The sequence below is a fragment of the Candidatus Cloacimonadota bacterium genome, assembly GCA_021734245.1.
Classification (GTDB): domain Bacteria; phylum Cloacimonadota; class Cloacimonadia; order Cloacimonadales; family TCS61; genus B137-G9.
Window position 1 is genome coordinate 1 of record JAIPJH010000015.1, and the last position, 40,868, is coordinate 40,868.

Consider the following 40,868-nt stretch of genomic DNA (forward strand, 5'->3'; position numbering starts at 1 on the left):
TATATCCATTTGTTTATGGTCGCTATTTTTTCGAAACATTACCAATACCTTTTTTCACTTATTTATGGATTCAATATGAAAAAATTCATATTTATTGAAAAGGTTTTTTTTTGATACTTTTTAGAGGGAGCTCAATATTTATTAAAAAATTCTTTCTTTTCATTCAATATTTCTTTCATGTTTTCTAACTTTTCCCCCTGTCAAGGGGGATCAAGGGGGTTAAATCCATCATCACTTCACCAAATCTCGTCTTGTGATCTCAACATGCTCAAATCTGTCAGATTTATCAGCAACAGCAAAACCATTTTCAAAGATTTCTTCTAAAACGTCAAAAATCTCCTCTTTCAAATCAATTCGTCTATTTAGTTTTCTCATGTCTTTTTGTTCAACGAAAAAGAGGAAAGAGCTGATTTTGTCTTGTAATTCAGGTTGATCGATCAGGTAATAAATTTCTTCATAGAATTGCAGTTGGAGTGCTTTCTTCTGTTGAACACTGCCGGTTTTGAAATCAAAAATATATTTCGAGTTATCGGTATGAATTCGAAGATCGGGACGTCCTTTCAGGCAAACATCCAAATCCTTGATTCGAATGAAATCACGTTCCAGGCTACTTTTATTTTCCGGCAAAACTGTAATTACTTTTTCAGAAAGATGAAGATCATTGTGCAATCGGTAGAAAAAGTTCTCGATACCAGCGGCTAAAATTGGTAGAAAAATTTTGTGAAAATAACGCTCGGAAAAGTTATGTGGAGAAAGATATGTGAAATTTTGGTTATGTTCTAGATAATGCTTTATTGCCTGATCCACATACAATTTTGTATTATAAACAAAATTGTGTTTGAATTTGCTGGAATGATAAACTTCCACCAGTCGTTCAAAAACCAAATTGATAATTTCGTGCGCGATATTTCCGATCAATTTACTGCTGAAATCGTTAGAAATTTCCACTTCCCGCTTCTTTAAATTCGCAACAAACTCCAGATAAAATTCGAAAGGATTATTCTTCAATTTCTCCCATTTATAAAAACTCAAACTTAATTTCGTCTGCGGAAATTCAGTTTCATAAAACGGAAAAGAAAAAAAATCATCAGAGATAGAAGATTTGTCAGGAAGATTAGTATCAGTAGTATTGAGTAAATTATCAAACAATATTTTTAGCAGGAAGCCTCTTTGTCTTTCAGGATGTTCCTCTACTGAATCATTTAGTTTCAATTCTTCCAGGAAAGAACTGATCTCGATATTTTCTTCTAAATTATAACGAGTGAAGATCTTTACATTCCGACTGCTGCATAAGAGTCGATAGAAATAATATTTATCACGCAAAGTAATATCTTCGTAGGTTTTTAAACCCAGTTCTTTCCGCTGATTTTCGCTTAAAAGAAATTGTGTATGTTTGCGGTCGGGAAGAACTCCTTCCACCACATTTAATATGAACATATTTTCAAATTGCAGATTACGTGTATCTTGCAGTGAAGTCAGGTTGTAGCGAGTTGGCTCTTTTGATTTATTAAGCTTATTTTTTTTTGGTTTCAAATAATCCAGCAGCAATTTTATGAGGTTTGCTGCTTGGTTGGAAGGGAAAACACTTTTCCAATTTTGCACCAATCCAATCGATTCGATGGATACGAAATCTGCCAAGGAAGAGTAAAAAACTTCTGCCAGATCAGATTTCGTCTGAAAATCTTCCAGCAGATATTTAAGGTTGATATTCTCTGAAATAAAACTGATCAAATTTTCGATGGAATTTATTATATCAATTTTCTGTAGAAATTCGAAAATCTGTGAAAAAGTTTCCTTAAATTCTGGTTTTCTACCGGTAACAAAATCCAGGTCGATAAATTTGAAATCGTTATCGATCAGCTGGAAAAGCCAGGTTCTGATTTCTTCTCTTTTAGTTTTATCGGCAAGAAAATAGCCAAAAATATCATCGGCAGAAACAAGGTTAAAAATATAATTCATCGAAAGCAGGAAAGGATTTCCTTTCTGAATTTTGGAATTTAATAGTTGCAAAATATGCTGCCAGAAGCGGTAAAAACGAGTTTGTGAAAAATCTATCTCGTATGATTTTGAAAAAAAATCTGAGGACAGTAAATGAGCATAAGGTTGACGATTGAATTGAAAATCGATGATCTCAGCTTTTTCTACTTTGCTCAGTTCCACAGCCAAATCCGCGATCATATTTGTTTCATCTTCAGAAGTGAACACATCAATCTTTTCTTTTATGAAGGGTTTAATATTTTCAGCGTTAAAATCAGGGTTGATTTCCAGTTTTTCCTCATCAAAACAACTCTGTGGAATTTGAGTTAAAATTGTAGTTTTATCTTCAAATATTTTCAATAATCTTTTTTCAAAATTGGTAAAATAGAATTGGTTTACAACAATAATTTTCTCAAAATCTTGGGAAATGATCTCGTTTTGTTCACGCATAAAAAGTTGATCTGAAAATCCAATTTCAAAAAGATATTTTGCATAATCAAGTTTCATTTTCTGAAGGTGTCCAAAGGTGTTTAATTGCCAGTTTCCGGCTGTTTGCTTGCGGTTCAGAACTTCGATAATTTCAGAATCATCCACCTGCTCTTCGCTGATCTCTTCCCAGAAAGAAAAGAAATTCTGAGCAAGATCGATAAATTGATGATAGGATTTGATCTTGAAGAATTCTTTTTGATCGTTTTGCATTGCTTGATAAAGAGCTAAAGTTCTTTTTTCCTCTTTCAAAATAGGTTTGTCAGTTAAAAATAGCAATTCTTTCCATTCATCCATTGTCAGAAATTGCTGCGAAGTGAAATCCCAGTTTGGTTGATAAAGTTTGAGTGCTTCTTTTTTGCTTTTTCGTGTAGGAAAGAGTAATAGACAATTTTCCGAATCTATTTCCTGGATCGCAGCTTGCAGGATGTTCTGATTGAGAGGAATGTATTTGATCATTTATAACTCATTGTGATTTGAGATTTAAGATCAACGATCTAAGATTTATGATTGATGCTATACTTCTTAATTCTAAAATCTCCAATCGGAAATCTGAAATCATCTTTTACTCATAATTGATCTACGATTTAAGATCAACGATCTAAGATTTATGATTGATGTTATATTTCTCAGTTCTAAAATCTCCAATCGGAAATCGTAAATCATCTTTTCCTCATAATTGATCTGCGATTTAAGATCATAATAGACTTTTAATCCAAGTCAGCAAAACAATGATCAATAAAGTCGGCAGCATATTCAGTACTCTGATCTGTTTCAGTTCCAGAATTCTGATTCCTAAACCAATGAGTAGAATTCCACCAACAGATGTGAGATTATTAATGTAAAATTCACTGAAATAATTTCCTAAAAGTGCAGTTAGTAAAGTAAGCCCACCTTGATAAATGAGTAGCGGAATCACAGAAAATAAAACACCGATTCCCAGAGCTGAGGATAATGCCATTGCTGCAAATCCATCCATCATCGCTTTGGTCAGCAGCAGGTTTGGTTTACCACCCAAACCTTCTTCGATAGCTCCCAGAATCGTCATCGAGCCCATGCAGAAAAGCAGAAATGCTGTAATTAATCCTTCCGAGAATTTGTCGTTTTTAGATTTCAGTTTAGCTTTTAATTTCTCACTCAGATTATCCATCCAGACTTCCAGATTCAAGGCTTCTCCCAGCAAAGATCCGCTGATAATGCTGAGAACGATGATGAGATAGGATTCTGATTTTAGTGCCATCATCACACCCAGAAAAATGGTGAAAAGTCCGATTCCCTGAAAAGCAACTTCGGTGAATCGTTTGGAAAAACGGGCATGCAAAATCACACCAATAATACTGCCAACGATAATTGTGGATACGTTTACTAAAGTTCCTGTCATACTATTTAACCTTAATCCTGTCACACTGAGCTACGTCGAAGTGTCAGGATAATTTGAACCTTGCGAAGGTCAAAAAGCAAGAAGTACGAAAACGTCTGGTAGAAAGAACACCAGCATCTTGCAGATGCACTCTTCGCAAGGTTATTTAAGTTTATTTCATTAAAATCATCTTTCTGGTTTCAGCATAATCACCACTCTGTAGGCGATAAAAATATATTCCGCTGGAAACCGGCTTGCCGGAATTATCATTTCCATTCCAGACGACACTCTGTTCACTCGTTCCTGAACTACCGTTTGGGAATGTAAATATTTTAACTTTCTGCCCTTTAAGGCTGTAAATCTCAATTGTCGCAAAGTCGGAGCTTTGCGTTACGCTGAAGCTTATTGTTGTGCTTGGATTGAAGGGATTGGGATAATTTCCGATAAGTTTAGTTGAAGGGATTAATTCTTTGTCAGTTCCTACAAAACTAATACTAAATTGAATAGGGTCAGATTCAAATAAATATTGATAAACTGCAGTTATCCCGATCAAATAATTTTGCCCGTTGATCAAATCATAAATGTCATAAGAGAAATCTGTTGTTTCTTCAATCAATTCACCATCTAAATAAATTCTGTAAAAATCGAATGGATATGTACTGCCAGGTTCTGGTGGCTGCCATGTTAAATGAATGTGATCAGGAAAAATTTCATACGATGCATTAGATGGAGGATTTTGAATATACGTGCCCATATAATAATCTTCAACTATATATGACTCTCCTTCTTCATAAACAGCAGAAACACCTGCTACATATAATTGTCCAGGAACCAAGCCGGCATATTCATATTGATAAACATCAGGATCAACTATTGCTACCAGTACACCATCAAGATAAACGTTATAACCAATTAATGTTGCATTACAAGCTTGGGGAGGTTCCCAGAAAACTATCCATAGAAAAGGGTTCAAAACTACATAAGGAGGTTCTAAATATTCTAACGTCATATTCTGAGTGACAGTAGATCCGCTTGTAATTTGGATATCAGTTTCATAAAATCCGAAATAATCCATTTCCGCTGTCAGTATGTAATTTCCCGGCAGCAGTTCCAACTGATAAAAACCGCTGGCATCCGGATTTGTCGTCGTTGTTCCGGTAGAAATCATTACATCTTCTACGTTTCCAGTTCCGCCGCTCAAAGTAACAATTCCTTCCACAAAACCGGGATCAACAGCCACTCCTTCCACGATCAGGCCGTAAATATCGTAATATTGATTGGCATTTCGGGAATCTTCCCAGGCTACCAGAAAGTCGGTGCCATCGGAAGCTACGCAGGATTCATCCTGGTGATTATCGACTGTGCAGATGGCAAATTCTGGTTCAGGAATTGTTCCATCAAACTCTACTTTTCTTCCCCACACATCATACCACAATGTTGGATCGCTGGGATCTAATCCAGCAGATAAGTTCATCACTTCCTGTTCTGGAGCAATTTCTTTTGTATCGTCATCATAAACCAGGAAATCCTGCTTCCAGGTTACCAGATATTGTCCAGCAGAGGCTGCAATTGCCGGCCAGCTTCTACCTTCGGAATTCTGAGTGATTGAAATTGGAATATTATCTCCGATCAAGCTGCCGTCGGTTCCCACCAATTGACCGTAAATACTGTCATCATTGGTGCTGTCACGTTCATCCGACCAGACAAGCAGATAATTATTTCCGTTATATGCAAATTGTACAAGAAGTTGTTTGGTTGCATTTGTGCATACAGCAATATCATCACCGATCAATGTACCATCTGTTCCCACAAACTGCATAAAAATGTCACGATTACCATTTCGGTCATCATCCCAGGCAACTACATAATTCGTACCATTAAAAAGAACATCAGGATAGATCTGAGATACTGTTGTTGCCAATCCTGCTGGGCGAATATCGAAATTTGAACCGATCATACTTCCGTTTGGTGCTACAAATTGTCCGCGAATATTTGCTCCCTGATTCGGCATGCCTTCCTGCCACACTACCAGATAATTCGTGCCGTCGAAAGCTACTTTCAAAAAAGAGCAGCTTTCTGTATTTCCGCTGGAAACAGCAAATTGTCCCCCAGAAGGATTACCATCCTGATCAACAAAAATTCCATAAGCATCGCGAGTGTAATTATAAGGACTGCGTTGACGTGACCAGGCAAAAAGATAATTTGAACTTCCCCAGGCAAGGTGATGCATGAATGACATTGCGTTGTAAGGCGGAAGAATCTGATGCTCGATCGGATCTACTGTACCGTCTGGTGAAACAAATCTTGCCCAGAATTCATATTCATAACTACTGGAACGTTTATCCAGATAAACAGTAAAATATTGTCCGTTAGCAAAAGATGCTTCGGGATAAGTCTGGCTCCAGGGATTGGTAGCAATACCGAATTCCTGGCCAAGAATAAGATTGGAAACTAATAAAATAAAGAATATAAAAAATAATTTTCTCATGATATTTTCTCCTTATATTCATCATTTGAGTCAGGTTGTGAGAATTTCAAATTTTTTATTAAAATAATCAGACAAAAAATAATATCTAAAATTGCCACAAAGACCGGGACGACAATTGCGACAATTACGCTCTCCAAAATCATTGCATCAGAAACTCCATTGATTATTGCCAGAATTCCTGCGATAATGAAAAGCAGGATGGTGCAGGCAAAAAATATTATGAAAAAGATGATGATTGTGCTGAGTAAAACTGTTAAATTGTATAATATCAGGTTCTTCCTAAGAAGCGGTCGGTATAATTTTTCCAGGAAATTCATAATTAATCCTCATATTTTTTTTTACATTGCAGGAATTCCATTACATTCTTATCATGTCAAACAAAAACCGAGGTTGTAGGGAGATTCACGAATCTCCCGAATAAAGGATATACAAAATGAAATTTAACCATAAGCTCATTCCAGGTTTTTTTTAGAAAACGATATAAACGATTCATGGTAGAGATCCGATTGAAAATATATTTTGATATTTTGTTTAAATATTTGAACCTATTTCCAAAACAATGATGATCTGCTAACAATCCGGTGTTTTACTTTCCTGAATTCCCAATCTCAAACACAGCCAGCTGCTCATTAGGCTTAAAACCCAGAATTCCAATTTTTTCGATTCTTGCTTTGATCGGTAGCTGTAAATTATCTATAACTTTTAACGCTTTGGGAATTTGTTTTTCTTCTGCAGCCAAAACCAGCGTGCAGTGTGGAATCCAGTTTTGGGGCAGATAATATGACCATTCATTTTTAATTTCATCTTGGAAATGAACATGAAAATCCTGATGTAATGCTTTTAATCGATCATCCAGACCGGGCTGCAGAAATACTACTTTTTTTTCTCCATGAAACATGCCAACTTGAGTAAGTTTTAAATTAAAAGGTGAAATGCTGGCTGCATATTTTTTTAATCTTTTGATGTAATCGTAAAGGTCGAGTTGATCGTAGATTGCCAGCGAAATGTGCGGTAATGTATCTTCATCTACAGGTAAACCTGCAAGCAGAAATTTGGTGCGCAGATCGATCAGGGTAGCTGTGCTTTGCTGGTCAAAATACAACTCAATGGCAAATGGCATAAAGTTCCTGAATATCCATCTTATAGATTCTGGATCTTTCAGCGGAAAGATCGAATCCGTCTTCAATTCTGGTCCAACCGTATTTCTCGTAGTAACCATCATGATCTGTAGTAAGATAAATGGTTTTGTATCCAAGTTTTTTTGCTACATTCTTTCCATGATCCATTAGCGTAGATCCAAGTTGATTTCCACGATAATCTTTGTCTATAAATAAACAACCTAACCAGGGCCAGAGATCTTGTCGGCTAATCAGATCATTTGTCAAAAGCGCATAACAGCCGATTATCTTTTCTTCATCCAACATCAGATAGAAGCGGGGAAGAGGTTTGCCGGGAAGTGAGGAATTTTGAATTGCATCTTCATAAAATGGAAAATTAGATTCATTTCCCCAGATGCCGTGAATATATTTTACAGCTTCTGATATCCCTTTTTCATATTCTTTCACATTGATTATTTTATACATAATTCTTCCTGAAAAATATTAACCTAAAAGCAATTTCAGCATTTTCATCATTGTTCTGCGTTTTCCAAATTTCTTCTGTAAAATTTTCATGTAAAGTGATGCTGTATTTTTGGGAGGAACGGTTTCTTCAGCCTTTTGTTTTAATTTTATTGCTTTGGGAGGGCATGTGGTAACGCACAATCCACAACCAATGCATCTTCCCAGATCAATTTCGGCTTTCACATTTTCGATCTTGATCGCTTCCATCTGACAGCGACCTACACATATTGAACAACCTATACAGTTTTCTTTTGTTATTTCTGCGTAGTAATTCGTGGCAAATAGTTCTGCTGGATTTGGAAATTGTTTTGCAGCGGTTAGAACTCCACAGCAGCAGCCACAACAGATACAGATGCAGAAAGGCTCTCTTGTATTTCCAGGTTGAAGAACCATACCTTCTCGTTCAGCTCTATCTAAAATTGCCAGGCATTCCTTTTTGGAGATTTCTCGAACCTGTTTTCTGGCAGCATAGCTTTTACTGCCAAATATCAAACATATCTCGATATTATCTGTGCGTTTACAGTGATTTCCCAGCAGTTCTTCACCTTGTTTGCAGATGCAGTTTGCTACCTGGATGGGTTTATCAACATTTTGCACGAAACTTCGCATATCATCATAAGTTGCTATTTTATATTCTGGAGCTAAAGCTTTCCAATGTGGAGAAGTTCTTAGTTGAGGAATTGCAGTTCGATGAAATTCTTCTGCAAAAGCTTCATCAAAATATTCATTCATGTCTTTCATGAATTCTGGAGTAAGTTTATCCACATGATATTCAAACATTCCAATAGCCAGCATAGCATTGGAATAACGCCAGGAACCTTCTTTACCTGACCGCTCCAGACATCCTTTCATGAACATTTCATGCAGATGATCTGTTATCTCTTTTTCGGTTAACTCAATCTGGAATATATCCTGAAAGCGTCGAAATACTTTTACCGGTCTTTTGGGTGCAAGATTCAAACAACATGCAATCCTGGCTTCAATTGGTGTGAACAGGAATTTCAAGATTCTGATTTCTACACCGGAATCTGTTGCCGGCATGCCAATCGGAAAATTATCAAGATGTTGCTGGAGCCGACGGTAGATCTGTTCGTCAGATATTTTATTCATAATTTGTGCTCATAAATTTACCAATTAAATATGAAAATATTTCTTCAACTCAGAATCTTTTTTATTTATTCTTAGCTGGAAATATATGAAAAATCCACTTACAGGTAAAATACAGGCAAAAGCGACCAGAGACCAGCTGACCATCAAATTTTCCTGATGAAATTTATTTAAGATCACTTCCAAACAAAGCAGGAAAATACCAACTGCTAATGTGCCGACAGATAGTGATAAGAAAGTGGATAATTTAAAGGAACGTATCCAGAGAATTACCAGAAGAAAAAGAATGCCGACTACCACAATGATAGGCAGGGCTAAACTGAAAAACCAGGAATATACGGGAATAAATCGATCCAGGAACCAGAGGAAAATAAGAAAATTGATTGTTTCCAGGACTACAAGTAGATATGGTTTTTTAATGAGATGATGAATAAGAAAAACAAATAACCAACAGAAAATGATCGAGCTCAGAGGAATGCGAGACCAGGTTAGATCTGCACCATAAGCAAAATCTACAGCGGCAACTACAATCGCCCCTGCAGCAGAAAAAAAAGAAAACAATTCCATTAAGAATGGACTATGGATTTTTTGCTTCTTTGTAATAGGTGTAACAGCATGCTTTTCTTCATGCACTATTACCTTTTCTCCCAGAGTGGCCTGGCAAAGCGGACATTTCTTCTTAGTACTTTCTATCTCTACACCACAATTTTTACAAATTGGCATATATCAAATCTCCCTTATAGAAACGGAAATCCCATCTTCCACAAGTTTTGTAAAGAAAAGTCTTTCTAATTCTGTACTTTCAACCACACTGCTAAAATTTATTGTCAGCTCATTTTGATAGGACAGAACAACGCAGCTCTTCTTTATACCATGATTTGGAACAAGAATGCAATCAAAAGATTTTAAAAATTCTTTTGCTTTATCAGGAATAATAATTTTGCCTAAATTGGAAATTACACCTGAATAGCAATTCTCTCCTAATCTACTGTAAAGCGCTGTTAGATAAATGTCCTTAATAAATAATGGGATTATGCGTATAATGGGATTGAGTTCACCCCCAACATTGCGCGAAGTCTGTCTGCCAAGTTCTTTGCTGTCTATTTGCATTTGCATACTGTGATGAACTTTTTTCAGAATTTCTTTAAAAGTAAATTCTCCTAATTTCAAATCCAATTCAGGAGAAACATAAAGTGAGAAATTCCGCATTGTCTGGGAGGGATAGAATTTTCTCATGTTAACAGGTACTTCCAATCTTATAATCGAATTCTTCAATTTAAGCGTTTTTGCTTTCTGTTTATAGATATGCATCAAACTAAACATGTAGACGGCTGTTAAATATTCAGTTAAAGATACTTGATTTTGACGTGATATAATAATGACATTATCTAATTGGAGTTTACCTGTGATCAATTTAAAACTTTTATCAGAAAATGGTTTATCCGGAATATGGAAAGCTTTAGGCAGGGCATCTGGCTGAGGAAGGTTTCCTGGAAAAAACTTCCTGTGACTATCTTCAAATTCATTGGCTGAAGGTGCATCATCAGGATGAGGAATACCCTCTATTCTATCTATTTTTACACCTTCAATCCGCAAGTATTCAAAAACCAGAGCCAGCAAGAATCTAATACCGCCATTGCCGTCGGTAATGATATGGGAGAAATCCAGAGCAATCGTGTTTTCCCGAATGCAGATCTTGATGAGATGCGCGGTTTTTTGATTAAGATCGAAAGTTGCAGTAGGGATAGGTTCCATTAATTCTATTGGTGGAACATCTTGATGTCTTTGCAGATAATACCAGAAAAATCCTCGGCGCAAATAAACTTGAAAATACGGACAACGCTCCAGAAGTCTTTCCCAGGCATATTGCAGAGTTTTCAATTTAATAGGAGAATTTAGAGTAACTGCTAATCTAAATTGAGCTGGAGACTTCTTGTTGGAAGTAGCTGGATAGATCTTGGCAGCATTATCTAATTTTAACCAATCTTTTTTTTGATCCATATTTCCTCTCAATCTTTAGAATATTAATTTCAAATAGTAGTGTTGGATGTCAAAAGAAAAGGTAGAAAAAGTTATACGACCTCCATGTATAGGCAGGAAGTAACCTCGAAAATATGTCTTGGATGAATTATCAACAAATACAAATTAAAATATCTATTACTTAAAACCTTGTACCTAAAACCCTATACCTCTTTCAATAAATGCTTATAATTATTTTTATAGGAATTCACTGCTTTGGATACCGGATAAATTTCCATATCATCACTGATATATGGTTTTAAAAGATTCAATAGTTCTTTCTGCTCGTTCTGCTGCAGCCACTTTTCTTCATCTTGCCTGGGAAGGATAACCGGCATGCGATCGTGGATTTCTCGCATTATTTCATTTGCTTGCGTTGTGATGATGGAGCAGGTTCTCAGCGAAGAGCCATCGGGATGATGCCACTCTTCCCAGATGCCGGCAAAAGTAAAAAGTTCACGATCTTTCAAGTGGATAAAATACGGTTGTTTTTCCGGTTTTTTCCATTCGTAAAAGCCATTGGCAGGAATCAGGCAGCGCCGATAGCGGAAAGCAGCTTTGAAGCTGGGTTTTTGATTGATCGTTTCAGCTCTTGTGTTTATCATTCGGTAACCTATCTTGGGATCTTTGGCCCAGAAAGGAACTAATCCCCATTTTACAGGTTCCAGAATTTTTTTGCTGTGAACAGTCATTACAATTGGAATGATCTGACCCGGAGCAACATTGAAATTTGATTCCAATTCTCCTATTTTATTCAAAATATCTGCATATTCTTTTATTGCGCTAAAACTGCTGTATAACGCAAATCTTCCACACATAAAAAAACTCCTTGTAACTCGTTCTTTGTAACTCGTTCACTCCTGAACGAGAAAAGCCCACGGTCAAGAGTGACTCTAACACATGCAACTCGTTCACTTCTTTTCTGTAATAGTGTTCATTATCACCATTGCGAAGGTACACACCTCCCGGCTAAAGCCGTACTCCTCTCCAGAGGAGAATTAACCATTCGCAAGGTAGCAAGTCAATCTCCAACCACCAATTCCGTTTCTGCAAAGAACGGCAGAACCTGCTGTTTATTTTGCTGATCATGCAGCCACACCAGGTTACTCACACTTAAACCCAAGAGTCTAATACTGCATTTGGGACCCAAAGTTTCCAGTAGAAGTTTACGTCCCACTTGCAACATCAGTTTGTCGTCATCAAACGGCAACTCAAAAGTCTTGCTTCTACTCACAACGTCAAAGTTGGCATACTTGATCTTCACCGTCAAAGTTTTTGCTTTAAATTTCTTTTCCTGCATTTTTCCACTGATCTTTTGTGAGATTGTTTTCAGTATGTTCAGCATCTCTTCCACATCTGTAATATCTTTGGCAAAAGTGCGTTCACATCCTAATGATTTACGAATTCTGCTGGTCGTCACTTTCCGGTTATCGATTCCACGAACGATGTAATAATAGAAATTTGCGACTTTTCCAAAATGTTTTACAAGTTCCTTAAGAGTTCGTTCTTTAAGATCTTTTCCATTGCGAATTCCCAGGTAATTCATCCGTTTTTCGGTTGCTTTGCCGATGCCGTGAAATTTACCGATGGGAAGTTCTTCCAGAACTCTCATCGCTTGCTTTGGAGTGATCACTGTCAAGCCGTCCGGTTTGTCCATATCGGAAGCGATCTTGGCCAGAAATTTATTGTAGGAAACTCCCGCAGATGCTGTGAGTTTGATTTTCTCAAAAATCTGTTTCCTGATCTCTCGGGCGATTTCGGTAGCACTTTCTGTATTCATTTTGTTTTCTGTTACATCCAGATAAGCTTCATCGATGGAAACCGGCTCTACCAGATCGGTATATTCATAGAAAATTTCTCTCACGATTTCAGCGGCTTCTCGAATTCGATTAAAATCAGGACGAACAAAAATGCCGTGCGGACATAATTTATGAGCCTGAAAACTGGGCATGGCGGAATGAATTCCGTATTTCCGCGCTTCGTAATTGCAGGTGGAAACCACACCGCGGCTATTTGCCGGTCCTCCACAGATAACCGGTTTGCCTTTTACTTCGGGATGATCGCGAATATAAACTGCAGCAAAGAAAGCATCCATATCCACGTGGATTATTTTGCGTATTTCAGTTTGTTTTTTCATTTTGTCAGCTCACGGATTCACACGGATTATCGCAGATTTGATTTTTCTTTTTTTCTACATTAAAGTTCTTCTTTGTAAGGGGAAAAGACGACGAATGTCGGCAAAGGGGTTTAGTTAGAATTAGTTCTTGATTTTGCAAACCCCCTTTTGTTCCACCTTCTGAAGGGGGACTTGATTCGTTATTCTGGCGAAATTCTCCTTTTAAGACGCCGTACTTAGCTTGAAGAAGTTGGGGTACAGCTTTTGCCGGGGGGTGTGTAAAACGGCGAGATGAAAAGCTATAAATAATTCCACGAGATTCTTCGATTGTAAAGCTATAGATGCCGCAGAAAGATGATTTTCTGCGAAAATTTATAGATTCCTCAGAAAGACGGGTTAAATTTTTCATCTCAAATTGCCTTTACCACGGGAATGTGTTTCCAACTTGTCGTGTAGCTGGGAGTAAGTGCCTGTCGTTTCATCTGCCAGGGTTTCTTGATACCTGATGCAGCGAAAGTAAGTCGATGATTTCCCATTTTTTCGTTGATCTCATCCATGCAATCCATGATTATCTTACGTTTATCATCCAGATAGCACGGCTCGAAGAAATCAAGTGGAACCTTGGTTTGATGCATAATATCAGATATCATTACGCCCGATTTTTTATAATTGTAGCCGGGACGGTAAATACGTTTCATCAGCACAGAAGCAGCATGCAGAAAATCGGGGGAATAGGCAGAGGGAAGAGGTAGACGGCCGGTAGCATAATTAGCGTATTGAGGTTCGTTTTTAAAGCGGTTGGTGGTGATGAAAACGGTGATCTGCGAGGCAACCTGGTTTTCTTCCCGCAATTTTTCCACAGCACGCAGGCAATATTCGGCGGTGGCTTCCTGCATATCGCGCAGTTCCGTAACCGATGAGCCGAATGATTTGGAAGAGACGATCTCTTTTTTGGGTGGAATATCTTCTTCCAAATCTATGCACGAAATGCCGCGCAGTTCTTTTACCATGCGCAATCCTACAATGGTCATTTTCTTTTGTATCCATTTATCCGGTGCTTTAGTAAGTTGGAAGGCATTTTCAATGCCGTTGCGGCGCAGCATTTTGGCATATTGCCTGCCCACTCCCCAGATATTTTCTACTTCCAGCCAGCGCAAAATCTTATCTTTATCGGGATGATCGGTGATATTGAAAACGCCTTCGATGAACGCATGTTTCTTGGCAAAACGATTGGCAACTTTGGCCAGCGTTTTGGTTGGCCCAATGCCCACGGAAACCGGCAATCCGGTATGCTGCCGGATCGTGTGTTTGATCTGCCAGCCATAATCTGTCAGATCCAAATGCTCAAAGCCTTTTAAAGAAAGAAATGCTTCATCAATGGAATACACTTCCACATCCGGCGAAAAATTGTGCAGCGTTTTCATCACACGGTTCGACATATCTCCATACAGCGTGTAATTGGAAGAGAACAGATGAATTCCATGTTTGCGGATAAATCTTTTATCGATCTTGAATGCTGCATCGCCACGTTTTATTCCCACTTTTTTCAGTTTGGAAGAAAGTGCCACGATGATACCGTCGTTATTGGAAAGAATGCCTACCGGTTTATCGGCCAGGTGCGGATTGAACACTTTCTCGCAGGAAGCGTAGAAGCTGTTACAATCAACCAGAGCAAAAATATCACGTGCCATTTTTTTAAATTCTCAATGAATATTTATCAATCGTCATTCTGACGTTTCCTGCACGTTGTTCTTTGGAAGAATCTTTGTTAGTACAAGAAGTGAAGCTAAAAGCAATCCCCCGAGATTCTTCGATGGTAAAGCTATAGATGCCGCCGAAAGATGATTTTCTACGAAAATTTATAGATTCCTCAGAAAGAAGTATTTCTTTTTCATCATTTTGACGAATTCTATATGCTGCTCCGAAGCTTTCATAGCGAGGTTGAATTGAACCATCAGGCAGAAAAAATAAATCTAATAAGATCATTTCACACCGTTTTATGCAGCGAATAAACGACTACACCCCAAATAACGAATTCCATGTCTTTGGTTATTTCCACTTTTGGATAGTCAGAATTTTCCGGCATCAGATACCACTTATTTTTTTCCTGCCAGAGCCGTTTCACAGTCAGTTCTCCATCCACGATGGCGATCACGATCTTCTTGTGAGCTGGTTCCAGTGAACGATCCACGATAAGAATATCGCCGGAAAAAATTCCGGCACCGGTCATGGAAAAACCATCTACCCGCACGAAATATGTAGCGCTGGGGTGAGCCACCAGAAATTCGTTCAGATCCAGAGTGTCTTCGATGTAATCCTGGGCTGGAGATGGAAAACCCGCCGGAATACGGTTACCCAGCAGCGGACGCAACAATGTTGTATTTTGCTGGAATCTGCTTAAGAATATAATTCTGTCCGTTTGGAAGTTCATTAATACCTCTACATTGGACTTGTCTCAAAGTATAACTTGAGACGAGAACAATGGCTCTGCTTTTTCTTTTCTGCAATTCTCGGCTCACGCTGAATCTGTGAGCCAGGTCTTGCAATTATCTCACTTATTACAATTCAATAAATTAACCGGTAAGATAATGTGTCAATAATAAAATTAACTAAAGAGTTAAAAATATGTTTTGGACTAAATTACTTTGACAAAAACCTTCCTTTACAAAATATCACTTTATAGATGTAAAAGGTGTTGGTTCATTTGTCTTGATTGAACCTTGAGTTGAATCAGATCGTCCTCGATCGTTTTAATCGAAAGAATTCCTCGCTGCTCTGCATCGGGGTTTTCCAAATTTTCTCCCCTGTTTGAGGGGAGATTCGGCAGTTGCCGGAGAGGGGTAAATAATGAAAATTCGATTTTCAGCTTGCTGAAATAAATTTAGCGAAATACACCTTGGCTCTGCCACGGTGATAGTCAAATTTAAGAATTTTCTTTGTTAAATAACTTTCGGGACGAAAGAACAAAATGGTGTGGACTCCTCGAGACGAGAAGTCCAACAAACAAATTGAAATTTATAAAAGGGAAATAATATGAAGCGAATTATAAAACGTGGTTTTGCCAGCGATAACAATGCCGGCGCACATCCAGCAGTTTTGCAGGCAATGATCGATGCCAACGAAGGACATGAAATCGGTTATGGAGATGATTATTTTACAGCGCAAGCAATCGAAGTGATCAAACAGCATTTTGGTGAAGATATTGCAGTTTTTCCTGTTTTCAACGGAACAGGAGCAAATGTTCTGAGCCTAAAAAATCTGACGGAATCTTTCAATTCGGTGATCTGTGCGGAAACTTCTCATATCAATGTAGATGAATGCGGAGCTCCGGAAAAGTTCACCGGCTGTAAACTGCTTCCTGTAGAAACAGAAAACGGCAAACTTATCATCGAAAAGATCAAGAAACACATGCATGGTTTTGGATTCGAACATCATTCTCAACCGGGAGTGATATCGATAACTCAAGTTTCTGAATTAGGAACAGTTTACACACCATCCGAAATCAAAATCTTGGCAGATTATGCCCATCAAAATAATATGTATCTGCACATGGATGGCGCACGTCTTTCCAATGCTGCTGCAAGTTTGGGGCTTGGTTTTAAAGAATTTACTGCAGATGCCGGAGTTGATGTACTTTCTTTTGGTCTTACCAAGAATGGAGCGATCAATGCAGAAGCTGTGATCTTCTTCGATACGGATTTGGTTAAAAATTTTAAATATTACCGCAAACAAGCCATGCAGCTTGGTTCCAAAATGCGTTTTATGGCAGTTCAATTTGAAGCCTTGCTTTATGGGAATATCTGGAAGGAGAACGCAGAACATGCCAATAGAATGGCTCAGCTTTTAGCAGATAAAATTTCCGAAATTTCTCAAATTAAAATCACGCAGAAAGTTGAATCAAATGGAGTTTTTGCGATAGTTCCGCCAGAAATAATTCCAAAATTACAAAAGGAATTTTTCTTTTACATGTGGGATGAACATGATTCCGAAGTGCGCTGGATGACCTCTTTCGATACAACAGAAAAAGATGTGGAACAGTTTGTGGAGTTGGTTAAGAAATTAGTTTAGAAAAAAAACCTTCCAGATTTCGAAAACCTGGAAGGTTAAATCTACTCTGAAAAGCTCTCTATCAGAAATTCTTGCATTTGAGACTTTCAGAATTTTTCAAGATCAATATAATTGACCTTGAAAGTGCTTAACTGGAAGCCTGTTTGGAAGAAGCCTTTTCAAGGTTTATTATTTCAACAATAAAACTTTTTTACTTCTTACTTCTTTCCCAACTTTCAATTTCACAAAATAAACTCCGCTGGAAACAGGTCGATTGTTGTAGTCGGTACCGTTCCAGACAACTACACTTTCACTCGTTCCTAAACTCCCGTTTGGGAACGTAAATGTCTTCACTTTCTGGCCTTTCAAATTATAGATATCTATGTTCGTAAAAAAAGACGTTTGCGTTACGTTAAAACTAATTGTTGTAGTTGGATTAAACGGATTGGGGGAAATATTCAAATCTAATTCTGGTTGGATCACGTCATTTCCTATTCCGGTAATTTCAGCCGTCAAAAGATAAGGATCGGTTGGGCTGCCGCAGGTTTCATTGTTCAGGAAATTCATAGTTTCATTGCAGGTATACACTTCATCGCTTGCTTCATCGTAGATCATGAAGCTTATTTCTTCACCATCGGTATCTCCAACAACAGTAAAATACCAGAAACCAAAATCGTAATAAGGTGGATTGGCTGGTTGCCAGGCTGCAATACTTCTGCAATCCGATTCTCCACCCGGTCCAAAAGCTCCGACCATATTATTTCCTGTATTATCAAATTCATTACCTTCAAATGTGATCGCAGCCATCACTACCATGGAATATTGAGTTCCGCTGATTACTGACCAATCTGGAATTTCATCGGTATTTGCATTTTCTTTTTTTTGTTTTGTTAGGATGGCATCTGTTCCACCGTACACCAGAATATCAGAAGCATTCATGTCAATTTTATAACCTTGATTTGGCTCCATCTGCAAAAGATCGCCAACCCAACTTCCGGGAGGATTGATATAATTAGCAGTTTGCGATTGACTTTTTACCTGATTTACATTCTGTGCGATAATATACAGAGCATCATCCAAAGGAATAATTGTGCGTGGATAATAGGCTATCCAATTCCAACTTTCTGTCAAATTGATCGGAGTGTTCACATCAATAGGTTCACCATTCAAAACAAAATCGTTAACGGGATTAGTCATATAAACCAGATATGCTTCGCCATCAGTAATCTCTGTTAAATTACCGATCCAGGTTTGAGAAGCTTCAAAATAGGTGGCAGATTGCGTTTGATTTTTAACCTGATAAATATTTGCGCCCAACGTTCCAAAAACATTGGAAATCGCTGGATCAATGGGATGTACGTAAAATGAAATCCAGTTCCAGTATTCTCCCAGATCGATCACTTGATTAATACTGAAATCGATATTCAAAGTATACGGATCTTCCGGAGTTCCCAAAGTTGAGTTATTATCAAAATATACAGTTTCCCAGCAATCATAAACTGCAGATGTGGAACTTTCGTAAACTTTAAAGCTGATTTCTTCATTTTGAATATTTCCTACTACAGTAAAAAACCAGTATCCATCCCAATATGGCAGATTGGGTTCCTGCCAGACAGCAACTCCACGACAATCATCTTCGCCACCGGGTCCAAAAGCTCCAATATGATTTATTCCATCATAAACAATCGGATCGGAACCAAACATAACTTCACACATTATTACCATGCTGTATTGTGTACCGGAAAGTGGTTCCCAATCGATAAGAGTAAAATCGATATTTTCAGTATTTTGCCCCTGAATCACTTCTACATCTGTTTGTGTAACTGTATTGTATCCGGAAAGTGAAGCCGTAATATTATATGTTCCAGGCACAGCAGGAAGTTCATAATATCCGCTGCTGTTGGGATGAACAGAATAAGTTCCATTGGAAACATCAGCATTTTGCAAATCACCGGCCGGCGGTGTTGTGGTGAGTAATGAAATAGTTCCTGTTATCAGATTGGAACCGACTGAAAGCAGATAAGGATCGGAGGGAGAACCAATTGTATCATTATCTTGAAAAATAAAAGTCTGATCGCAATCATAGATTTGATCGGAAGCTTCGTCATAGATTTTAAAGCTGATTTCCTCACCGTTTGTATTACCCACGATATTGAAATACCAGAAGCCCGGATTTCCTGATTCCCAACCTGCAATATCTCGGCAGTCGCTGATTCCACCAGGGCCAAACGCTGCAGCCATATTCGTTCCTGTACTTTCAAAATAAGAACCATTATAAAGAATTCTGGCGAATAGTATCATGGAATACTGAGTTCCGGTGATTGGCTGCCAATTGGGTGGATCGGCCGCAAGAAATGTAGACGAAACCAAAAAAAGCAAAATTATTATAAACTTAAATTTTTTCATTTTACCTCTGTTTTATCATTGGTTTTGTTTTTTCTGGAAACTTCCTCATCCAAAATGAGAGTATCGGAAGAAGCTGTAACCACATAAAACTTTCTGGTGTATTGTTCAAAATCAAAATCGATCCAGGTGGTATCTGATGTGTGACCAACAAGATTTTCTGAAGATTTTACGACATCAACAGTATCATCGGCATAAATGTAATAACTGTTTGCGTTTATTGAAGTTGACCAGGATAATGCTATAATTTCTCTAGTAGAATTGAATGAAATATTTACGTTTTGTGGAGGTAGAAGTAAGGTGAATTCCGAAGTTAAAGTATATGGATCACTGGGAGAACCAAATGTATCACCATCCTGAAAAATGAAAGTTTGATCACAATCATAGATCTGATCGGAAGCTTCATCATAGATTTTGAAGCTAATTTCTTCTCCGTTTGTATTACCCACGATATTGAAATACCAGAAGCCCGGATTTCCTGATTCCCAGCCTGCAATTTCTCGGCAATCATCGATTCCACCCGGACCGAAAGCTGCAGCCATATTTGTTCCAGAATTATCAAATGATGAATTATTGAAGATGATTGTGGTAAAAAGCACCATGGAATATTGAGTTCCAGTTATTTCCTGCCAGTTAGGAGGATCAGCAAAAATATTTAAGCTGATAAAACAGATAATAAATATCAGTATTATTTTCATGATTTTAAATGAAAATTTATAAAATCTCTCTCGAATAGATAATAATTCCCAGACCATATGAATACAGCCTGGGAATTAATTTTAACAATCTATTTCATCAAGAGACATTTACGGATTTCTTCGTGACCGTTCCACTTCAGTTTATAGAAATAAATTCCCGAACTTTGATCGCCGGCATTCCAAATGATATCATGGTTTCCAGCAGATTGCTGCCCATTAACCAATGTTTCTACTAACTGGCCTTTTGCATTGAAAATCTGTAGTTGAACTTTTCCGTCCTGTGGTAAATTATAGGAAATCAAAGTTTCCGGATTGAAGGGATTAGGATGGTTTTGAGCTACCTGGAATCGTTCTGAATTACTTGGAGTTATATTTTGCTTCTGGAAATTTATCTGGAATAATTCTCTGGGATTTCCGGTGATTTCATTTGGTTGATAAGTGATAGTTTCCTCTGAGAACAGAGTGGAATTCGAAGCATTATCGTACAATTTTAATCTTAAATTTTCGATTTCATCTCCGATGATAGTAAAATACCAGAGATCATTTTGCAGTGTTCCAATGCTGTGGCAAAGACCATCTTTATCAAAAATTCCAACAGAATAATTTTGATCATCTTTCAATTCTTCACCATTCAAATAAATCGAACTCATCAAGATCATATTGGAATCTGTTCCCGGCATCAATTGCCAGTTTGCCAGGTTGGAAGGATTAAGTTTGATCAGATTTTCGCGTGTTTCTTCTACATGCGGTGGATAATCCAGGAAAAGCGGATCGTCGGGTGTTATTTCGTCCGGCCAATAAAGAATGTAGGATATTCCGGGTTGCATGGTTGTAAGATCACCGATCCAACCTCCGTAATAAACAGCAGACTGGGTCTGAGTTTTGATCATAGTATCATCTACCACGCCGATACTTTCCAATGCTTCTTCCAGGGTCAATTCCGTTTGGGGTAGATAACTTATCCAATTGTAGAATTGCTGAAGTTGTATTCGATGTGTAAGAGGATTTATTTTTTCGCCGGAAAAGGTGTATCCATTGTATGAATTCAGCATATAAATTTTGTAACCTTCATAGTAGTTAAGAGAATCCAAACCTCCAAACCAATCGATCATAATCGGATCGTATTGGCCAAAATCGGTTTGAGATTTCACTTGTAAAATATCTGGAACTACTTCCAGAACATCAAATAAACCATCGATCAAGTAATCTGCTGGTTCCAGATTAAAAGATACCCAATTCCAATTATCCATCAGATCAAATTCCATATCATAAGAGGGTGAGTCGATTGTGAGATCAACTCCACTGGGATAAATCACGCAATCATCAAAAATAATTTCTTCATTACAATCTAAAATGGTATCGGTTTCTTCATTATAAAATTTAAACCAGATATTATCCAAGCCACTATCATTATCGCTGACGATGGTAATGTACCAATAACCGCCCAATGGCCAGTAATTTGTCCAGAAGACATGATTTCCACCTTCCCAGGTAGCAAGTCCCCGACATTCTTCGATCAGTCCAGTGGCCTGATCATAACCAAACGCTGCTAGCTGATTACTGCCTGTTTTCGACATGAATTCTCCATCATAAGTTACTGTGAAATAAGCTGTCATCACGTATTGCGTTCCAGTGATCGGCTGCCAGCCATCAATCAAGGTAAAATTGATATTGGGTGTCGTCTGGAAAGCAATCACTTGAATATCGCTTAGTATCATGGTCGAATAACCAGACAGGGAAGCGCTGACGTCATATGTTCCATTTAGAATATCTAACGAGTAAGTACCATCGGCAGCGGGAGAGACCGAAACTGTTCCTGCCGTGATGATAACATTTTCCACGTTTCCGGCACCTCCGAAAAGAGTTACAGTTCCTGTGATTGTTCCTTCATTCAATACCAGTGGCAGATAAAAATCGATTCCGGTTGTCTGCAGTCCCGATTCTACAACCACATCTTCCTGAATCTGCGTTTCATAGCCGGGAAGTTCTGCTGTAACATCATAAGTTCCAGGAGTGATTTCCAGAATATATTCGTAATACAAAATTGTACCTGGATTGAAAGGATCTTCTACTGGATAGGGATTTGTTATCAGGTTCCCCGCCGATACTTCCACGTTTTCCGGATTTCCGATTCCTTCTACTTCCACCTGACCGACAATTTCTCCAGGTGGTGGTGGAGAGAGAGTTAAGTTGATTACAACAAGTTCATTTTGAACAACTAAATTATCAAATCCACTCGAACTATAACCAGTCAATGTAGCAACCAGATCATAAGTTCCAGCCACCAGACTGAGCATATAGTTTCCATCTGCATCAGGATTCGTAGTATAAACAGTTCCGGGTGGAGTAGTTAAGGTAGCAGTTACCAAAACGTCTTCCACGCTTCCGGTTCCGCCATCCAGTGTTATAGTTCCGGTAATGCCGTTTTGTGCAAAGAAAAAAGCTCCCATATCGGTATTTGTGCCATCGGGATCCAGGGGACTATTGGGATCACCAGTATCGATACAGGGAGATTTAGTTTCATCGGGAGTGGGGATGTTTGCCCAAGTAAGTGAATAATCTCCGTTGGTTGGATCAGCAAAAAGCGGATCTTCATCGATACATCCAGTTCCAAAATAACTCTGTCCGGTAGCGGATTCCAAATCGGAATAAGTAGCCGATAACGAGGCAGTCGGTTCCAGATAGATATTATTTGTTGCATCTCCCCAAACAATAGAATTCAGTATAGTAATGTTAGAATTATAAAGTGCTGCAAGTCCAGAACCTGATTGATTGGCGACATTGTAGGCGATTGAACAATTTGTAATTTCCGGATTTGAACCGTTGAAAGCTGAAACACCGCCACCGTTCCATTCCGTAAAGTTATCTGCAATAAGTACATAGTTCAAGGTAGGATCGGAAGCATAGCAGTTGATTCCTCCACCATCATATTGAGAAACATTATCTGTGATTTCTACATTTTCGAATATAACATCAGAATAAGATATATACAAACCACCACCAGCACCGGATGCAACATTGTCATAAATTTTTGAATCGTAAATTTCAATATTTGAAGCATTACAATAAATTGCACCTCCTGTTGTAGCGGAATTGTTATTAAAATTGCAATTATAAAATTCAGGTACCGAATTGTAACAATAAATTACTCCTCCGCGGTAGTCCGATCCAGATCCAGTAGCATTACCATATTCAAAATTACAATAATGGAATTGAGAAGGGTCCAGTCCATTTGTGTATGTATCATAAAATCTTAATCCATGCCAACCTTCTGTGGTATTTAGAGCCGTAAATGTAATTGAATTACCATCAACTCCGTTCGCTAAAATTCGACCATAAACATAGAATTTGTAATATCCGGAAAATTGGATATCGACTCCCGCATCGATGACGAGTTGATCTCCACTTGCCAGTTCAATCTCTCCATCGATAATGTAAGGGCTTTCTGCTGCAGTCCAGTCCAGATCTATCAATACTCCGGCTGGAATGTTTGTTTGTGCTGCCAAAAAGGCAAATGAACAAATAATAATTATTACGCTATAAACTCTTTTCATGGCTACCTCCCGTGCCAAACTTATGGTTTAACTTGGATTATTTTCAATCCTACATTGTCTGTGATATAGGCATAACTTCCCACAACACAGATCGATATTGGTTCACTATTCATTTCTATATTTCCCAAAATGTCGGGATGATTATAATCACTAGCATCTATAACATAGAAACCTAATTCTTTGTCAACAAAATAAGCAAAACCTTCTTCTGCCCATACTCCATAAACATAACCATCAGTATCAATTCTGGATACTTCTGTTGGATTTGTTTGATCTGATACATCAATTATTTTCATGCCGTTTTCACCATCTGCCACATAGGCATAATCTCCAACAACATGTATATCAATAAAGCTGCCAGAAGTGTCTTCTTCACCTACTAGAACAGGATTTGCATGGTCTGTGATATCAAATATTTTCAAACCTTCAATACCTTCAGCAACATAAGCATAATTTCCACTAACAAATACATCTCTGGCATTTTCAAGATCGTAATTTGCTACTTGATGAAGATCCGAACCGGCAATATAAATTATTGAAAAACCTGCATTACCTTCTGCAATATAGGCATAATCTCCACTAACAAAAATATTCTTGGGAATTCCCTGCGTGTCTGAATAGCCGATTAATACGGGTTCAGTGAGACTTGCAATATCAAGTTTGTGAATTCTTCCCGGATCGGTAGGCGTGGAATGTGTAGCTACATACGCAATATTTCCAATGACATATGATGATAATGTTCTGTCAGCAAGTTCATAATATCCTAAAACTTCAGGAACATTTGGTTGGAAACAATCAATTACTGCTAAACCATAATATTCATCTGAAACAAAGGCAGTCCAATCTGAAAAATAAACTTCCAAGGCATTACCAGGTGTTTGCACTTCCCCAACGATCTGCAGATTGATATTGATCGTATCAACTTCGCTATAAACTGAGAAAAGTGTATCCTGAAAAGCCCGAACACGATAATACAGAGTTGCGCATTGAAATTCAATATCATCTACATAGGTTGTTACATTGCTGTCTACTACAGTATATTCATTATTCCAATCATCATCACCTACTTTTCGGTCTATGGAAAAACCATCCTCACCTGTAGAATTATCAGTCCAATTCAAACGGATCTTATCTTCGTCCAGAACAACTGTATACAATCCAGATGGTGAGAGTAGAGTTTGAAATAAACTATCTTGTGCAGAAGGAGAAGTTTCAGACCCGAAATATGCCGAAACTCTGTAATAAAGTGTATCAAATAGTGCAGCTTCATCCGTAACTTCTGTCGTGTTCTCGGCCAATTTGAAATATTTGTTATTCCAGTTTCCATTACCAATTTTCTTATCGACATAATAACCTTCTTCGCCCACGCAGCGATCGAACCAGCTGATCTCTACATTAGATTGATCTACTGTTTCCACTTCTACATCGTAGGGTGCAGTATTGGCAGACATGTAGGCATCAGCTTCGGAATACTGCGAAAAAAGTGCTGTTTCCAAATTGTAATAACGAACTTTGTAGGCATATACCAGGCTGTCATCTGTTGGAATGTAATCGAAATATTCAAATGTGTCACTATCAACCTGAGCAAAATATTCATCCCAGGGCTCTTCTCCAACTTTTTTTGCGATAAAGAATTCCAGTGTGTCGCCTTCTGAATTATCGTAAAGCCATGAAATTTTTACTATACCTGTGGAAGTTTTTTCTACCGTTAGATTGTAAGGAACATCTCCGGCTACCGGTGCAGTGGCATCTCCGCAACAATACAGCAAAACTGAAATTAGCGGAATAACCAGAATCTTCAGGATTTTCATAATCACTTCCTATGATTTAACATCATCATTTAAACCTATTGATTTTTAAAAGTTTCTTTTGCTTTGTTGAATTCATCAGTTTCGTGTTGAATTTGATCATCTAAAGATTGCATTCTATCCTTTCGCTCGGAAACAGGATCAATTATTTCAGCTTTTAAAACTATGATCATTTCATTTGTATTTACTGAATAACTATTATAACCAAAAATATAACGCAATCCAAATAACCACCAGGGAAGATCTTTTAAAATTGGAACTCCGGCTCGTACTGTTTGCCTGTCCGTATCATACAAACCACCGATCACAGTTTCTTCTCCATCAAACAATAAAACATCTGTTGATGAACTGCTTTTATCGATGATCGTGGTAACAGTACCAGGTGAAGCACTGCTTTTTTCTACGCTTGCAGAAAGAAAGATAGCTTCTTCGCCATCCCGTTCGATTATGGTTGGAGTTACATTCAAAATAATACCAGTAGAGAAAAACGATTCAGTTGTATTTCCTGCTTCATCCAGTCTTTTCACCGAGAAATCCTGGCCCACCTGAATGGTTCCGTTTTTGCCTGAAAGTACCGTTACACTTGGCCGGGCAACCACTGAACCTTTTTGATATTGTTCCAGGATTCTAAGTAATACATCCAATTGGATATTTACGTTTCCTGTTTGCATGTTATAACTGGTGGCTGCATTGAAAATGTCATCGCTTACACTGTTTGCACCTTTAAAGTTTACCTGAGCAACAACGTCTCCACCAAACAACGTAGACCAGTCTATTCCGATATCCCTGGACAAAGTTTTATCTGTTTTGAAGAAAATAGAACTGATTCTTACTTGTTTACTGAGCGGTGTTATTCCCGCTAAAGATTCATCACCAGCAGCTGCTCCTAATTCTTCTTCGATCATTGGATCGGTAACCATATAAGAACCAGGTCGTTCCTCCAAGTCCAGATTATGAAGCTGAACGATCAGTTCCAGAGCATCTTTCCAATACAATTTATGAACTGGAATACCAACAGCCTCATTATTTGAGCTGGTCGTGATTATCTTCTTGTTTTCAAACTGCAAGGAAATGACTTCAATTGCTCGAAGAGCAGCTACTATGTTCGTATTTCGGGAAATACTGATCAATTCTTCTGGTTGATAACTCATAGTTTCGTCAATATCTTCCTGTGCAAACAGAGTAAATAAGCAACTAAGTAAAACCATTAATATTATTTTTTTCATAAATTAATCCTCATACTGCCTTAAAATCAAAATATATTCTTTGGGAAGTCCTGTTTTATTTGTAATGAAAACAGCATTCTGATCTTCCCAGTTTATTCTATCCAAATAACCATAAGCGATCTTATCACCAGGAACTATAACCTGGATCTTGCCGTTTTTATCTAAAATAAATACTTTATCCGGTGTTAATCCTATCATTCTACTTGCGTAGATATCTATAAATCTTTCTTCATGAACATCTGGGATTGGGCCATGAATACGAGGAATAAATGGATGATAATCCAGATTTTTGTATCTAAGATATCGGAAAGGAATGTCATCAACTTCTACGGCATTTTCTTCATAAAAGGCTGTAATTACTAATGAAAAATACACATAATCACTTGGTATGTCTTCTTCGGGTTCTACGCCAGATAACCTTATCGATTTGATTATGTAGAGCATGAATTGATTTTCTAATTGATAGATAAATGTATATAAAGATGTAAGTGCCCCTCGGCCTATTATGGAATAGGAATTAAAATTAGCTGTTTCTCGCTGGCCGCTTTCTACAAATTTAAAATCAAATCGAAGGTCTGGACAGTAATTCTCGCAGATATCAAGAAGATAAGCATAAGTAATTGTAGGATTGTTGTCCTTTGCGATTAATTTACTTTCGCTTTTCACTCTTCTTTCCAATTCATCCAGAGATTGAACAAGAACATCCTGGTCTTTCATGTCAGGGTTTGCTCTTCGTAAATTATCAAGCTGTGCCTGGTTTTCATCAAGTCGATTTTTTATTTCCTTCATTTTTTTAGCGGACTGATAGTTATTTATAAATGAAAAGGCAACTACACAAATAAGCAATCCAACTAAAATGAGCGTATTCCTAAGAGCATAAGGCATACTAAATAACTCCTCGACTTGCTAACATTATTTATTCTCCAATTTGCTCAGTTTATATTTGGCTGCTACAGCAAGCTCGTCTTGTGGATAATCGGCTATTAAATTGTTCCAGCTTGCTCTTGCCATATTTTTCTCTCCAAGTTTTTCCCAGCAATTTCCAAGCATCATAAGTGCATCGGGTGCTTTCTTGCCACGTCCCTGGAAGATTGTTTCGAATACTTCCATTGCTTCATTATAACGTTTTAGAAGATAAAGGCATTCTCCTTTGTAATAGGTTACATTATATGCCAAATTATGATCTGGATATTGTCGCAGAAAGTCATTGAAGAGTTTGATTGCAGATTGGTAATCACCAGCAAAATATACATCCAGAGTATGTCTGTATTCTCTTACCACTTGATCATCTGAGACTTGTTCCTGCTGCTGAGTTTCAGTTTCGGACACAGTTTTAGTTTCTTCTTCAGTTTCCTGAAGTATTCTTTCGGCATCTTCTTTTTGTTCATCCGATTGTTGTGAAGTCTGTTTAATTATAAGATCTTCATTCATTCTGATTTCAGTTGCATCAGGATACAGATATGTGATATCGAATTGCCAGAGATTTTGATCTTCGATTTGATAGCGGGAAATTGAAGAAATACTTCCTTCAGGGAAAAGTTCAGAAACTTCAAGAATTCCCCTGCGATTAGTAGTATATCCGGTAATTGAAAAACCCCCATTATCGCTGGCGATATTTTCCAGCCAGCTCAAAGGATTTCTATCTAATGAATTGGAAAAAGTATCCAAAATATAATACCAGATATTTTTGTTTCCAGAGAGAGCTTTTACTTTTTCAAAGTTTTGTTCCAGAGCGCTCATTTTAGATTTGATCTCATTGAGTTTTGTGATCAAACCCCGATTACGCCGTAATTCGCTTTCTACGGTGTAGTTATCTTGCTCGTATGTAACGATCTTCTCTTTAATGTTCAAATTTCGAACAGTTCCGGAAAAGGCAAAATAGAAAATTAGCGCTAAAATTACAAATCCGTGCCAGGCAATCTTAAAGTATTTTTGGTTTTCTATAACCTTGGCAGGTAATAAATTAGATTTAAAAAAATCTTTATTTTTGGGTTGTAAAGCTTTCCAGGCCAACGAAATTGGAATGGCATATTTTGCAATTACTTCATCTGTAAGATCGTTCTGTCTTGCTTCTGGAATTTTCAGTTTTGGTAGTTCTAATCTATGAATTTGACCATCATCGGTAGATTTTTCACGGAAGAATTCCAGATCTTCATCCGAAACACGATCTCCCATCAGAATTACATTTTTGGTGATCTGCATATCCGAGATATCCTGTTCCAGGATCACTTTGGAATAAATAGCCTGTCTTGTTGCAATATCATCACCTTCTGGAACAATGATCGGGAAGGTTTTGATGTGAACACCTTCCTTCATTACGATACCTACTTTGTATTCGTTGCCAATGTATAAAAGAAGAACGTATTCATCTTCTTTGCATTCGTAGTTATGTTTAACTAAATTTATAAGAGCCAATTCATTTGTGTCTACATGATTATAGAAATATCTTTCCTTAGAAAGGCTGAGGTTTATATCTCTCAGGGCATGGAACAATTCCAATTTACCACGATGAACAAAAGCTACTCCGGATTTGTTGGGGTTTATAACATAATCGAGTATATAATCTTTGGTTTTAATTTCTTCTGGAGTCAGCATTTCCTGCTGAAGTTTTTTTCTTAATTTAGATTTGGCATAAGCTGCATCAAAATGAAAATAGGAGATCCTTTCATCATTTGCATTCATCCCGATCTTGCCTTTTTCCAAAGGATAGACTTGAAGGAAATTCTGCAGCTCTTTTAAACCGGGAAGAGATTCATCTTTTTTTGTTACCAGTTCATCAAGGTCTTCGGAAGATTCAATATCGGTTGTGACATCTAATTCAAAATCTTCCGTATTCAGATCATCCAGATCAGCAAATTCTGCTTCTTCATCCGGCAATTTACTTATTTTGTCTTCAACGTCTTCTTCCTGTCGGAAAAAAGGAGTGGAAATAAGTGTTTCTCCAACTTGTTCCAGAATAACATTGTTATCTTTTAAGTTGAGCTGTGCTACTTTGATCATCAGCCCATCTTGAAAAACACCAAATGCTATCTTTTCTTTTTTAGCCATTTCTTATTACTCTCATTAACTGGAATATTGGATTAACTGATTCATTCGTTTCGTATTGTTTGCATAATTTAACGCAGTATCTTTGGTGATCTTACCAGTTATGTAATGATTATATAGATCTTGTTCCATGGTAATCATTCCACTTTTTTTGCCTTCATTAATCATCTGATAAATTTCACCTATGTTTTTATTTCTAATTGCAGCTTTTACTGAAGAATCAACAGAAAGAACTTCTTTACACATCAGAAGATCACCTTTTTTGGTCGGCACTAATTTCTGAGAGATGATAACTCTGAGTGTATCTGCCAGGCGCATTCTAACTCTTTCCTGTTCTGCTGGTGGAAATTCTGCAATAATTCTGTGAATACTATCAACAGCATTGCTTGTATGAAGTGTGCTGAAGACTTTGTGTCCACTATCTGTAGCTTCCAGCACTGTTGCTATTGTCTGGGGATCGCGCATTTCTCCTACAACAATTATATCAGGATCTTGCCGAAAAGCCTGGTGAGTTCCTTTTTGAAATGATTCGACATCATCACCTACTTCTCTGTGGCGAACAATACATTTTATTGAATCGTGAACAAATTCGATAGGATTGCTGATGATAACAATATGACCGTGATTAATTTTGTTATTCATATCAATAATAGAATCCAAGGTTGTACTTTTGCCGGAACCAGTAATACCTGTTACCAGATACAATCCTGATTTCTCATATTTCAAGTTTAGCTGTCTGTTTATTGAATCGGCAAATCCCAGCTCTGTAATATGCATAAGATGATCATTTATTCGGCGAAAATTAGCGACAATCTCATTACATTCAAAATAGACGTTCCCTCGAAAGCGAGTAGGTTTACTATTACCATTTTCTAAATCGAAACTCATGGAAAAATCGATGTTTTTTTTCTCTAAAAGTGTATAAATTTGATTTTGATTCAATATGGCTAGCAGCATACACGTTATTTCATCTTCGGTGTAACGGCCTAATTTTTTGTAGGGATTTTTTAATCCAAAAATTCGCAACCATATAAAACCATTGCAACCGGGCCCACCAATATCTATATCGGAAGCTTCATAACTTCTCATTTGTTTCATTAGTGATTTCAAATCATGATAAGCTTCTTCTCTCCAAGATTCGTGTTTCATCAAGAGCTTGTCTATAGAAGCAGCTCTTTCTGCACCTGATTGAAATCCAGGAATCGAATTTTGCAGCTCAGTTAAAAATGAAAAACCCATACAACCTCAATATAAAACCCTTTCCACCATTTATTTATAACCAATCAGCGTTTATAAAATCTATATGTCAAGACAATAATAATTCTGTTAACATATATATATATATAAGAAAACTGATTTTTGTGTTAATTCTTGATAGTTGATGAATAAACAACTATGATGGATTTCCGGACATTAATTTCAGCATTACAATACGCTGCAAAGATTTACGCCATTTGAAAAAAGTGCTGTTAATAAGGTTTATCATGAATCTTTTAAGAAGTTTTTCACCTTTGTAGGCAAAGAATTCAAGAAGTTGTTTGCGATCGAAATGTCTTACTTTTACTTCGGTTTCTGCCCGTAGAGAAGTAAACGTGGATCCTGCTAAAATGAAGCTTTCTTCGCCACAGGTGTCCCATTTTTGAAGATAATCTACAATTGTATTGTTCATCCACATGGAAATCTCACCATTTTCCAAAATCAGGATGGAGCCTGCTTCTTCAGTTCCCAATGGAATTTTATCTCCAACTGAGTATTTTTTCACTCTTCCCAGTGTCATAAAATCTATTTTATCATCAACGGAAAATCCATGAAGTATGATCGGTTCACCTTTGCTAACGCCCTGTGATCCAGGATCAAAAGCTTTCTGCAGTGGGCCATAAAGGTCATCTGAATATTTGAGACCAGCTTTAACTACTTCGAAAAGTTCATCGGCATTAATGGGTTTGGAAAGATATTGAAAAGCTCCGGCCTGAGTGGCTTCAACTGCGCCTTCCACGCTGGAAAATCCCGTAAGAATAACTACAACAGCCAATGGTTGTTTCAGTTTGATCTCCTGCATCAGTTCATAGCCGTTCATCTTGGGCATGGCCATGTCCAACAGGAAGAGATCGAACAATTCCAAATCCATTTTGCGAAGAGCATCTTCGCCATCAACAGCTTGCGTTACACTGTATCCTTCGTCTTCCAAAAGCTCGGTGCAAAGTTCTCGGATACTAACTTCGTCGTCCACAACCAAGATATTTTTCTTCATGTTTTCCTCGTTGAAATTAATCTTCTTTTTTAATATTTTCTCTGGCTTTTTTTACAAGTTCCAACTGCTTCAGTTTTTGAATTGATTCCATTAGATTATTTATCTTTGTAACAGATTGAGCCATTTGATTTCCAGCTTTTTCCAATTTTTGATCTTTGAATTCGTCTGCTGCCATCAAAACTCTGCGAATAGATAGTGAGATCACTGTGAGAGGATTATTGATGTCATGATCAAGATTTGCCAGTTTAGCAGATTCTTTTACCACTAATTTATATTGTTCTTCTTTCAGTCTATTCAAAATGATCTTTCGTTGATTTTCGGTAAGAGAGTTTTTAACTTCCAGTAAACTTTCTTCATTTTCTATCATGATATTTGAAATCTTTTTCAGCATATCACTAATAAAAGATGAAATAAATGCAATACCTGTAAAAAGGCCACAATAAGAGATCAGAAAAATAGTTTGGGAAGGAATATCGATGTTGAGTGGTTCTCCATTTACAGGAGTTAACCAGTCAAAATTATATAAGATCAAAAGAATCAATAAACATGTACTTCCAATCATTGCGGCGAGGATTCCTCCTGACTGTTCGATGGAAAGACTGGCAGTAATAACAGCTATCAAATAAATCCAGATAAACGGACTGGAAATACCACCGGTAAGATGCACAACCAAAGTTGCAAAAATTATATCAAGAACGATCTGAATAGCTCCGATCATATTGCTGCTTTTTAAAACCTGCATATGGAAAAGAATATTTAACACACTAATTCCCAGGAAAGTGGCAACAAACACTAATACAGGATAGATCTGATTTACTTGACTTACCTGAAGAATTCCTATTGCAAAAAGAATTAGAACAATAAACCAGCGCAGTTTTGACCACCATTTATACATTTGTACTTCGGGATTTACAAAATCTTTCTTTTCCATAATTTACTCCAAAAAACTAATCATAAAATATGCTAACAAAATTAAATTGCATTTCGGTAGGGAAGGTCACAGAACTCAGAAAATCTGAAACAGCTTCTACACTGAATTCAATTACTGGTGAACCGGAAATCACTGTAGCAGAAATTTCGGTTCCGCCTTCCACATAAAGCGCGCCTTCCACAGTTAAATTTCCTGTAATCCGCAATTCTCCTGTAACCCATAAAATACCATAAAAAGTACCACCCGAAAAATCTGCATCGCCGTCTATTACAGTTAAACCTGACCCCGACCAACCTGTAGTAGTAACTTTGAAACTATTACTTGGATCTGAAAATTTTACCCAGGTAATATCGGTGCAGGGACTTATGTTATTCGCTGGATCGATATAAAGGTTTGTAGCCAGAGACTCTACATAAGCTTTTGATACACCAAAGATTTCTTCGAAATTTAGAGGTGGATCACAGTTTGCATCGACATCTCCCACTACTGCTGCATTTCCCTTTATGATGATATCTCCATTGGCAGAAACTGCCGCTGTTATATTGGCAGGAACATAATTTACGACTGCACTGGCACTTTTCTGCACAGTATCATTTCCAGATGGATATGATACATAGGTAGTAACGAAAATTGAATCTCCGGTAATGCTTTCTTTATAATAAAGGCTGTCAATTGCACCTTCTAAAACATTAAAATTGGAAAAACTGAGAGAAGCTTCTCCATTTACGAAATTTAAAGAACCATCATAGAGTTTTTTTATGCTGTAATTCAAAGCTTCATTACTGAGAGACTTTGCCTGGATCTTTGCCATGCTGCGCCCTGTATTTTCTGCTGAATCTTCTCTTTTGTCTTTTTGTGCCAAAGTTAATACTGTAAACGAAACAGCAGCTATCAGCAATGCAATGATTACAACTTTTCCCATAATTTATTCCTTTTTTTAATTATCCCAGCTGATAATTTCTACGTTAGTTCCTTCATTCTCAGAAGTTAAAACATAATCATCTTCAATATCTTCATCATAATTAACGGTAGCATTACCAGTTAATTTTACAGTTTTGGAAGGAGAAGTGTTTACAAAGATGGATCCATTTACGACGCTGTTACCTGTCATTTTAAAGCTTCCGCCTTCTACCCAGATAAGACCGTCGAAACTTGCCTGACCGGTATCTTTAAAGTTTCCATCAACAATTAAAAGTCCACTTCCAGTCCAACGGCCAGACATGTGAAGAGTATTATTTCCGGTTAGTTCTACATAAGTAATTCCGTTTATAGGTGAAACTTTTGTGGGTGGATTTTTGTAATAATGATCTGCAATATTTTTATAATAACTCATCACTTCACCAAGATCAGCTTCGATGCTGAGAGTTGCGTTCTCATTTAAACCACCGTTAATTTCGGCATTGCCTTTTAATGTTACAGATTTACTACAATTAAAAGCATTACCGTTATTTATACTTGTTTCACCATCTCCACCCGATGTATAAAGAACTTTTGCCGAACTGTTGTATTGTTTATTTACACCACCAATATTTGAGCTTACGTAGGCAGTAATTGTAACGGTAGCACTGGATTCCGAATCGTCTTCATTTTCATTTTCTTCGTCTTCTTCCTCTTCTTCGTTACCATTTCCATTTCCATTTCCGTTGCCATTTCCGTTGCCATTTCCGTTACCCTTATTTTTGTTACCTCTACCACAGATTAGGGAATTATCCTGCCAGCTAAAAACGATGTCATCATCATCATCATCATTTCCGGAGCTTGTATCGATAACATAGACTATGCTGTCGATGGTACCATCAATTACGGTAAAATTGGAGAAAACCTGAGAAACCCGGGCTTGCGTAAGGTCTATTCTTCCTTCTAAAAGCTGATTGATTCCATATCGAAGAGCTTCATTGCTGAGAGATTTCGCTTTTATGCTTGCCATCCCTTTGGCAATTTGATCAGGTGCTTCAACTTTTCTGTTATTGATCTGTAAAGCTATCGTAGAAAATATTGCTGTTACTAAAACTATAATAATTACTAAAGTTCTTCCCATAATATATCTCCTTTAATTATCCCAACTTAAAGTTTCAATTGTATCTGCGCTGGTTCCACCTGGAATGGTTATCAAGCTCGAAACGATAGTTTCATTATATTCTACATAAGAATTTCCCGAAAGCTTTACGGTGTCTGTCGTGTTAACAAATATTGCACCTTCTACATCACTTTGGCCACTCATCTGAAAACTGCCGCCTTCTACCCACATAACTCCATCAAAATCTGCCTGGCCTGTATCTTTAAAATTTCCATCAACTATCAAAATACCATCACCAGACCAGTTGCCAGACATGTGCAGACTTTTGTTACCTGTCAATTCTACGTAAGTAATACCAGTAATTGGGGAGATGCTTGTTTTTGGATTTTTATAATAATGATCTGCCATTGCTTTCATTTCTGCCATTGTATGCTCGAAAGTTGAAACGAAATTCATAGTTATGTTTTCATTCAAATCGCCCACGATCTCTGCATTTCCTTTCATTGTTACTTCTTTACTGCAATTAAATGCACCGATAGCACTTCCTGTATCAAGATGGATTTGTGCAGTGCTGGCAAATAATTTTCTTTTTCCAGAAAAGCGAGATGAAACATAAGATATTATTGTAATAGTGTCGGCAGTAGAATTCATCTCATATTTTATACTATCTATAGTTCCATCTATTACATCAAAATTTGTAAAAGTTTGAAGGTATTCTGTTTGAGTGAGTGGAATATTGCCTTGTGATATTTGATTTATTCCATATTTAAGGGCTTCATTGCTGAGGGATTTTGCTTTAATATGAGCTAAACCTTTTGCCACTACTTCTGGTGATTCTTCTCTTCTATTATTTATGGAAACTGCGATCGTAGCGATTACAACCGTAAGTAATAGAACAGAAATTATCAGTACTCTTCCCATTTTTTACCTCATAAGATCATAAATATAGATTTTTAAAATATTTCCAGATTACTGTGGGATATCTAACTAATCTTTTATCAATATCCGAGCGATAGGTTTCGAAAGAAAAATTAAAATCAAATTTGGCAGATCTAATAGAATTTAGATTACTGCCAGGACTGGCAATTGCAGTATTGTTTACATCATAATAAGTAATATTCAAAGGAGTTGCCATCCAAAAAGGACCGAGAACGGGATTCGACATATCATTGATATAAACATAAAGAGGATAGGAGCTATTAACGGCAGTTTCAGTTAAAATGTAAAATGTACTTACACTGGAAGTAGTAGTTAACTGACCACGAAATTTAAATGAACTCGAGGTAGCTTCTATAATCGGATCGATGCCACTGGGAACTCCTGCCCCAACTTTGGATAGATAACTTTCCAAACCAGAATAACTAATACCCCCAATAATTCTTCCACTCAATAGATTTTCAGCCAATTCACTTAAGATCATCTGCTGCTGCATATTATAACTGAGAGCCTGCATATTCATGATAGCACCGAAAACCATCAACAGAATCAGTCCACCTGTGACAGAAGCACCCAGAGTATCAAGTAAGGCATTCATAATTACATTCCAATTTCAAAAAATACTTTGCTGAAAGGATTACTTTGAGTTCCAATATATAAAGTGTCTCCGGCAGCTGAAACACAGTTCATACGCACGTCGACTCTGATATAAGAAGAATCTGGTGATGAAGTGCTGCCCAAACTATCGGCATAACTTGTAGTAAGATTTACATTGTATATGTTATTGCCAACAGTTTCTGTTGTCTGCAAACCGTTAAAATTAGTATGAACATCATCAAATTCAATAACAGGACTGCTGCCTAACAACTCCGATTCGATCTGCTGGAAATATCTATCTGCTATTTTCTGCCCTTGAGTATACAAAATGTTATTGTATACAACTTTGGCATCATCCAGAACAAGATTATACATGTTAAGCATGATAGTAGAAAACAGGGCTAGAGCCAAAACTACCATCAGCATTTGATTTCCCAACTATCTCCTCCAAGTATTAATCTTCAGACGTTGCATAAGCTATTTCTTCCAGCGATGTCAGTCCGTTTCTGATTCTATCCAAACCAGAATCCAGCATAGAGAGCATGCCTTGACTTTCGGCAATTTCTCTTACCTGGTTTTCATCGATTTCATCTTTGGAATCTACTATAGCTTTTCTTACTTCCGGTGTAAAATAAAGTGCTTCACAAATATTTACCCGGCCTTTATAACCGCCTGTGCATTTTTTACATCCATTACCTGCTTCAAAGATAAGTCCTTTATCAAGTTCTTCCTGAGTTATTCCCATTTCTAATGCACCAGGATATTTTTCTTTGGAAAGTGGTTTACGGCATTCAGGACATAATTTTCGAACTAATCTTTGTGCTACAATAATATTTATGGCATAAGCGAGTAAGAAAGTTTCGACTCCCATTTTAAAAAGACGGGAAATCGCACTAGGTGCATCATTCGTGTGTAATGTTGAAAATGTTAAGTGGCCAGTATTTGCAAGTTTAACAGCAATATCTGCGGTGATTTTATCACGAATCTCACCCACCATCACTACATCCGGGTCGTGTCGAAGAATCGATCGAATTGCAGCTTCAAAACTAAACTTTCCTCCGATTTTTAATTGGCGAGCTCCTTTAATATTATATTCCACAGGGTCTTCACATGTAAGAACATTTATAGAAGGATCGATAATCTGATATAAAGCCGCCATCAAAGTTGTACTTTTACCAGATCCGGTAGGACCAGTTACCAGAACGATACCTTTTGATTTACCGATAGCTTTCATGAAATCTGATTCTGCTTGTTCCTGAAAACCTAGTTTACGCAGATCGGTGATAACGTTCCTGTCATCTATTGTACGAATTACCACACTTTCAAATCTACGTTCATATTCCGAAGATGTGATGGGAATAATGGAAACACGAAAACGAATAAGGTGATCATCTACAAGACGTTGCATAAAACCATCTTGAGCTGTATCACGCTCAAATCGATCAATACCGTTGGCTCGGTCTTTAACCACAGCAGCTATAGCTTCTGGAGAGGTATTTTCCTGGCGATGCCAGCGGATAAGCTTACCATCAATTCGGAAGAAGAAGTCTACACTGGAACGCTGATAAGGAATTATGTGAATATCACTTGCTCCTTTGCGAACAGCTTCTATAAGGGCTCCTTCGAATAAATTGACCAATAAACTTTTATTGATCTCATCATCCAAGGCATATTCATCAACATCTTCTTCAGCCTCTGAAACTTCCTCCAATTCCTGTTCTGCTTCCTGTAAAAGTTCCAGAAATTCGTTTTTTTGAGGAGCAATAATATTTATAAGTTCTTCCAATTGAACAAGTTTACAGTAAACGACTTCATATTTTTTAAATTCGGAGTGAGCTGGAATTTTATCGATTAATTTTTCAGTTGGATCAGCAGAAAGAACAACTAATGTGTTTTTTCTTCCATAGTTGTATTGATAGGGAAGAACCTTTCTATAAAGTAGATTTTTTCTAAAATTGTCGTCAAATTTACTCAGAATTTCACGCGTGTGCTTAATCTGCTTTTCAGTAATTTCATTTGGATTAATCTCTACAGTTCTAAAAGCATATAATTCTGCCAGAAGACCAAAAATAGAGTGATGATCAATCTTGAAATCATGGGCTAAGATTTCTCCTAATGCACGAGGATTGGGGTCTTCTTCTGCTTGAATGATTAGTGCTTTTTCCAATATTACTTCATCGATTAGACCTTTTTTTAATAATAATTGTCCGAATCTTGATTTCTTTATCATATTCCCCTACATATTAAAATTATGGTCCAGTATTTGGAGATATCATGGCAATTTCAGAAGATACGATAGTCAGCATAGTAATAACAATTGCAATGAATATTCCCACAAAAGTTTGGATCGAATCAATCAGAGCCTGCATTTTATAACTGGTTTCTTTTTCATAAAAAGTAGAAATCTGCTGAGCTGACTGTAAAATATTACCAGATTCAACTCCAGTTTTCAAGCGGCTAAGCGTGCTAGCGTTAAATACTTCGGCTTTTTCCAAAGCAGGAACTAAAGGCATACCATCCTTTAACATAAGAGGCAAAGCTATCTCTTTAACTCCCATTTCTATGTATTTATTTCTACATGCTTCAGCAGAAGCAGTTAGCGTTTCAATATTATTTTCTGAACCAGAATAAATTGCCCCAAACACCCTGAAAAAGATCTCGATACTACCTTTGTGCAAAAGATGACCGATAACCGGTAATTTTATCAAGAAACGATCTCTCCAGATTTCTCCCTTGGGCGTTTTCCACCAAAAAGCGATAATTGCTGCTGGAATTAGAACCAAAAGAAACATCCACCACCAGTTTGCAGCAACCCAATCACTCAAATCGAGAGTAGCAGCAGTCATAGGAGGAAGATCAATACCGAATTTTACAAACATCAGAGCAGTTTCAGGAAAGATCTTAACTACATAATATCCTACTGCTAAAAGCATTGCAATAACCATGAATGCAGGTTGACCTAAAGCCTGTTTCAAACTTTTACGATATTCAGCATCACGTTCCATGAATTTGGCTGTTGCATCATATACCTCGGCCATATTACCAGATTTGGTAGCTAATCCCAGCATATATGCAATGAACTTGCCAAACACATCTTCATATCTGGCAAATACTTCAGTTCCTTCCTTACCCTTTTTTAATTCACTTTCTATTTTTCGTAAGGTTTCTTTCAAAGTTACATTGCTTTCTTCATCGGCCAGCATGCGCAAAATTTTATCGTAGCTCATTTTTTCTTTCAGCAGGAATGAACTCAAGTTTACAAACATCAAAATGCTTTGAAAAGGTGGTTTCAATCTGATGTCGATAAGAGCTGGTTCTATTTTTGCATTTTGAAAACCAATAGAATTTAAAGCTCGCATTACTTCACCTTTTGTGTATGCCTGTTGTCTACCTTTTACTTTTTTCCCACTGGGCAGTTTTACTGTATATAAAAATAATTTTTTCTTTTTTATAGATTTTATATCAATCTTGTATTTGTTGGCTATTCTGTTGATTAATTCGGTTGCTTTTTTCTTGTTTTTGGCAATTACAACTCCCTGCACACCTTTGCCGGAAGCCATAACTCCTTGATATTTATACTCATTTTTCATTGAAGAAAAATTCCTTATAGATGGCGAACATGGGAGACTAGTCTCCCATGTTCAAATCTAAAATGTTTTAAGTTAAATGTAATTTCTTAGTTGTTAACAGTAGTAGCCACAGAACTAGTAGATCCTGTAATTGCAATTTGAGCTTGAACGCTAGTAGAACCATCATTTCCTGTTTCACTGCCTGTTCCTACAATTGTAAGTACATCACTGGCAACGCTAAGTACAAAAGTACCATTTCCGGTTGTGAGTGTGTTGGTAGATGCATCATAACTATATCCTAACCAATTACCTACATTATCAACATCGGATGACCAGCTTGATCCACCACCACTATGAGTAGCTGGTGTCTTGTAAAATGCCAGCGCAGAGGCTGCCAGATTGTTAAGATCACCAATTACTGCCTGTCTGTTCGAATTCGTAGCTTGTGCGTTGAACATTGTAATACCAACTGCCCTCTGTGCCAAGATGACACTGGACACTTTTCTACACTAATTTAGTGTTGAAAAAGGAAGGTGAAAAATGAAGAAATCGAAGAAGAGAATTATTGAATTTGGCGAATTGGAAGGAGTCCGTAGGACGACTGGAAATTC

The 40,868-nt window shown here is 37.3% G+C and carries 34 protein-coding genes; 1 reads left to right on the top strand and 33 read right to left on the bottom strand.

The genetic code is table 11. The features are described from left to right. Positions 1-231 precede the first annotated feature (231 nt). From K9N40_03960 to umuD, 15 genes are all read right to left on the bottom strand, one after another. A complete protein-coding gene (locus tag K9N40_03960) occupies positions 232-2,922 on the bottom strand; it encodes a PD-(D/E)XK nuclease family protein (protein ID MCF7813622.1) in 2,691 nt (896 codons plus the stop codon). A gap of 238 nt (positions 2,923-3,160) precedes the next feature. Continuing rightward, positions 3,161-3,844, bottom strand: a complete 684-nt coding sequence (locus K9N40_03965) for a DUF554 domain-containing protein (GenBank protein ID MCF7813623.1) — start codon at positions 3,842-3,844, stop codon at positions 3,161-3,163. Between the two features lie 151 nt (positions 3,845-3,995). Next, positions 3,996-6,311 carry a T9SS type A sorting domain-containing protein gene (locus K9N40_03970; GenBank protein MCF7813624.1) on the bottom strand — a complete coding sequence of 772 codons (2,316 nt, stop codon included), beginning with the start codon at positions 6,309-6,311 and terminating at the stop codon, positions 3,996-3,998. Beyond that, positions 6,308-6,628 carry a hypothetical protein gene (locus K9N40_03975; GenBank protein MCF7813625.1) on the bottom strand — a complete coding sequence of 107 codons (321 nt, stop codon included), beginning with the start codon at positions 6,626-6,628 and terminating at the stop codon, positions 6,308-6,310. The genes K9N40_03970 and K9N40_03975 overlap by 4 nt, the downstream gene beginning before the upstream one ends. A gap of 269 nt (positions 6,629-6,897) precedes the next feature. Further along, positions 6,898-7,431 carry a 2'-5' RNA ligase family protein gene (locus K9N40_03980; protein ID MCF7813626.1) on the bottom strand — a complete coding sequence of 178 codons (534 nt, stop codon included), beginning with the start codon at positions 7,429-7,431 and terminating at the stop codon, positions 6,898-6,900. Then, on the bottom strand, positions 7,415-7,894 hold the full coding sequence (locus K9N40_03985; GenBank protein ID MCF7813627.1) for a GNAT family N-acetyltransferase: 480 nt from the start codon (positions 7,892-7,894) through the stop codon (positions 7,415-7,417). The genes K9N40_03980 and K9N40_03985 overlap by 17 nt, the downstream gene beginning before the upstream one ends. 18 nt (positions 7,895-7,912) lie before the next feature. Next, positions 7,913-9,043: a 4Fe-4S dicluster domain-containing protein gene (locus K9N40_03990; protein MCF7813628.1), complete on the bottom strand. Its 1,131-nt coding sequence runs from the start codon at positions 9,041-9,043 to the stop codon at positions 7,913-7,915. Positions 9,044-9,067: 24 nt separating this feature from the next. Further along, complete coding sequence (locus tag K9N40_03995; GenBank protein ID MCF7813629.1) at positions 9,068-9,763, bottom strand: DUF6320 domain-containing protein; 696 nt, start codon at positions 9,761-9,763, stop codon at positions 9,068-9,070. A gap of 3 nt (positions 9,764-9,766) precedes the next feature. Then, complete coding sequence (locus K9N40_04000; GenBank protein ID MCF7813630.1) at positions 9,767-11,041, bottom strand: hypothetical protein; 1,275 nt, start codon at positions 11,039-11,041, stop codon at positions 9,767-9,769. Between the two features lie 182 nt (positions 11,042-11,223). Further along, a complete protein-coding gene (locus K9N40_04005; GenBank protein MCF7813631.1) occupies positions 11,224-11,877 on the bottom strand; it encodes an SOS response-associated peptidase in 654 nt (217 codons plus the stop codon). Positions 11,878-12,080: 203 nt separating this feature from the next. After that, complete coding sequence (gene dinB / locus K9N40_04010; protein ID MCF7813632.1) at positions 12,081-13,196, bottom strand: DNA polymerase IV; 1,116 nt, start codon at positions 13,194-13,196, stop codon at positions 12,081-12,083. 4 nt (positions 13,197-13,200) lie between these two features. Further along, positions 13,201-13,584, bottom strand: a complete 384-nt coding sequence (locus K9N40_04015; GenBank protein ID MCF7813633.1) for a hypothetical protein — start codon at positions 13,582-13,584, stop codon at positions 13,201-13,203. 1 nt (position 13,585) lies between these two features. Beyond that, positions 13,586-14,866: a Y-family DNA polymerase gene (locus tag K9N40_04020; GenBank protein ID MCF7813634.1), complete on the bottom strand. Its 1,281-nt coding sequence runs from the start codon at positions 14,864-14,866 to the stop codon at positions 13,586-13,588. Between the two features lie 4 nt (positions 14,867-14,870). After that, positions 14,871-15,161, bottom strand: a complete 291-nt coding sequence (locus tag K9N40_04025) for a hypothetical protein (GenBank protein ID MCF7813635.1) — start codon at positions 15,159-15,161, stop codon at positions 14,871-14,873. A 1-nt stretch (position 15,162) separates the two neighbouring features. Further along, positions 15,163-15,606 carry a translesion error-prone DNA polymerase V autoproteolytic subunit gene (umuD, locus tag K9N40_04030; protein MCF7813636.1) on the bottom strand — a complete coding sequence of 148 codons (444 nt, stop codon included), beginning with the start codon at positions 15,604-15,606 and terminating at the stop codon, positions 15,163-15,165. Between the two features lie 602 nt (positions 15,607-16,208). Between umuD and K9N40_04035 the strand changes: the two genes are divergently transcribed. Further along, positions 16,209-17,243 carry a low specificity L-threonine aldolase gene (locus tag K9N40_04035; GenBank protein ID MCF7813637.1) on the top strand — a complete coding sequence of 345 codons (1,035 nt, stop codon included), beginning with the start codon at positions 16,209-16,211 and terminating at the stop codon, positions 17,241-17,243. Between the two features lie 168 nt (positions 17,244-17,411). On the opposite strand, the gene K9N40_04040 is transcribed toward K9N40_04035, so the two are convergent. The 18 genes from K9N40_04040 to K9N40_04125 form a co-directional block, all read right to left on the bottom strand. Continuing rightward, entirely contained in the window at positions 17,412-19,628 is a 2,217-nt protein-coding gene (locus tag K9N40_04040) for a carboxypeptidase regulatory-like domain-containing protein (GenBank protein ID MCF7813638.1), read from the bottom strand. Further along, the gene (locus tag K9N40_04045; GenBank protein ID MCF7813639.1) at positions 19,625-20,323 is read right to left on the bottom strand and encodes a hypothetical protein; all 699 of its coding nucleotides are present in this window, start codon (positions 20,321-20,323) and stop codon (positions 19,625-19,627) included. The genes K9N40_04040 and K9N40_04045 overlap by 4 nt, the downstream gene beginning before the upstream one ends. 89 nt (positions 20,324-20,412) lie before the next feature. Next, the gene (locus K9N40_04050; GenBank protein MCF7813640.1) at positions 20,413-23,877 is read right to left on the bottom strand and encodes a carboxypeptidase regulatory-like domain-containing protein; all 3,465 of its coding nucleotides are present in this window, start codon (positions 23,875-23,877) and stop codon (positions 20,413-20,415) included. A 20-nt stretch (positions 23,878-23,897) separates the two neighbouring features. Beyond that, positions 23,898-25,688: a hypothetical protein gene (locus K9N40_04055; protein MCF7813641.1), complete on the bottom strand. Its 1,791-nt coding sequence runs from the start codon at positions 25,686-25,688 to the stop codon at positions 23,898-23,900. Positions 25,689-25,723: 35 nt separating this feature from the next. Beyond that, a complete protein-coding gene (locus K9N40_04060; GenBank protein ID MCF7813642.1) occupies positions 25,724-26,911 on the bottom strand; it encodes a type II and III secretion system protein in 1,188 nt (395 codons plus the stop codon). 3 nt (positions 26,912-26,914) lie between these two features. Further along, a complete protein-coding gene (locus K9N40_04065; protein ID MCF7813643.1) occupies positions 26,915-27,700 on the bottom strand; it encodes a hypothetical protein in 786 nt (261 codons plus the stop codon). 123 nt (positions 27,701-27,823) lie between these two features. After that, positions 27,824-29,959, bottom strand: coding sequence for a tetratricopeptide repeat protein (locus K9N40_04070; protein MCF7813644.1), 2,136 nt, complete (start codon positions 29,957-29,959; stop codon positions 27,824-27,826). Between the two features lie 15 nt (positions 29,960-29,974). Further along, positions 29,975-31,195, bottom strand: coding sequence for a Flp pilus assembly complex ATPase component TadA (gene tadA / locus K9N40_04075; GenBank protein ID MCF7813645.1), 1,221 nt, complete (start codon positions 31,193-31,195; stop codon positions 29,975-29,977). Between the two features lie 154 nt (positions 31,196-31,349). Next, entirely contained in the window at positions 31,350-32,207 is an 858-nt protein-coding gene (locus K9N40_04080) for a response regulator (protein MCF7813646.1), read from the bottom strand. A 16-nt stretch (positions 32,208-32,223) separates the two neighbouring features. Then, entirely contained in the window at positions 32,224-33,138 is a 915-nt protein-coding gene (locus K9N40_04085) for a histidine kinase (protein MCF7813647.1), read from the bottom strand. Positions 33,139-33,154: 16 nt separating this feature from the next. Next, positions 33,155-34,060 (bottom strand): hypothetical protein, encoded by a 906-nt coding sequence (locus K9N40_04090; protein MCF7813648.1) that lies wholly within the window; start codon positions 34,058-34,060, stop codon positions 33,155-33,157. Between the two features lie 15 nt (positions 34,061-34,075). Continuing rightward, positions 34,076-35,176, bottom strand: a complete 1,101-nt coding sequence (locus K9N40_04095; protein ID MCF7813649.1) for a hypothetical protein — start codon at positions 35,174-35,176, stop codon at positions 34,076-34,078. Positions 35,177-35,188: 12 nt separating this feature from the next. Then, a complete protein-coding gene (locus K9N40_04100; GenBank protein MCF7813650.1) occupies positions 35,189-36,076 on the bottom strand; it encodes a hypothetical protein in 888 nt (295 codons plus the stop codon). A gap of 16 nt (positions 36,077-36,092) precedes the next feature. Beyond that, on the bottom strand, positions 36,093-36,689 hold the full coding sequence (locus K9N40_04105; protein ID MCF7813651.1) for a hypothetical protein: 597 nt from the start codon (positions 36,687-36,689) through the stop codon (positions 36,093-36,095). Positions 36,690-36,691: 2 nt separating this feature from the next. After that, positions 36,692-37,126 (bottom strand): hypothetical protein, encoded by a 435-nt coding sequence (locus K9N40_04110; protein MCF7813652.1) that lies wholly within the window; start codon positions 37,124-37,126, stop codon positions 36,692-36,694. A gap of 16 nt (positions 37,127-37,142) precedes the next feature. Beyond that, positions 37,143-38,918 (bottom strand): Flp pilus assembly complex ATPase component TadA, encoded by a 1,776-nt coding sequence (gene tadA / locus K9N40_04115; GenBank protein ID MCF7813653.1) that lies wholly within the window; start codon positions 38,916-38,918, stop codon positions 37,143-37,145. A gap of 19 nt (positions 38,919-38,937) precedes the next feature. Then, positions 38,938-40,278, bottom strand: coding sequence for a type II secretion system F family protein (locus tag K9N40_04120; protein ID MCF7813654.1), 1,341 nt, complete (start codon positions 40,276-40,278; stop codon positions 38,938-38,940). An 86-nt stretch (positions 40,279-40,364) separates the two neighbouring features. Then, positions 40,365-40,715: a hypothetical protein gene (locus K9N40_04125; protein MCF7813655.1), complete on the bottom strand. Its 351-nt coding sequence runs from the start codon at positions 40,713-40,715 to the stop codon at positions 40,365-40,367. Positions 40,716-40,868: the final 153 nt, after the last annotated feature.

Coding starts and splice junctions, on each gene's coding strand:
- K9N40_03960 (MCF7813622.1), bottom strand. CDS start 2,922: ATGATCAAATACATTCCTCTCAATCAGAACATCCTGCAAGCTGCGATC.
- K9N40_03965 (MCF7813623.1), bottom strand. CDS start 3,844: ATGACAGGAACTTTAGTAAACGTATCCACAATTATCGTTGGCAGTATT.
- K9N40_03970 (MCF7813624.1), bottom strand. CDS start 6,311: ATGAGAAAATTATTTTTTATATTCTTTATTTTATTAGTTTCCAATCTT.
- K9N40_03975 (MCF7813625.1), bottom strand. CDS start 6,628: ATGAATTTCCTGGAAAAATTATACCGACCGCTTCTTAGGAAGAACCTG.
- K9N40_03980 (MCF7813626.1), bottom strand. CDS start 7,431: ATGCCATTTGCCATTGAGTTGTATTTTGACCAGCAAAGCACAGCTACC.
- K9N40_03985 (MCF7813627.1), bottom strand. CDS start 7,894: ATGTATAAAATAATCAATGTGAAAGAATATGAAAAAGGGATATCAGAA.
- K9N40_03990 (MCF7813628.1), bottom strand. CDS start 9,043: ATGAATAAAATATCTGACGAACAGATCTACCGTCGGCTCCAGCAACAT.
- K9N40_03995 (MCF7813629.1), bottom strand. CDS start 9,763: ATGCCAATTTGTAAAAATTGTGGTGTAGAGATAGAAAGTACTAAGAAG.
- K9N40_04000 (MCF7813630.1), bottom strand. CDS start 11,041: ATGGATCAAAAAAAAGATTGGTTAAAATTAGATAATGCTGCCAAGATC.
- K9N40_04005 (MCF7813631.1), bottom strand. CDS start 11,877: ATGTGTGGAAGATTTGCGTTATACAGCAGTTTTAGCGCAATAAAAGAA.
- dinB (MCF7813632.1), bottom strand. CDS start 13,196: ATGAAAAAACAAACTGAAATACGCAAAATAATCCACGTGGATATGGAT.
- K9N40_04015 (MCF7813633.1), bottom strand. CDS start 13,584: ATGAAAAATTTAACCCGTCTTTCTGAGGAATCTATAAATTTTCGCAGA.
- K9N40_04020 (MCF7813634.1), bottom strand. CDS start 14,866: ATGGCACGTGATATTTTTGCTCTGGTTGATTGTAACAGCTTCTACGCT.
- K9N40_04025 (MCF7813635.1), bottom strand. CDS start 15,161: ATGATCTTATTAGATTTATTTTTTCTGCCTGATGGTTCAATTCAACCT.
- umuD (MCF7813636.1), bottom strand. CDS start 15,606: ATGAACTTCCAAACGGACAGAATTATATTCTTAAGCAGATTCCAGCAA.
- K9N40_04035 (MCF7813637.1), top strand. CDS start 16,209: ATGAAGCGAATTATAAAACGTGGTTTTGCCAGCGATAACAATGCCGGC.
- K9N40_04040 (MCF7813638.1), bottom strand. CDS start 19,628: ATGAAAAAATTTAAGTTTATAATAATTTTGCTTTTTTTGGTTTCGTCT.
- K9N40_04045 (MCF7813639.1), bottom strand. CDS start 20,323: ATGAAAATAATACTGATATTTATTATCTGTTTTATCAGCTTAAATATT.
- K9N40_04050 (MCF7813640.1), bottom strand. CDS start 23,877: ATGAAAAGAGTTTATAGCGTAATAATTATTATTTGTTCATTTGCCTTT.
- K9N40_04055 (MCF7813641.1), bottom strand. CDS start 25,688: ATGAAAATCCTGAAGATTCTGGTTATTCCGCTAATTTCAGTTTTGCTG.
- K9N40_04060 (MCF7813642.1), bottom strand. CDS start 26,911: ATGAAAAAAATAATATTAATGGTTTTACTTAGTTGCTTATTTACTCTG.
- K9N40_04065 (MCF7813643.1), bottom strand. CDS start 27,700: ATGAAGGAAATAAAAAATCGACTTGATGAAAACCAGGCACAGCTTGAT.
- K9N40_04070 (MCF7813644.1), bottom strand. CDS start 29,959: ATGGCTAAAAAAGAAAAGATAGCATTTGGTGTTTTTCAAGATGGGCTG.
- tadA (MCF7813645.1), bottom strand. CDS start 31,195: ATGGGTTTTTCATTTTTAACTGAGCTGCAAAATTCGATTCCTGGATTT.
- K9N40_04080 (MCF7813646.1), bottom strand. CDS start 32,207: ATGAAGAAAAATATCTTGGTTGTGGACGACGAAGTTAGTATCCGAGAA.
- K9N40_04085 (MCF7813647.1), bottom strand. CDS start 33,138: ATGGAAAAGAAAGATTTTGTAAATCCCGAAGTACAAATGTATAAATGG.
- K9N40_04090 (MCF7813648.1), bottom strand. CDS start 34,060: ATGGGAAAAGTTGTAATCATTGCATTGCTGATAGCTGCTGTTTCGTTT.
- K9N40_04095 (MCF7813649.1), bottom strand. CDS start 35,176: ATGGGAAGAACTTTAGTAATTATTATAGTTTTAGTAACAGCAATATTT.
- K9N40_04100 (MCF7813650.1), bottom strand. CDS start 36,076: ATGGGAAGAGTACTGATAATTTCTGTTCTATTACTTACGGTTGTAATC.
- K9N40_04105 (MCF7813651.1), bottom strand. CDS start 36,689: ATGAATGCCTTACTTGATACTCTGGGTGCTTCTGTCACAGGTGGACTG.
- tadA (MCF7813653.1), bottom strand. CDS start 38,918: ATGATAAAGAAATCAAGATTCGGACAATTATTATTAAAAAAAGGTCTA.
- K9N40_04120 (MCF7813654.1), bottom strand. CDS start 40,278: ATGAAAAATGAGTATAAATATCAAGGAGTTATGGCTTCCGGCAAAGGT.
- K9N40_04125 (MCF7813655.1), bottom strand. CDS start 40,715: ATGTTCAACGCACAAGCTACGAATTCGAACAGACAGGCAGTAATTGGT.